This window comes from Microbacterium sp. NPDC060132, from assembly GCF_042729675.1.
Lineage (GTDB): Bacteria > Actinomycetota > Actinomycetes > Actinomycetales > Microbacteriaceae > Microbacterium > Microbacterium sufflavum.
Window position 1 is genome coordinate 2,903,502 of sequence record NZ_JBHWXU010000001.1, and the last position, 56,555, is coordinate 2,960,056.

The window sequence follows — 56,555 nt, forward strand, 5'->3', positions numbered from 1 at the left end:
GGCCGACGACCACGAGATCGTCGGCAGCGACTGGACGGCGGCCATCTCGAGCTTCCTGCTGTTCGCGTCCGGAGCGATCGTGCCCGTCCTCCCGTGGATCTTCGGGCTCGAGGGGCCCACGGCGATCATCGTCGCCCTCGTCCTGGTCGGCATCGCGCTGCTGAGCACGGGAGCCATGGTCGGGGTGCTGTCGGGCGGGCCGCCCCTGCGCCGCGCCCTGCGTCAGCTCGCGATCGGCTTCGGAGCCGCGGCGATCACCTATGCGCTGGGCCTGCTGTTCGGCGTGGGTGCCGTCTGACGGGGAGGCGGTACGACGAAGGCCCCGGATCCGTGGGGATCCGGGGCCTTCGTGTCTGTGCGCGGAGGGGGACTTGAACCCCCACGCCCTATCGGGCACTAGCACCTCAAGCTAGCGCGTCTACCATTCCGCCACCCGCGCAGGTGTGGGATGTGTCGTTGCCGACCGAAGAATGACATTAGCACGTTCTGAAGGGGCGATCGAACTGGGCGCGACGCCCGGGCGTGGCACGCTGTTTCGATAGCCTGGGACGCATGACCGATCCCTCGCTGCCCGAGGTCGCGCGCGTCGCGAGCGACCTCATCCGCTTCGACACATCCAACTACGGAGGCGGAAACGCGAAGGGGGAGCGGGAGGCCGCGGAGTACGTCGGCGCCTATCTGGAGGCGCTCGGGCTGCCGGTCGAGTACTACGAGCCGGTGCCGCGACGCACGAACGTCATGGCGAGGGTGCGGGGACGCGATGCGAGCAAGCCCGCCCTCGTGGTCCACGGTCACCTCGACGTCGTACCGGCGGTCGCCGAGGACTGGAGCGTCGATCCGTTCGCCGGGATCGTGCGCGACGGCATGCTGTGGGGCCGAGGCGCGGTCGACATGAAGAACATGGACGCGATGATCCTCACGTCGGTCGCCGACATCCTCCGCGCGGGGGAGCAGCCGGAGCGCGATCTCGTACTCGCGTTCTTCGCCGACGAGGAGAACGGTGGTGTCGAGGGTTCGGCGCTCGTGGTCAAGGATCGCCCGGAGTGGTTCGCCGGGGCGACCGACGCGATCAGCGAGGTGGGCGGATACTCCATCTCGGTCGAGGATCGCCGGGCCTATCTCCTGCAGGTGGGCGAGAAGGCGCTGATCTGGATCCGGCTGGTCGCCACCGGTCGCGCGGGCCACGGCAGTCGTCTGCATGAGGAGAATGCGGTGACCAGGCTCGCCGAGGCCGTCGCCGCGATCGGCCGCACGCGCTGGCCCATCCGACTGACGCCCACCACGACGGCGCTCCTGGAGGGCCTCAGCGCGCTCAGCGGGCGCAGCGTCAACGACCCGGACGCGCTGGCGGCGGCCGCGGGCCCGGCGGAGGCGTTCCTGCGCTCCACGTTCCGCACCACCACCAATCCGACCGTGCTCACCGCGGGATACAAGCACAACGTGATCCCCGAGCGTGCGGAGGCGCTGATCGACGTGCGCGTGATCCCCGGCACCGAGGACGACGTGCTCGCCGAGCTCCAGCAGATCGTGGGCGACGACATCCGCATCGAGACGGTGGTGCGCGACATCGGCATGGAGACGGCGTTCTCCGGCGAGCTGGTCGACGCGATGGTCGCGGCTCTCGGACGCCACGATCCGGGCGTTCCCGTCATCCCGTACCTGCTCGGCGCCGGGACCGACAACAAAGCGCTGGCGGCTCTCGGCATCACCGGGTACGGCTTCGCACCGCTGCGACTGCCCGCCGACCTGGATTTCACGGGCATGTTCCATGGAGTCGACGAGCGGGTGCCCGTAGACTCTCTTGTCTTCGGTCAGCGGGTGCTGACCGATCTGCTGCGCACGTACTGAGTGACGCTCGCGCCCTCCGTGCCCTCCCGAGATCTGAAGGCCCTGCCATGCATCTGTTCGAAGCGCTCATCCTGGGGATCGTCCAGGGACTGACCGAGTTCCTCCCGATCTCATCGAGTGCGCATCTGCGCATCCTCGGGACCTTCCTGCCGTCGGGGGAGGATCCGGGTGCGGCGTTCACCGCCATCACGCAGATCGGCACCGAGGCCGCCGTCGTCGTGTTCTTCTGGCGCGACATCGTCCGCATCGTGTCCCAGTGGTTCCGCTCGCTCACCGGCGCGGTGCCGCGCAACGACCCGGATGCGCGCATGGGGTGGCTGATCATCATCGGCAGCGTTCCGATCGTCGTGCTCGGTCTGCTGTTCCAGGACCAGATCGAGACGGTGTTCCGTTCGCTGTGGCTCGTGGCGATCATGCTCATCCTGTTCGGCATCCTGCTCGGAATCGCCGACTACGTGGGCGCCAAGCGGCGCAAGCTCGGAGATCTGACGTATCCGCACGGCATCGCGTTCGGTTTCGCGCAGGCTCTCGCGCTGATCCCCGGCGTCTCGCGGTCGGGCGGCACGATCACGATGGGGCTGTTCCTGGGTTACGAGAGGGCGGCTGCTGCGCGCTATGCCTTCCTGCTCGCGATCCCCGCCGTCTTCGGCAGCGGCTTCTACCAGGTGTTCAAGAGCTGGGGCGAGCCGTCGTTCTTCTCCTTCGGCGACACGCTCGCGGCGACCGGTGTCGCCTTCGTGGTGGCGCTCGGAGTGATCGCGTTCTTCATGAGCTGGATCTCGAAGCGCAGCTTCCTGCCGTTCGTGATCTACCGCATCCTGCTCGGCACCGTGCTGCTCGTGCTGCTGGGTATGGGCGTCATCCCCGCCTGAGCGCGGCGCGTCCCCGTCAGCGCTTGCGGTCGCCCGGACCGTCGTCGCGGCGGCGCAGGTAGCGTTCGAACGCCTGGGCGATCGCGTCGCCGGAGGCATCGGGCGAGTCCCAGGTGTCGCGCGTGCGCTCCAGCTGACGGATGTACTCGGCCATCTCCTCGTCCTCGGATGCCGCAGCGTCGATCGACGCCTCCCATGCGGCTGCCTCGGTGCGCAGGTGCCGGCGGTCGACGTCGACACCGGTGAGCTCCTCGAGTCGGTCGAGGAGGGCGAGCGTCACCTTCGGCGAGGGGGCGGCAGAGGCGACGTAGTGGGGCACGCTGGCCCAGAGGCTGACCGAGGGGATCCCGGCGTTCTCCGCGAAGTGCTCGAACACCGTGAGGATGCCGACGGGACCTTCGTACACCGATCGCTCGAGGCCGTGCGCCTCACGCACCTGGTCGTTCTGGCTCGAGGCGAAGATCGAGATGGGTCGGGTGTGCGGCACGTCCGACAGCATCGCGCCGAGGGTCACGAAACCGGTGACGTCGTCGCGCAGCGCGACGTCGATGAACTCCGAGGCGAACGCCTGCCAGGTGCGGGCGGGCTCGGCGCCGGTGAGCAGCCAGAACTCCGGGCCGGGCCCGGGGTTCCGCGGACGCCAGAGCCCGGCCTCCGGCCAGGTGAGCTGACGTCGCCCCTCCGCATCCATGCGAGTGGCGGGACGCGTGTACTGGTAGTCGAAGTACAGCTCGGGGTCGACGGAATGCACGAGGTCGTAGTCGCCGGACGACTGCAGCGCCGCGATCGCGCCGCTGGCCGCTTCGCCCGCATCGTTCCAGCCGTCGAACGCGGCGATGACGATGCGGGGACCGAGGACATCCACCATGTGCTCCCATCGGGTTCGCGGTTCCGGTCACCCCAGGCTAGCCCGCGACGGCGGGATGTGGGCCGCGCCCGGCTAGCATGGGTTCAGTGAGCAGCAAGCCCCGCGCGGTCCTCTGGGACATGGATGGAACACTCGTCGACACCGAGCCCTACTGGATGGCGGCCGAGACCGCGCTGGTCGAGTCGTTCGGAGGGACCTGGACGCACGAAGACGCCCTGCGGCTCGTCGGCAGCGGGCTCCTCGACAGCGCGATCATCCTGCAGGACGCGGGCGTCGACATGGAGCCGGAGGCGATCGTCTCGCACCTCACCGACGCCGTGCAGCAGGCGTTGCGCACGCAGGGGGTGCCGTTCCGCCCCGGGGCTCGCGAACTGCTGCGCGACCTGCGCGCCGCCGACATCCGCACGGGCCTGGTCACGATGTCGCTGCGCCGGATGGCCCTGGATGTGGTGGACCTGATCGACTTCGAGGCCTTCGACGTCGTCGTCGCCGGCGACGACGTGGACAATCCCAAGCCCCACCCTGAGCCGTACCTGCAGGCCGCTGCCCTGCTGGATGTCGACATCGCGGAGGTCGTGGTGATCGAGGACTCCCCGACGGGGCTGCGAGCGGGTCTCGCGTCGGGGGCGCTCACGCTGGGAGTGCCGCACATCGTGCCGCTCGACGGCCTCGGCGCCCACCAACTCTGGCCCACACTGCACCTCCGCGGTGCCGCGGACATCGCCGAGCTGTTCGGCGCGCACACGACCACGGAGGCGACCCGATGACGGCGACCCAGCGACCGAGCGGTCCGTTCCGCGAGGGCGACCGCGTTCAGCTCACCGGCCCGAAGGGGCGCCTGCACACGGTCACGCTGCGCGAGGACGGCGAGCTGCATACGCACCACGGCGTGCTGCGGCACCGCGACCTGATCGGGCTTCCTGACGGCTCCGTCGTGGCGAACAGCTCCGGGCACGAGTATCTGGCCCTGCGCCCCCTGCTGCGCGACTTCGCGATGTCGATGCCGCGCGGTGCGGCGATCGTCTACCCGAAGGATGCAGCGCAGATCGTGATGCAGGCGGACGTCTTCCCCGGGGCGACGGTGGTCGAGGCGGGCGTCGGCTCCGGCGCGCTGTCCCTGTCGCTGTTGCGCGCGATCGGACCCGCCGGGACCCTGATCTCGTTCGAGCGGCGCGAGGAGTTCGCCGACGTGGCCCGCAGCAATGTGGAGACGTTCTTCGGCGAGACCCCCGACACCTGGCGAGTGGTGGTGGGCGATCTCGTCGAGGCCCTGCCCGCCGAGGTCGAGGCCGGTTCCGTCGACCGGGTCGTCCTCGACATGCTCGCCCCGTGGGAGTGCATCGATGCGGTGGCCGACGCGCTCACACCGGGCGGCGTGGTGCTCTGCTACATCGCGACCGCGACCCAGCTCTCGAGGGTTGCGGAGTACATCCGCGGAACCGGTCTGTTCACCGATCCCGATGCGTCGGAGACGATGGTGCGCGGTTGGCACGTCGAGGGGCTCGCGGTGCGACCGGATCACCGGATGGTGGCGCACACCGGCTTCCTCCTCACGGCCCGCCGGCTCGCGCCCGGCGCGGTCGCGCCGTCGGTCAAGCGGCGCGCGTCGAAGAGCAGCTACAGCGACGCCGACGTCGAGCTGTGGACGCCGGGGGCCGTCGGCGACCGCGAGATCACGGACAAGAACCTCCGCAAGCGGGCTCGCGAGGCGGGAAAGGCAGCCGAAGGCGCGCGCCAGGCCGCCGCGTCGCGCGAATCCGGGCAGTCGACGGAATAGACTGGAGCGCGTGCGTAAAACGTCCGCCGTTCTGGCCACCCTCAGTCTCGCCGCCCTCGCTCTGACCGGGTGCAGCGTGACCGCGTCTTCCGCCGACGCCTCGTGCGATCGCACGGGCCACGCGAACGGCATCGGCGACGCCGTGACTGTCGACGGAGAGGTCGGCTCCACGCCCGACGTCGACATCTTCAGTCCCCTCCGCCTGACCGAGACGTCGTTCACCGACGCGGTGACCGGAGACGGCCGTCGCATCGTCGACGACGCGCAGCCGATCATCGTGCAGCTCTCGATCTACAGCGGCGAGACGGGTGAGAAGGTGTTCGCCACGTCCTACGACAGCGACAGCACGCGCGCGTCCAGCATCGAGTCGTGGGCCTCGCAGGCGCCCGGCCTTGCCGACGTCCTCGAGTGCGCGACCGCCGGAAGCCGCGTCGTGGCCGGGCTCACGCCCGACGACTTCGGTGCCGCGAATCTCAAGGGCTTCGGCATGGCGGAGGACGACGTCGCCGTCTTCGTGGTCGACGTCGTTGATGCGTTCCACCCGCGCGCCGAGGGCTCGCTGCAGTTCAACGACGCGCAGGGCATGCCGACCGTGGTCCGTGCTCCCGACGGCACTCCCGGCGTGATCATCCCGGACAGCGCCGCACCGAAGAAGCAGGTCGTCCAGACGCTCATCCTCGGTGACGGAGAGAAGGTCACGAAGGACGACTCTCCGCTCGTTCACTTTACGGCCGTGGGCTGGGACGACAAGAAGGTCATCCAGAGCTCCTGGGGCCAGCAGGCCGTCGACCAGATGGCGCAGATCGCACCCCCCGTGGCTGAGGCCCTCGTGGGGCACACGGTCGGCTCGCAGGTGCTCGTCGTGCTCCCGAAGACCGAGAACTCCGTCGCGATGGCCGTCGTGGTGGACATCCTCGGCATCGCCCCCTCAGCCGCTCCGTGATGGCCGCCCGGATCCCTGCCGAAGAGCGCCTGACGAACCTCGTCGTGGCGCTGATGGCGACGGAGATCGGGCTGACGAAGCAGCAGATCCTCGACAACGTCTCGGGGTATCGGCAGCGGGCGGACGCGGGTACGCGCTCCGATGCCCTGGAGAAGATGTTCGAGCGCGACAAGGACGAGCTCCGGTCGCTCGGCGTGCCGATCGAGACGATCGGCGATGCTGCCGACCCGAACGATCTCCGGGAGGCGCGGTACCGCATCCCCCAAGCGGAGTACGACCTGCCGAGCGACATCGAGTTCACCGCGGCGGAGCTCGCGGTGCTGCGCCTGGCGGGAAGCGTGTGGAGTGCGGAGTCGGTCTCGGGCGACGCCCAGTCGGGCGTGCGCAAGATCCGCGCTCTCGGTATCGACGGCGATGAGCCGATCATCGGCTTCGCTCCGCGCATCACCGCACGGGACGCGGCCTTCTCTCCGCTGCAGGACGCGATCGAGCGCAGCCGTGTGGTGTCGTTCGACTATCTGAAGCCCGGGGAGGATGCGCCGCGTCGTCGCCGCGTCCGGCCGTTGGCACTGGTGGACTATGAGGCGCGCTGGCACGTCTACGGGGTCGATGTGGATGTGGAGGAGGACCGCACCTTCCTGCTGAGCCGCATCGTGGGCGACGTGGCGGTGAGCGCGACGTCGTTCGACCCCGCCCTGCGCGAGGGAGCGGGGGAGCGCGCGCTGAGCGGACTCGAGCAGGTCGCGGCGGCGAACTCCGCGCTTCTGGAGGTGACTCCGGGCACCGAGGCCGCGCTGAGGCTCGGACGACGCGCGACCGCCGCCGCGCAGGGCATCCGCGTGCCATTCGTGGACCTGCACATCCTCGCCGACGAGCTGGCCTCGTACGGTCCCGAGGTACGGGTGGTCGAGCCTGCCCCGCTGCGTGACGCCGTGGTCGCCCGGTTGTCCGCTGTCGTGGATGCGCACACCGACACGGGGGCACGCGCATGAGCCCGCAGCAGAAGCCGCTCCTTGCCGCTGATCGCGTACGTCTGTACCTGACACTCGTTCCCTACCTGCTCGAGCACGGGCAGGTATCTCTCGCGGAGGCCGCGGAGGAGTTCGGCGTCACGCCGCGCGAGATGCGCGCGATGGTCGAGAAGCTCACCGTGATCGGATTGCCGGGCGAGGCCGGATTCTGGCAGCAGCCTCAGGAGATGTTCGACATCAACTGGGACCTGCTCGAGCTGGAGGACGTCATCGAGATCACGAACGACGTCGCGCTGCGCCGGGTTCCGCGGTTCACCGCCCGGGAGGCCGCCGCGCTCCTGGCCGGGCTGCAGATGGTGGCGGCCGTTCCGGCGGTCTCCGACTCGGGTCTCGTCGCCGGTCTGATCTCGAAGCTCTCCCGCGGTGCGGCCGATGCCCCCGCCGATGTCGTCGTGGCGCCGAGCGCCGTCGACGAGGTCCGTTCCGTGGTGTCGCGCGGGCTGCAGCAGGGCGTCGCCGTCTCGTTCACCTACCAGGCGCCTGACTCGACTCCGACCACGCGCACCGTCGATCCCGTCCAGATCCTGATCACGAACGGGCAGTGGTACCTGCAGGGATGGTGCCACATGCGCGAGGCGATGCGTACCTTCCACCTGGATCGGGTGAGCGAGCCGACGCTGACCGACATCCCCAGTACCCACGGCGGCGACCAGGTTCCCGAGGCGTTCGCCGGTCTGGAGGACGAAGGCGAGGTCACGGTGCGCGTGCCGGAGCGGCTCGCCCCGTTGCTCAGCGGGTTCCTGCCGGCGGAAGCGATGGAGCCCGCGAACGGCGTCGTGACGGCCCGTCTGCATCTGGCGGACCCGCGGGGCATCAAGCGCCTCGCGGCCAGGTTCGGCGGAGCGATGGAAGTCCGGGAGCCGGGAGTCGCTCGGTCGGCGACGCGCGAGTGGGCGGAGGCGGGACTCGCGCTGTACCACCAGCCCGATACGCAGGATTGATCTGTAGACTGGGGACGAAAGCCCCCCCGACGACGGGAATGTCGATATGTTCGCTGGAATGCAAGGCTGGCACCTGCTGATCGTGCTCGCCGTCATCCTCCTTCTCTTCGGCGCTGCCAAGCTGCCGGCGCTCGCGAAGAGCATGGGGCAGTCCGCCCGCGTGTTCAAGGGTGAGATGAAGGCGATGAAGGAAGAAGATGCGACGCACGCCGAGTCCGCCGTCGCTGAGCCCACCTCGGTGAAGGACACGGGCGCCGAACCTGAGACTCCGCCTCGCGCCTGACCGGCCGTGGCAGCCATCGAACCGACCGTGAAGGCGAAGGCCGACCGGGATCGGCGGATGTCGCTCGGCGCGCATCTCGTCGAGCTGCGGAAGCGTCTCATGTACGCTGCCCTCGCGCTGGTGGTCGGCATGGTGATCGCGTTCATCGTCGCGGACCCGGTCATCCACTTCATCACGGAGCCCATCCGGATCATCACCGAGAAACGCGGCGACGATTTCAGCGCGCTGAACTTCGGCACGGTGACCGCGGCCTTCGACATGCGCATGCGCATCGCCTTCTCGATCGGGCTGTTCCTGTCCGCGCCCATCTGGCTGTGGCAGGTCTGGGCGTTCATCATGCCGGGGCTCACGCGCAAGGAGATCAAGTACACGGTCGGCTTCGTGCTCGCCGCGGTTCCGCTCTTCTTCGCCGGCTGCTACCTCGGCGTCATGATCATGCCGCACGTGATCGAACTCATGTGGAGCTTCACCCCCGAGGGCGGGACGAACTTCTACTACGCGCAGGAGTACTACGACTTCGTCTTCAAGCTGATGATCGTGATCGGGGTGTCGTTCGTGCTCCCGGTGTTCCTGGTCGCGCTGAACCTGGCCGGCGTCATGTCGGGTCGCGCCATCCTCAAGGGTTGGCGAGTCGCGGTCCTCATCGCGACGATCTTCGCCGCCCTCGCGACTCCCGCCGCCGACGTCGTGAGCATGCTGATGCTCGCCGGGATCCTCATCGTGCTGTTCTTCGCCGCCGCGGGACTCTCTCTGCTCTTCGATCGGCGCAAACGGAAGAGGGATGCGGCCGCCGGCATCGTCCCTGACGCCGTATGAGTTCTCCGTCCGACCGTTACGCGCAGGCGCAGGACGCGGCGAGCCATCCGCAGACCGTCGCCTTCGCCGCGCGCCAGCGATTCCAGCTCGATCCGTTCCAGGTGGCCGGGTGTCACGCCCTGGAGAACGGGCGCAGCGTGCTGGTCGCGGCGCCGACCGGGGCGGGCAAGACGATCGTCGGTGAGTTCGCGATCCACCTCGCGATGCAGAGCCCGACGGACAAGGCGTTCTACACGACGCCGATGAAGGCCCTGTCGAACCAGAAGTTCCGCGAGCTCGTCGACGTCTACGGCCCCGACGAGGTCGGGTTGCTCACCGGCGACACGAACATCAACGGCAACGCCCGCATCGTCGTGATGACGACCGAGGTGCTGCGGAACATGATCTACGCGGACTCCGCCGCGCTCCGCGACCTGCGCTACGTCGTGATGGATGAGGTGCACTACCTGGCCGATCGGTTCCGCGGAGCCGTGTGGGAGGAAGTGATCATCCACCTGCCCCCGCGCGTGCGTCTGGTCTCCCTCAGCGCGACGGTGTCGAATGCGGAGGAGTTCGGCGACTGGCTCGACACGGTGCGGGGCGACACGGAGGTGATCGTGTCCGAGGTGCGGCCGGTGCCCCTGGAGCAGCACGTGCTCGTGCGCGACGACCTGCTTCCGCTGTTCGACGACAGGGCGGGTCTCGCGACGGCCCAGGTCAACCAGGAGCTCATGCGGATCCGCTCCTTCACGGGCTCGACGTACGAGGCGAATCGGCAGGCGCAGTCGTATCGCAGCAACCGTCACGCTGGACGGCAGGCGCAGCGCCCGCCTCGCGGCGGACGACGCCCGGTGCGCTCGGCCAACGCGCGTCGCATCGAGCGGATGGATCGCCCGGATGTGGTCGAGCTCCTGGAGCGGTCGAGTCTCCTGCCCGCCATCTTCTTCATCTTCAGCCGTGTCGGCTGCGATGCCGCCGTGCAGCAGGTCCGGCGCGCGGGCATCCGCCTCACCTCGAACGAGGAGCGGGCCGAGATCCGCGCCATCGTCGAGGAGCGCACGCGCACCCTGCAGGACGAGGATCTCGGTGTGCTCGGCTACTGGGAGTGGCTCGACAACCTCGAGCGCGGCGTGGCCGCCCATCACGCCGGTCTGCTTCCGGCGTTCAAGGAGGTCGTCGAGGAACTTTTCCAGCGCAAGCTCGTGAAGGTCGTGTTCGCGACCGAGACGCTCGCTCTCGGCATCAACATGCCGGCCCGGACCGTCGTGCTGGAGAAGATGGAGAAGTTCAACGGCGAGGCGCGTGTCGCGATCACGTCCGGCGAGTACACGCAGCTCACCGGGCGGGCGGGTCGCCGGGGGATCGACGTGGAGGGCCACGCGGTCGTGCAGTGGACCGAGGGCATGGATCCGCAGGCCGTGGCCGCCCTCGCCTCCCGACGCACGTATCCGTTGAACTCCAGCTTCCGGCCGACCTACAACATGGCCGTCAACCTGATCGACATGTTCGGGAAGGGCAGGGCGCGGCAGATCCTGGAGTCGTCGTTCGCGCAGTTCCAGGCCGATCGCGCCGTCGTCGGCCTGGCGCGCCAGGTGCGTGAGGCGGAGGAGTCTCTTGCCGGTTATCGCTCCGCCATGGCCTGCGAGCACGGCGACTTCCCCGAGTACGCCGCGATCCGCCGTGAGCTCAGCGACCTGGAGAAGAAGAACCGGCAGGACGCGAACGCGCCGCGCGCCGCACGGGACAAGCGGATGAAGCGCATCCAGTCGTTGCGCACGCAGATGCAGCGACATCCCTGCCACCGCTGTCCGGATCGCGAGGCGCACGCGCGGTGGGCCGAACGCTACTGGAAGCTCAAGAGGCAGACCGATCGCACGCGCCGCCAGATCGAGAACCGCACCGGGACCGTCGCGCGGGTGTTCGATCGCGTGGTGGAGGTGCTGGAGACACTCGACTACCTCCGCCGAGACGACGACGAGACCCTGCTGACGGAGGCCGGCCGCACCATGCGGCGGATCTACGGGGAGCGTGACCTCCTGGTCGCCGAGTCGCTGCGTCAGGACCTCTGGAAGAGCCTGGACGCTCCGTCTCTCGCCGCCATGGCCTGCTGCCTCGTGTACGAGCCGCGGCGGGACGAGTCGAACACGGGGGAGCGAGGTCTGCCCCGGGGGCCGTTCCGCGCCGCGTACGACCGGACGACAGCCCTCTGGGCCGAGCTGGACGACCTCGAGCGGGATCACCAGCTGCCCGGCAGCGAGCCCCTGGCCGCCGGCCTTGCGGGGGCGATGCACACCTGGGCGCGTGGGGGTGCGCTTGACCGCGTCCTGATCGACGCCGACATGGCCGCCGGAGACTTCGTCCGCTGGGCGAAGCAGACGATCGACCTGCTGGACCAGCTCTCGATCGTCGCCGAAGACCCCGCTCTCGCGCGCACCGCTCGGCTCGCCCTCGACGGCGTGCGGCGGGGCATCGTCGCCTACTCGTCGATGTGAGGGTGAGCGCCGTGACCGATCCGTCCGTCCCCGTCCGCCCGCGTGCCCTCCTGCCGCTGTGGGGCGCCGTGCTCGCTGCTGTCGGGGCGGCGGTGCTCATGGATCTCGCGTTCCCCGAGGCCACGGTCTGGATCCTCGCGTTCCCGGCCACCGGGCTCCTGCTGCTCGCGTTGATCGGGCGACGGGCGGGCGGCGCCCTGCTCGTCGGCCTCGTGTACGGCGTCGTCTTCTTCGGTCTGCTGGTGTCCTGGACCTCCCGCTACCTCGGGCCTTTGCCCTGGGCGGCGCTCAGCGTTGTCGAGGGTGCGCTGACCGCGGTCGCGCTCGTCCCCATCGCCCTGGCCTACCGCTGGCTTCCGCGGGCATTCCCCGGCACGGCTGGCCGCCTGCTCATCCTGCCGACGGTGGTCGCCGCACTGTGGGTCGGGCGGGAGCTCTTCCTGGGCTGGTGGCCCTACGGCGGATTCCCGTGGGCGCGCCTGGGCATGAGTCAGGCCGAGAGTCCGCTCGCTCCGGTCACCTCGTGGCTGGGGGTCAGCGGGCTGAGCTTCCTGATGGTGCTGCTGACGGCCATGGTGATCGAGCTGATCCGGACCGGGTCCTGGCGGCGTCCACTGCGGCTGGTCGTTCCCGCAGCAGTCGTGGTGGTGCTGGTGTTCACCCCGCTGTTCCCGACGGCAGCCACGGGGACGATGCGCATCGGAGCCGTGCAGGGGAACGGACCGACGGGCTACTTCGACTCGCGCGAACCGTTCTCCGTGATCCAGGCCCAGACCGAGGCGACTGCGCCCCTCTACGGCGAGGATCTCGATCTGCTCGTGTGGCCGGAGGGATCCCTCGACGCCGATCCCGCCGAGAGCTCGGCTCTCGCCCGCCGGATGACCCTGGTCGCCAATCGGGTGGATGCCCCGTTGCTCGCCAACGCGCCGACCGCGCGAGGCGACCGCTTCTACAACACGTCGATGCTGTGGACCCAGAGCGGTGAGGCGTCGCAGTCGCACGACAAGCGCCACCCCGTGCCGTTCGGTGAGTACGTTCCCGACCGCGCGTTCTTCAATGCGCTGGTCCCTGATCTGATCGGGCTCATCCAGCGCGAGTACACGCCGGGCACGAACGCTCCCATCGTCGAGGTCGACGGTGTGAAGGTGGGTCTCGCGATCTGCTTCGACGTGATCTACGACGACGTGATCCTCGAGGGCATCGGCGACGGCGCACAGGTGCTGGTGTTCCAGACCAACAACGCGGACTTCCGCGGTACCGACGAGAACCTCCAGCAGCTCGCGTTCGCGCGCATGCGGGCGATCGAGACGGGCCGGAGTGTGGTGAACATCTCCACGGTCGGCACGAGTCAGGTGATCCGCCACGATGGCCGGACCATCACCAGCCTGGACGCGGATGAGGCCGGAGCGATGCTCGAGGATGTCGAGCTGCGCTCCGGCCTCACGGCGGGTGTCGTCCTGGGCCCCTGGGTGCAGCAGGTGCTGCTGTGGGGTGGGGTGGGCGCGCTCGTGGTCGGGTGGTGGCGCGCCCGTCGGCGTTAGGCGCCGATCTTCTCCCTGGTGGGATCTTCTCCCGCGCCGCGGCGGGCACGGATGAAGGCGAGCCGCTCTTCGAGGAGCTCCTCGAGCTCGGCGCGGGTGCGGCGCTCCATCAGCATGTCCCAGTGCGTGCGGGCGGACTTCTCGTCGCTCGCCTCGATGGTGACGGACTGACCGTCGACCTGCAGTCGGGCCTCAGCACCGCAGGCGCGGCACTCCCAGGTCTGCGGGGGTTCGGCGTCGGCCGCGAACATCAGGGTGGTGTCGTGTCCGCACGTGTCACAGGTGTAGGTGGTCTCACGGCGCTCCATGAAAACGACGCCCTCTTCGCTCTGTAGGCTCTGGGCGCCGAGTCGGATGCCGCGCAGGCTGCGATCTGCCATTGTGTGGTCCTCTCGTCGCTGTCAGGTATAACGCTCGAGCCTGTGGGCTTCATCCACGTGACCGCGATCTCGGCGGTATTCACAGTGGAATCCCAGCGCCGGCGGGTAAAGAGCTCGCCCTACTCTGGAGCGAGGACCGAGACCGCGAGGTCGGCGCGGTCCGACACGATCCCGTCCACCCCCATCCGGTGGAGGCGACGCATCTCATCCGGGTCGTTGACCGTCCAGACGTGCACCTCGATCCCGGCCCGATGCGCCGCCCGCAGGAGCGCGGGGGTGAGGACGGTCAGGGCGCCACGACGCTCCGGTATCTGGAGCGCGTCGATGTCACGCAGGGCACGCGCGGGGGAGAGGCGGAGGGCCGACAGTGCGCGGGCCGAGGCGATCGTGCGGCGTCCGCCCGACGTGGCGGGGCGCTGCGCGGCCCCGGCGCGTCTCACTTCCTCGACCGTCGCTCGACGGCTCGCGTCGGAGAAGCTCGTGATCAGGACGCGCTCGGTGTGCGGGGCGAGGACGGGGCCGAGGAGTCCGGCCGCAGCCGGCGTCTTGACGTCGATGTTGAAGCGCACGTCGGGGAAGGACGAGAGCGCATCACCGACGGTGAGCAGCCCGCCGTGATCGGCGAAGAGTGCACGCAGCTCACGGGTGCGGACCTCGGTCACCGCGCGCGAGTCGTCAGCGAGGCGGCGCAGGTCGGGGTCGTGCACCAGGACGACGTCCCCGTCGGCGGTCACCTGGCAGTCGGTCTCGATGTACTCGACGCCGGCCGCGTGCGCGGCGGCGAAGGCCCCCGCCGTGTTCTCCCACACCCCGGATTCCTCGCCTGCGGCGGTCACCAGACCGCGATGCGCGAAGATCCGCGGGGAGCGGGCGTTCGAGAAGAACGGGTGCGTCACACGCGGGGTGCGGGGTCCGTGGGCCCCTGGCTCGGCTTCGGGGTGAAGGCGCTGCCGATGCCCTTCAGTGCCTCCGTCAGTTCGCTGGGCACGATCCACAGCTTGTTGGACGGGCCCTCGCTGATCTTCGGCAGCATCTGGAGGTACTGATACGCGAGGAGCTTGTCGTCGGGAGCGCCCTGATGGATCGCGCTGAAGACGTTCTGGATCGCCTCCGCCTCGCCCTGGGCACGGAGCACGGCCGCCTGCTTGTCGCCCTCCGCCCGCAGGATCTCCGCCTGCCGCAGACCCTCCGCCTCGAGGATGGCGGACTGCTTGGTGCCCTCCGCCGTGAGGATGGCGGCACGACGGTCCCGCTCGGCGCGCATCTGCTTCTCCATGGAGTCCTGGATCGAGACGGGCGGGTCGATGGCCTTCAGCTCGACGCGACCGACGCGGATGCCCCACTTGCCGGTGGCCTCGTCCAGCACCACGCGGAGCTGCCCGTTGATGTTGTCGCGGCTGGTCAGTGCCTCTTCGAGGTTGAGACCGCCGACGACGTTGCGCAGGGTGGTCGTGGTGAGCTGCTCGACGGCGCCGAGGTAGTTGGCGATCTCGTATGTCGCCGCGCGCGCGTCCGTCACTTGGAAATAGACGACGGTATCGATCGACACGACCAGGTTGTCCTCCGTGATCACCGGCTGGGGCGGGAAGGAGACGACCTGCTCGCGCATGTCGATCAGCGGGCGGAGGCGATCGATGAAGGGCACCAGGATGTTCAGCCCGGGGGAGAGGGTCTTGTGGTAGCGCCCGAGCCGCTCGACGACACCCGCGGTCGCCTGGGGGATGATGCGGATGGCCCTGGCGATGGTGACGATCACGAAGATGATGACCGCGATCACCAGGATCCAGATGATCACCGTGGGGATGAACGATGCGTCGTCCACGTGTTCTCCTAGTCGTTGAGGGGACGGACGATCGCCGTGGCGCCGTTGATGGCGGTGACGGCGATCGGAGCGCCCTGGGGGATGGGCACGGGGGAGGACGAGCGGGCCGTCCAGGTGTCGCCGTTGGCGAGCTTGGCTTGCCCGGACACCTGCGTGATGTCGCTCAGTGCGAAGCCGCGCAGATCGACCAGAGCATCCACGTTCGACCGGGCCGGGTCGGCGCCGCGATGCAGCCGCCGCAGCAGCGGAGGCCGGAGGAACAGGATGAAGAGGGCGGCAGCGATGCCGGCGATGATGATCTGGATCCACACCGGCACGCCGAGGAAGTCCGTGACGAGTCCGACCAGGCCGCCGAAGCTGAGCATGAGGAACGTGAAGTCCAGCGAGAGCATCTCGATCACGAGGAAGACGGCGATGAGGACCAGCCATCCGATCCACGCCCACTGGTCGATGAACACGACGAAAGTCGAGAAGTTGTCCATTCGGCCTCCTTTGTGGTCAACGTATCACGCGCTGCCCCGGCGATCGGGGTGCCCTCGCGACCGCTTGGTAATGTGAGAGAGCCGTGCGCTCACGGCGTTTCACGCATCATGAGGAGTCACCGTGACCGACGTTCTTCCCGCAGGATCCCTCGACGGCAAGGTCGCCCTCGTGACCGGCTCGTCCCGGGGGATCGGCGCCGACACCGTCCGCTACCTCGCCGAGGCGGGCGCCGACGTCGTGATCAACTTCCGCAACAAGGCTCCGCGCGCGGAGAAGCTCGCTGCAGAACTGCGCGAGCTCGGTCGGCGGGTCCTCGTCGTCGGCGCGGATCTGACTGACACGGCGTCGGTGGACGCCATGTTCGACGCGGTGCGCGCGGAGTTCGGCCGCCTCGACGTGCTCGTGCTCAACGCCTCCGGCGGTATGGAGTCCGGGATGGCGGAGGACTACGCCCTCACGCTGAACCGCGACGCGCAGCTGAACGTGCTGAACGCGGCCACCCCGTTGCTCGACGACGGCGCCCGTGTCGTCTTCGTGACGAGCCACCAGGCCCACTTCATCCGCACCACCCCGACGATGCCGGAGTACGAGCCGGTCGCCCTCTCCAAGCGCGCCGGTGAGGATGCGCTGCGCGAGCTCATCCCCGGTCTCGCCGAGAAGGGCGTCGGTTTCACCGTGGTCTCCGGCGACATGATCGAGGGCACCATCACGGCCACGCTCCTGGAGCGTGCGAACCCCGGGGCCATTGCGGAGCGCCGCGAGTCGGCCGGGCGCCTGTACAACGTGTCCGAGTTCGCGGCCGAGGTCGCGAAGGCGGTCATCGATCCGGTCCCCGAGGACAACACGCGGCTCGTCGGCGACGTGAGCGCCTTCACCGCCTCCTGATCCTCGGATACGACTCCGCCCCGGCCCGCTTGTGGCGGCACCGGGGCGGAGTCGTCTCGTGAGGTCAGACGGCGGGGGAGCCCTGCACGTCGGCGATCACGTTCTTCTCGTCCTTGCCCAGCGTGATGGCCCGGACGATCTGGACGATGCCGAGCACGATCAGCGAGATGCCGAGGAGCAGCCAGAACGCGAAGCCCGCGATGGCCGGCGAGAACAGCACGATGATTCCGGCGACGATGCTGAGGATCGCGTAGAGCACGGTCCAGACGCGGGACCCGTCGCTGCCGAGGAGCGAGAGGGCCACGACACCGTCGACGATCCAGCTCACGCCGATGAAGATGACCACGACCAGGGCGAGCGTCGCCGCCGCCACGTTGAGGTTGAAGAACGCGATGACTCCGGCCGCGATGTACAGCAGGCCGAGGACGATGTGGCCGACCCGTGCCCAGCCGCCCTTCGCCTGCGAGAAGATGCCGAGCCCGATGTAGACGATGCCGGCGACGACGAGGTACGACGCGAAGATCGCCGTGACGATGACGGCCGACTTGACCGGCCAGACGAGCAGGACGATGCCTGCGAGCAGGGCGAGGACGCCGGACACGGCGAGGGCGATGCGGATGGAGGAGAAGAACGACTTCGTCTCGTTGATTGCTTCAGACATGGTTGGGGACCCTTTCTGAGAAGATCCTGTGAGGATGCCCCCAGGGTAGCGCTCGGCAGGCGTTCGCGGGGGAGGACCGCCGGAACGCGTCGCACTCCGACACCACGCGACACCCCACGTCATGGCAGGATCGTCTCGTGACGGCGGTGGATGATGCCCGGCTGCGTGAGCTCGTCCTGATGCGCAAGGTGCGGGACCGGATCGATCGCGAATACGCCAGACCGCTCGATGTCGAGGCGTTGGCCCGCGGTGTGCACATGTCGGCGGGGCACCTGAGTCGTCGGTTCCGTGAGACATACGGCGAGTCGCCGTACGCGTACCTCATGACGCGCCGGATCGAACGTGCGATGGCGCTGCTGCGTCGCGGAGATCTCAGCGTGACCGAGGTCTGCTTCGCGGTGGGCTGCTCATCGCTCGGAACGTTCAGCACGCGGTTCTCGGAGCTGGTCGGTGTCCCACCCAGCGTGTACCGTGAACGCGCTGCCACCGTCGAGGGGATCCCGTCGTTCCAGGCGAAGCAGGTCATCCGACCGATCAGGAATCGAGAAGCGCCGCGTCCCGACGCGGACCTAACGTGAGCATCATGAACATCAGCATCCACTACGCGTTCCTCCCGCACACCGACGCCGAGGCGGCGCTCGGGTTCTACCGCGACGCCCTCGGCTTCGAGGTGCGCAACGATGTCGGCTACGACGGGCTGCGTTGGCTGACCGTCGGCCCGACGGACCAACCGGAGACCTCCCTCGTGCTGCATCCGCCGGCGACGGACCCGGGCATCACCGACACCGAGCGGCAGACCATCCTCGAGCTGATCGCGAAAGGAAGCTACGGCGCGCTCACCCTCGCGAGCGATGACCTCGACGCCGTGTTCGAGCGTCTCGTGGAGGCGGGGGCCGATGTCGTGCAGGAGCCGATGGATCAGCCGTACGGCGTGCGCGACTGCGCGTTCCGCGACCCGGCGGGCAACCTCCTCCGTATCAACCAGGCCGGCTGACGCCACCGGCGACGCCGCCCCGAACAGAAGGACACCGATGACCGCTGCACCGCACCCCGCGGACACCCACGACCTGATCCGCGTGCAGGGTGCGCGCGAGAACAACCTGAAGGACGTCAGCGCCGACATCCCGAAGCGACGGCTCACGGTGTTCACCGGTGTGTCCGGCTCGGGCAAGAGCTCGCTGGTCTTCGACACGATCGCCGCGGAGTCCCGCCGCATGATCGACGAGACGTACAGCGCGTTCGTGCAGGGATTCATGCCGTCGGTGCCGCGCCCCGACGTCGACGTCCTGGAGGGTCTGACCACTGCGATCATCGTGGACCAGGAGCGGCTGGGCGCCAACCCGCGCTCGACCGTCGGGACCGTGACCGACGCGAACGCCATGTTGCGCATCCTGTTCAGCAAGCTCGGGCAGCCGTACATCGGCGGACCGACCGCGTTCTCGTTCAACATCCCGACGCAGAAGGCCAGCGGCGTCATGACCGGGCCGGGCGGCGAGAAGAAGATCGTGAAGGACGCAATCTACCTCGGCGGCATGTGCCCGCGCTGCGAGGGCAGGGGAGCGGTGTCGGACCTCGACCTGTCGCAGATCGTCGACGAGTCCCGGTCGCTCGACGAGGGCGCCATCATGGTGCCCGGGTACACGGCAGACGGCTGGATGGTGAAGGGCTTCTCGCAGTCGGGCTTCTACCCCGCGGACAAGCCCATCGCGGAGTTCACCGAGAAGCAGCGGCACCTCTTCCTCTACGGCGAGGTCACCAAGGTGAAGATCTCGGGCATCAACATGACCTACGAGGGCCTGATCCCCAAGATCACGAAGTCGATGCTCTCCAAAGACCTCGACGCGCTGCAGCCGCACGTCCGTGCGTTCGTGGAGCGCGTCGCCACGTTCGCGGTATGCCCGGAGTGCGACGGGACCCGCCTCACCGAGGGCGCGCGGTCGTCGAAGATCGAGGGGATCAGCATCGCGGACGCGTGCCGCATGCAGGTGACCGATCTCGCCGCCTGGGTGCGAGGCCTGACGCTTCCCGGTGCTGCGCCTCTGCTGGAGGCCCTCAGCGCGAACCTCGACGCTTTCGTCACGCTGGGCCTCGGCTACCTCAGCCTGGAACGCCCGTCCGGCACGCTGTCGGGGGGTGAGGCGCAGCGCATCAAGATGCTGAGGCACCTCGGGTCCGCGCTCACCGACGTCACGTACGTGTTCGACGAGCCGACAATCGGCCTGCATCCGCACGACATCCAGCGCATGAACAGGCTGCTGCTGCAACTCCGGGACAAGGGGAACACGGTCCTGGTCGTGGAGCACAAGCCCGAGACGATCGCGATCGCCGATCACGTGGTCGACCTCGGTCCAGGAGCGGGGAGCGCGGGCGGCGAGATCTGCTTCGAAGGCACGGTCGACGGATTGAAGGCCAGCGGCACCCGCACGGGAGAGCACCTGGACGACCGCGCGAAGCTCAAGCCCGCCGTGCGCACGGGCGCCGGGCGGATCGAAGTCCGCGACGCCTCGACCAACAATCTGCAGAACGTCGATGTCGACATCCCGACGGGCGTGCTGACGGTCGTCACGGGTGTGGCCGGATCCGGCAAGAGCTCCCTGATCCACGGCTCGGTGTCCGGTCGCGAGGGCGTCGTGGCGATCGATCAGTCCGCGATCAAGGGGTCGCGGCGCAGCAACCCCGCGACGTATACCGGTCTGCTGGAGCCCATCCGCAAGGCCTTCGCGAAAGCCAACGGCGTGAAGCCCGCTCTGTTCAGCGCGAACTCCGAGGGCGCGTGCCCCACGTGCAAGGGCGCCGGCGTCATCATCACGGAGCTCGGGTTCATGGACACGATCGAGACACCCTGCGAGGACTGCGGCGGTAAGCGCTTCCAGGCGGCGGTCCTCGAGTACACCCTCGGAGGCAAGGACATCACCGAGGTGCTCGATCTGCCCGTTGCGGAGGCGCGGGCCTTCTTCAGTGAGGGCGAGGCGAAGCTTCCCGCGGCGGCCGCGATTCTGAGCCGCCTCGAAGACGTCGGTCTGGGCTACCTGTCGCTGGGCCAGCCCCTGTCGACGCTGTCGGGCGGAGAACGTCAGCGGATCAAGCTGGCGATCCAGATGGGGGAGAAGGGCGACATCTACGTGCTCGACGAGCCCACGACGGGGCTGCACCTCGCGGACGTCGACACGCTCCTGGGGCTGCTCGACCGGCTCGTGGACGCGGGCAAGACCGTGATCGTCATCGAGCACCATCAGGCGGTCATGGCGCACGCCGACTGGATCGTCGATGTCGGACCCGGCGCCGGGCACGACGGCGGCCGAATCGTGTTCGAAGGGACGCCCGCAGATTTGGTATCCCAAAAATCGACGCTCACGGGGGAGCACCTGGCGGAGTACGTGAGCGGACCCTGATCACGCAGACGTGATCGCCACGGGACCGCGTCGTGCGTGCGACGACGCGGTCCCGTTCGGCGGAGCGTTCACGTCGACGCGGATCGGCGAGAGAGGCGTCCAGCGCCGCACCGTTCGGGAATCGATACAACTGGACCTCGTGGGGCGCGTCGTCACCGGATGTGGAGATCGCACGCTGCAGGAGAACGCCGCCGTGGTCTGGAAGGAACGCCAGTACCACGTCTTCATAGCGGCTCAGTTCCGCGGCCAGCCCGGGACGCGCCCCAGAGCAGGCAACACAACTCGATCGGGCGTTCGTGTGCAGCCTTCATGGGTTCGATCATGACAGCGTGTGGGCGACGTGGCTCGGCCGCGGTGCCCCTCGTGCATTAACCGATAATGCACATTATGTCAGGTCAGACGAGAAGCGGGTGGGGTCGTCGACCCTGCCGCCTCTCCCTGCCGCCCTTACCCGCCACCGCTGCACGAGCGCCCAAGCGGTGCGTCGCGCAGTACCGTCGGTCGACCGGTAGGGATTCGCGCGGTCTTGACGCGGCCGCTCAGCTCCAGAGGGCTTCGACGATCACGGGTACGGCATCGGAGACGTCGTAGGAACGAACCCACCGCGGTCGCACGATGACGAGCGCGAATCCAGGATCGGTCACGCGCGATCCCGGAGCGTGCCGCAAGAACACCGGCTCCAGCTCCTTCGCCCGCGCGGCCGAAGCCACCTCGGCGCTCCCCTCGAGCTGCAGGGTCACCGACCCCTCTGTGCCCACCACGAGCGCCACTGCACCATTGACCACGAGGTTCGCGACCTTGCGCGACTCGGAGCGGCTCGTGAACAGGATCGTCCCATCGTCGAGAGCCACCATTCCAACGAGCGCGGCCTCCGGCTCGCCGCCCGCTGACACGGTCGCCGCGACGCCGCGCCCGTGCTCACGGATGAACATGACCACCGAAACTCTGTCGTGGGGATCGATGGCCATGCTCACGAGACTAACGCCGTCGCCCCGGACTCACGCGGCCGACCAGACTCCCAGCTCGTTGCCCGACGGGTCCGCGAAGTGCAGCCGTCGTCCGCCCGGGAAGTCGTACGGCTCCTGCAGGATGCGCCCGCCGGCGGGTTCGATCGCGTCGCGCGTGGCATCGAGGTCGTCGGAGTAGAGCAGCACGAGGGGGCCTCCGACGGGGCGCGGCTCCTCGGCGAGGAGCAGTCCCCCGACCTCGCTGCCGTCTCCCCTGCCCGAAGCGATCCCGGCGTACGTGGGGCCGTAGTCGACGAACTCCCACCCGAACGCCGACGCATAGAACTGCTTCGCTGCGGCGAGGTCGGTGACGACGAGCTCGACATAGTCGATGGTGTGGTGCTGCGAGGTTCCTGTCATGCGGCGCACGCTACCGGCGGGCACCGACATCGCGCTCGTCCGGCGCGTCGGCGGGCAGGAGTAGCGTGGAACGGTGCCGCCCCTCTCCCCCGCATCCGCCTCTCCGGGGTGGCGCGCGTGGACCATCTGGTCGGTCGGTGTCGCCGCCTACGTGCTCGCGATCACCAACCGCACCTCGCTGGGGGCCGTGGGTGTCGAGGCGGCGGATCGCTTCCAGGCCGACGCATCCACCCTCGCGCTGTTCGCCGTCGTCCAGCTGGCGGTCTATGGCGGGATGCAGATCCCGATCGGCGTGCTCCTCGACCGCTACGGGTCGCGGCCCATCATCACGATCGGGATGCTGCTCATGGCGGCCGGGCAGCTCACCATGGCGCTGTCCCCCAGCGTCGGCATCGCCATCGTCGCGCGTGTGCTCCTGGGCGCGGGCGACGCCGCGGTATTCCCCGCCGTGCTGCGCCTCGTGGCGACCTGGTTCCCCGCGCAACGCGGACCGCTCATGGTGCAGTTCACCGGGATCATCGGTCAGGCGGGGCAGCTCATCGCCCTGGTACCCGTCGCTGCACTGTTGCACGCGACCAGCTGGAGCATCACGTTCGGCAGCATCGCCGGGCTCGGACTGCTATTCACGGTGCTGGTCTGGTTCGTCATCCGCAACCATCCGCCGGAGCGGGGCGCGGACGTGACGGTGAACACGGACACCGGCGTCGTCCGCGTCGTCACGTCCGCCATCGACACCGGCGTCGGAATCCGGGCGGCGTGGGCGCACCCGGGAACCCGCCTCGCGTTCTGGTCCCACTTCACCACCCCGTTCGCCGGCACGGCCTTCGTCCTCCTCTGGGGCATGCCGTTCCTCACCGTCGGCGAAGGGCTTCGGCCCGCGGCTGCCGCTGGGATCATCTCGATCTACGTGGTCGCCGGAATGGTCCTGGGGCCGGTGATCGGCGATCTGTCGCGGCGCCTTCCGAACCACCGTTCCCTCGCCCTCGTGCTCCCGGCTGTCGGGGTGCAGGCGGCGGCATGGATCGCGGTGATCGCCCTCCCCGGGCCGGCTCCGGCGTGGCTGCTCACCGTGCTCGCCGTCGCCCTGGCCACCGGGGGCCCGGCATCGATGATCGCGTTCGATCACGCCCGCACCCACAACCCGAGCCACCGGCTGAGCACCGCCACCGGCGTCACCAACGCGGGGGGCTTCATCGCCGCACTCCTCGCGATCTTCCTGATCGGGCTGCTCCTCGACGTGCAGGGCGCAGGCACGCCCGAGACCTACTCCCTCGACGCATTCCGGCTGGCGTTCCTCGCGCCCCTCCCCCTCTGGGCGCTGGGTGTGACCTTCATCCTGATCGAACGCAAGCGCACACGCATCCGCATGGGCCTGGATCCCGAGCGACGCCGGCGCTCGCCCCTAGGATGAGCGCATGGCCTCCGCTCCCCCCTCGGCTCCTTCCCGTCTCGACGAGTCGGACCGGCGGCGGATCGCTCGCCTCCCCCGTGGCGTCACGGCCGGTCTGATCCTCGCCGCGCTGTGGCTGCTCGCCGGAGGTGCCGCGAGGCTCTGGGGCTCCGACATCGTGGTCACCCGACTCCTCAGCTTCTTCGGCGTCGGTCCCGTCCAGGCCAACACCTGGGGCCTCCCGGCGGCATGGACGCCTGTCCTGCTCGTGCTCGTGGCGGCGGTGCTGGCATCGGTCACCTGGTTCGTGTCCGACCGCGTCGCTCCATCCGGCCGCGGCATCTGGGCTCTGTGGTTCGCCGCCGTCATCGCGGGGGCCGTGCTCGGGCTCGGGCTGGACGCGATCCGGGCGATCTCGTACCTGCAGGACTTCGGCCTGCGCGGACTCACCGTGGCCGTGGTGGAAAGCGCTCCCGTGACGACGTACTGGGCGGTGATGAGCGGCTGGATCCCGGCCGTCCTCCTCGGCCGTCGTGACGGGCAGGCGGCTCCGCCGGTTCGAGCGCGCACCGCGCTGATCAGTGCGCTCGTCAGCGTCGCGCTGTTCGTCGTCGGCGGCGGGCTCGCCGACGACGCGCGACAGCAGGACATCATCCGTGAGAACGCCGCACAACAGGCGACGACGGACGACACCGGCGCGCTCATCGATCCGACCGCCGTCGGCGATCCCGTCGCCGAGACCGCTCCGAGCGTCGGTGCACCGACCCTCCAGACCGACGCCTGCACCGGCGACCGCGCCACGCTGCTCCTCGGTGCAGCGGACGGAGCCACAGGACACCGGGCCCAGGCGATCCACCTGGTCAACGTGAGCGAGCAGCCGTGCGTGATCGAGGGCTATCCGGACATCGCCTTCGCCGACCAGAACGGACACGCGCTCGACGTCGAGGTGGTTCCGGGATCGTCGTTCCTCGCCACGGACGACGGGAGCGCCACGATCACCGTTCCCCCGCAGGGACAGGCGACCGCGGTGCTCGGCTGGGACGCCAACGCGACCGCGGGGGCGCTCGTGGCACGGCAGCTCTACGCAGCTCGCCTTCCGGGGCTGGAGCGCGGTTCGTGGCCGGTCGAGCTCGACATCGTCGCGGGATCCACCGTCGAGGTCACGGCGTGGAAGCTCGACACGTCCGCCGGGGCAGCCCCGTAGCCGGTACGCTCCCTGTCTTCAGCGCAGCAGGTGCTGGACGGTCTCGAGGACGAGCTCCACGCTGACGCGCTCCGGGACCTCGGCGTCGCCCGCTTCGAACTCCGCCAGCTCGACACCGCGGACACTCTCAGCCGGGAGCGAGGCGAACAGCGCGGCGATCTGGTGCGGGAGCAGCCCGTCGCCCACGCGGTACGCGGCGGGGATGTACCCGGGCTCGAGCACGTCCCAGTCCACGTGGATCCACACGGGTCGTCCGGCGACGAGCTCCCGGAGTCGCTCCGGGGTGCTCTCCCCCGGGCTGAGCACCGTGACGCCGTTGGCCGCCAGCAGCTCGGCCTCCGCGGGGTCGATGTCGCGCCCGCCCACCACGACCACCTGGCGCGGATCCACCCCGGCACCGTGACCGCTGTCCCAGAGCCCGCAGGCGGCCGCGAGCACCATGCCGCCGAGGTAGCCCGATCCGGTCGTGTCCGGTGTGTTGAAGTCGCCGTGCGCGTCGATCCACAGCACGACCGCATCGGGGTGATGCTCCGCGACGGCCGGGAGGGTGCCGAGGCTCGCGGCGCAGGTGTTCGTCACGAGCAGCGGGGTCGCGCCCGAGGAGATCGCTGTGTCGACGGCGTGACGCAGGCCCGTGAGCGTCGTCGCCGCGGCAGGCAGCGCCTCGCTCCAGTCGTCCTGGCGGGAAGCGTCGGGAGTGCCCACCACCTGCGCGTCAGTGCCGAGGAGCGCGGACAGGGCGTCGGCCACGAGCCGGGCGCCCACCAGGGCCCCGTCGGTGCGGTCGGCCACACGGCCCTGGGACAGGATGAGCGAGAACGGGGAGGACATCCCCCCAGTCTCCCATCCTCGCCCGGCACGGCCGCGACGACTCAGCGGCGGCGGGGCGTCCAGCCGCCCGGCAGCGGCCCGTCGACGGAGGCGCGCGCGCGGTCGCCGGCGGCCGACCACCCCTGGGCCTCTCCCTCGTGGTCGAAGCCGCCGCGAGCGACGCGGAAGCCCACGTCGTCATGGTGCATCCGGGGCGCTCCCCCGCGGCGGACGGACGCACGCACGCTCCACACCTCGTCGGCGAACCCGCCCCCGCGGAAGACGCGATAGTCGTCGTACCGCGCAGGGTCGAGCAGGTCCCAGCACCACTCCCACACGTTGCCGAGCGTGTCGAACAGCCCGTGGAGGTTGGGCAGCTTCCCGCCGACGTCCTGCGGCGCGGAGACGTGATCAGCCGCTGTCCACGCCGCATCGGCGAGTGGTGCATAGTGCGGGCCCGCGGAGCCGGCACGGCACGCGAACTCCCACTCCGCCTCGGTCGGCAACCGGTACCCGTCCGCCGTCGTGTCCCAGGTCACGTCCTCGCCGTCGAAGCGGTACACGGGGTCGAAGCCCTCCCACTCCGACGCCGCATTGCAGAAGTGCACGGCTCGCAGCCAGCTCACGTCGGCGGCCGGGCGGCGGGGATGTCGCACGGCGACGCCCAGCACGTCGGCCAGTTGCTCCTCCGTCACCGGGAAGACGCCGAGCAGGAACGGCTCCAGGGTTACCTGCCGCGTCGAACGCGTCCGTGCATCGTGCAGTGTGACCTCTCCGGCGGGAAGGCGCGTCAGCTCGATGTCGCTCACGCGGGCGTGCACTCGATCCAGGTCGGGTACTTCGCCGTGCGCCCGTCACCCGAGGAGGTGCGGGTGACCCGGCGACGCACCCAGGGACCCACGAACTCGCGATAGTACGCGAGACCCGACGGGCCGAGACCCGGGCGGTCGAGTGGCGCCCACCAGGCCTCCGGGGGTTCGAAACCCAGTGCGTGGAGCACCCGCGCAGCCACCCGGTGATGTCCGGCGGCGTTCATGTGCAGGCGGTCCTCCGACCAGTACGGCGGCTTCGAGAGCTCGCGGTCCGGCCAGTTCAGGGCGCGGATCACATCAGGGCGATCCTCGATGCGGCGCAGCACGGCCTCCGACAGCAGGTCGCCCCGGCGTTGCACGAGCGACCCCATGGGCAGTTGGCCGCTCGGGTTCGCTCCGGAGAGCAGGATCATGATGACGCCCTCCTCGTCGCAGCGCCGGAGCACGCGGCTGAACGCGTCGGCGATGTGCTCGGGATCGGCCCGCGGACGGAGCATGTCGTTGCCGCCCCCGTTGAACGACAGATGGGTGGGGCGCAGCGCCAGCGCGGGCTCGAGCTGCTGCTCCACGATCGGCCAGGCGAGCTTGCCGCGGATCGCGAGGTTGGCGTACTGGATCGGGTGACCGGCGGCGTCGGCCCACCCCTGTGCCGCGATGTCCGCCCATCCGCGCTCGCGCCCGTCGGGCAGCACATCCCCCACGCCCTCCGTGAAGGAGTCGCCTATCGCCACGAATCGCACATCGGTCACGGACCCAGCCTATTGCCGTGCCCGGACAGCGGCGTCAGCGGTCGTCGAGGGCTGCACCGCGTCGATCCACGAGCCCCCACGACGCCCCCGCCGCGAGGAGGAAACAGGCGGCGAAGACGACGAAGAGCACCGGCGCACCACCCGCGAGGAGCAGCACCGGGGCCGCGATCGGTGCCACGACCGAGGCGATGCGGCCGATGCCCGCGGCCCATCCGGCGCCCGTCCCCCGCAGCGAGGTCGGATAGATCTCCGGTGTCACCGCGTACAGTGCCCCCCAGGCGCCGAGGTTGAAGAACGACAGCGCCATACCGGTCGCGATGATCGCGGCCTCGGTGCTCGCGGTGCCGAAGAGCACGGCGGAGACGGCCGAGCCGAGGAGGAACACCGACAGCGTGACGCGGCGCCCCCACACCTCGATCAGCCACGCGGCCACCGCGTACCCCGGCAGTTGCGCGAGCGTGATGATGAGCGTGAAGCCGAACGACCGCACGAGGTCGAAACCCGCGTCGACTAGGATGCTCGGAATCCAGATGAACGCTCCGTAGTACGCGAAGTTCACGGACAGCCACACCAGCCACAGACAGAGCGTGCGCACGCGGAACTCCCGGTTCCACAGCGTCGCGAGCCTCGCCCCGGCCGTGGCGGCGATCGCCCGCGAGGCCGGCTCCTTGCGGATCGCGGGGGCCGCCGTCATCCCCGCCTCGGCCTCGAAGGCGGACACGATCCGGTCGGCCTCCGCGATCCTGCCGCGCGAGGCGAGCCAGCGCGGCGACTCCGGAAGGCCCCACCGCACGATGAGCGCGTAGACGGCGGGGATCGCACCCACCGCGAACGCCCAGCGCCACCCGGACTCCGACGCCGGGATCACGAGGAAGCCGATCAGCGCGGAGGCGGTCCAGCCCACGGCCCAGAACGCTTCGAGGATCACGATCAGGCGTCCCCTGATGCGTGCCGGGGCGAACTCGCTGACGTACGTCGAGGCCACGGGAAGCTCGGCGCCCAGTCCGAGGCCGACGAAGAAGCGCAGCACCAGCAGGGCCGCCACTCCCCCGACGAGGGCGCTCGCTCCGGTGGCGACGCCGTACACGAGGAGCGTCAGGGCGAACACCTGACGACGGCCGAACCGGTCGGCGAGCAGTCCCCCGAGCGTCGCCCCCACAGCCATGCCGACGAAGCCGATCGATGCGATGAGCCCCGCTTCGCCCTTCGACAGGTCCCACTGCTGCGTGAGAGCCGCGATGATGAACGAGATGAGACCGACGTCCATCGCGTCCAGCGCCCACCCCACCCCGGAGCCGGAGAGCACTCGCAGGTGCCGGCGCGTGAACGGGAGGACATCGAGGCGCTGGGCGAGCGAGGTGCGGCTCGGCAGGGCGGTGTTGGCCATGCCACTCATCGTAGAGGCGGGCGGGCGCGGTGCCCGCCCGCCCGCCGTCGTCAGTCGCGGTCGGCCAGCAAGCGCCGCACGCGCGGAATCACCTCGGTGCCGTACAGCTCGATGCTGCGCATCATCGCCTCGTGCGACAGGGTGCCGGTGGCGTACTTGAGGTCGAAGCGGCCGAGGCCGAGCGTCGTCACCGTGTCGGCGATCTTCGTCGCCACGCGATCAGGCGAACCGGCATAGAGCGCGCCCTCCGGCCCCACGTCGTTCTGGAAGCGCGCACGGCTGTACGGCGGCCATCCACGCTCGCGTCCGATGGTGTTGTTCATCGCCTCGAAGCCCGAGTACGCGGCGTCCCAGGCCTCGGCGTCCGTGTCGGCGATGTGTCCCGGCGAGTGCACCGCGACGGGGTGCGACGTCGTGCCGAACGAGGCGACGGAGCGGTGGTACAGGTCGACGAAGGGCCGGAACCGCGCGGCCGGTCCGCCGATGATCGCGAGCATCAATCCCAGACCATGGCGTGCCACGCGCACGACCGACTCCGGACTGCCGCCGACGCCGACCCACGTCCGCAGACCCTTCTCGGTCTTCGGGAAGACGTCGGCGTTCTCCAGCGATGCCCGCATGGTGCCCGACCAGGTCACCGGCTTCTCCTCCAGGAGGTGCACGAACAGGTCGAGCTTCTCCTCGAACAGCGTGTCGTAGTCGCGCAGGTCGTAGCCGAAGAGCGGGAACGACTCGATGAAGGAGCCGCGACCGAGCACGACCTCGGCGCGACCGTCGGACAGCGCGTCGAGCGTGGCGAACCTCTCGAACACCCGGACGGGATCATCGGAGGACAGCACGGTCACGGCGGTGCCGAGACGGATGCTCTTCGTCCGGCCCGCGATCGCCGCGAGCACCATCTCCGGAGACGACACCGCGAACTCGCGACGGTGGTGCTCCCCCACGCCGAAGAAGTCGACGCCGACCGCATCGGCCAGTTCCGCCTGAGCGACGACGTTGCGGATCGTCTGCGCCGCCGTGAGCAGCTCGCCGTCCTGATCCCGCGTGATGTCCCCGAAGGTGTCCAGCCCGAATTCGATGTCCATGTCATGCCTCTCTATTCAGCTGAATGAACAGCGGACGCCGAAGGGGCATTCCCGTGGTCTCAGCGCGGAAGCAGAGCGCTGCGCAGCGTGTCGAGACCGACGCCGCCCAGGTCGAGTGCGCGCTTATGGAAGTCCTTGAAGGAGAACGCGTCGCCCTCCGCCTGCTCGACCGCATCCCGCACCTGCTCCCAGATGCGCTGACCGACCTTGTAGGACGGCGCCTGCCCCGGCCAACCGAGGTAGCGGTTCACCTCGAACTGCACGAACTGGTCCGACATGTTCACGTTGCGGCGCAGGAAGTCGAGTGCATAATCCGCGTCCCAGACACCTTCGCCGTCGAGGCGGGGCTTGCCGAGGTGCACTCCGATGTCGAGCACCACCCGAGCGGCGCGCATGCGCTGTCCGTCGAGCATGCCGAGGCGGTCGGCGGGGTCGTCCAGATACCCGAGCTGCTCCATCAGACGCTCGGCGTACAGCGCCCAACCCTCCGCATGACCGGACGTTCCCGCCAGCAGCCGGCGCCAGGAGTTCAGCTCGGCGCGGTTGTACACGGCCTGGGCGATCTGCAGGTGGTGACCGGGAACACCCTCGTGGTACACCGTCGTGAGCTCACGCCAGGTGTCGAACTCGGTCACGCCCTCGGGAACCGACCACCACATGCGACCGGGGCGGGAGAAGTCGTCCGTGGGAGCGGTGTAGTAGATCCCGCCCTCCTGCGTCGGGGCGATCATGCACTCGAGCGTGCGGATCGCCTCCGGGATGTCGAAGTGCGAGGCGCCGAGCTCCGCGACCGCGCGGTCGCTCGTCTCCTGCATCCACGCCTGCAGTGCCTCCGTGCCCACGAGCTTGCGTGCGGGATCGCCCTCGAGGTGAGCGACGGCCTCCTCGACCGATGCTCCCGGGAGGATCTCGTTCGCGATCGCCGTCTGCTCGGCGACCATCCGCGCGAGTTCCTCGCGGCCCCACTCGTACGTCTCGTCGAGGTCGATCGTCGCCCCGAGGAACCGACGCGAGTTGAGGGCGTAGAGCTCGCGTCCGACCGCATCCTGCTCCCCCGCCTCGGGGGCGAGCTCCTCGGCGAGGAAGCGGCGCAGTTCGCCGTAGGCCACGCGCGCGGCGGCGGAGTTGTCGGCGAGCGTGCGCGCGAGCGACGCGGGCAGCTGCCCCTCGTCCGGGTCGGCGTGCGCGACGAAGGCCGCGAAGAACCCGTCATCGGCGATGTAGCGGTCGATCTGCGTCGCGACCTCCGCGACCTGGCGCCGTGCGGGCGTGACCCCCTCGGCGATCCCCGTGCGCAGCGTCTCGACGTACCCGCGCAGGGCACCAGGGACCGCCGCGAGACGGGTCGAGATGACCTCCCAGTCGTCGACCGTCGACGTCGGCATCAGGTCGAACACGGCGCGGACGTCCTGCGCCGCGGAGGCGATCACGTTGAGGTCGCGCAGATGCCACTTCGCGTCGTGCAGTTCGAGGTCCAGCCGCAGCTCGGCGCTCAGGTCGGTCTTCGTGACTTCGTCGATCGCGTCGACGGGCTCGAGCGCGGACAGCTTGTCGAGCGTCGCCCTGGTCGCCGCGGCGACCTCTTCGTGGCCTTCCGGGCTCAGGTCGCCGAATCGATCGTTGACCTCCGAGCGACCGATGTAGGTGCCCAGGGTCGGGGCGAGCACGGCGATGGTGTCGACCCAGTCATCGGCGACCTTGTCGATGGCGGAGGGGGTGCGGGGTGCGGAAGTCATGGTTTCCAGCCTAATCCCCGACCCCTCGCCGGTGAGGTCAGTGCGCGGCCTCGTTCCAGTCGCGACCGCGACCGACCTGCACATCGAGAGGGACCGAGAGCTGCGCGGCATCGCCCATGCGGGTGCGGACGATCTGCTCGACCCGATCCCACTCCCCCGACGCGACCTCCACCACGAGCTCGTCGTGGATCTGGAGGAGCACCCGGGACGAGAGCTCCGCGGCCTGCAGGTCGTCGTGGATGTGGAACAGCGCGATCTTCATGATGTCCGCCGCACTGCCCTGGATCGGGGCGTTGAGCGCGGCACGCTCGGCGTTCTCGCGCAGCACCCGGTTCGGGCTCGCGAGGTCGGGGAACGGGCGGCGCCGACCGAAGATCGTCTCGGTGTAGCCGTCTTCCTTCGCCTTCATGACCGACGCGCGCAGGTAGTCGCGCACCGCGCCGAAGCGGGCGAAGTACTCGATCATGAGCTGCTTGGCCTCGGCCTGCTCGATGCGCAGCTGCTTCGACAGACCGAACGCCGACAGCCCGTAGACCAGACCGTACGACATGGCCTTGACCTTGGTGCGCATCGCCGGGGTGACATCGCCCGGCTCGACGCCGAACACCCGCGCACCCACGAACCGGTGCAGGTCTTCGCCGCTGTTGAACGCCTCGATGAGCCCCTCGTCGCCCGACAGGTGCGCCATGATGCGCATCTCGATCTGCGAGTAGTCCGCGGTCAGCAGCGTCTCGTACCCCTCGCCCACCTCGAACGCACTGCGGATCCGACGTGACTCCTCGGTGCGCACCGGGATGTTCTGCAGATTGGGGTCGGTGCTCGACAGCCGGCCGGTCTGGCTCCCCGTCTGCACGTACGTGGTGTGCACCCGATGGTCCGGTCCGATCGCCCCGTCCAGCGACTCGATGATCTGCCGCAGCTTGGTCGCCTCGCGGTGCTGCAGCAGCAGGCTCAGGAACGGGTGCGGGTGGGACTCCTGCAGATCGGCCAGCACCGCGGCGTCGGTCGAATAGCCCGTCTTGGTCTTGCGCGTCTTCGGCAGCTGCAGGTCTTCGAACAGCACCTCCTGCAGCTGCTTGGGCGAGCCGAGGTTGAACTCGCGCCCGACCACCGAGAACGCCTCCTGCGCGAGCACATCCGCTCGTGCCGCCAGCTCGCCCGAGAACGTGGACAGCACCTCGTGTGAGACGGCGACCCCCGCGAGCTCCATGTCGGCGAGGGTGAGCAGGGTCGGCAGCTCGATGTCGGTGAGCACGGCGGCGACCGGCTCCGGGAGGTCGCCGCGCAGCGCCTCGGCCACGCGGAGGACGAACCAGGCCTCCTGCGACGGTGTCGCCCCTTCGGTCTCGGGCACCAGCTGCGAGGGGTCGGCCTCGGGCAGCTTCTCTCCGAGGTAACGCTGCACCAGGTCGGACAGCGTCTTGTCGGGGAAGCTCGGGCGCAGGAGCCAGCCCGCGAGACTCGTGTCGTACGCCAGTCCGCCGAGCCGGATGCCCTGGCGCCGCAGCGCCTTCACCTGCGGCTTCGCGTCGTGCAGCACCTTCGGGGCAGAGGACTCGAGCCACTCGCGAAGAGCCGCGGCCGCGTCGTCGGACCAGTCGAGCTCGCGCAGCTCCGTCTCGGTGGCGGCCCCCAGGCGCACGGGAGCCCCCGCCGCGATCGTCACGCGCAGTGCCACATCGCTCTCCTGCGCGGCAGCCCACGAGGCGAGCTCGGCGCCGCTCACCTGCGCGGGAACGGGCATCTCGACCACGGCCGCCGGGTCGTCGGCCACCTCGCCCGCGCCCACCGCCTCGAATACCCGCGGCAGCAGCGTGCGGAATTCCAGGCGGGCGAAGATGTCGCGCACGGCCTGGGCGTCGATGGGCGTGACCGCGAGGTCTCCCGGGGCCACCGGCAGCTCGACGTCGGTCAGGAGACGGTTCAGCTTGCGGTTGCGACGCACGTCGTCGATGTGGTCGCGCAGGTTGCCGCCCACGACGCCCTTGATCTCGTCGGCGCGATCGAGCAGCTCGTCGAGAGAGCCGAACTGGGTGAGCCACTTGACCGCGGTCTTCTCCCCCACCTTCGGGACGCCGGGCAGGTTGTCACTGGTCTCGCCCACGAGCGCCGCGATGTCGGGGTACTGTTCCGGGCGGACGCCGTAGCGCTCCTGCACGGTCGTGGGGTCGTAGCGCTTGAGCTGGGACACGCCCTGCACGGACGGGTACAGCAGGGTGATGTCGTCGGTGACCAGCTGGATGGTGTCCCGGTCGCCCGACACCACGAGCACGTCGTAGCCCTGCGCGGCGCCCTGGGTCGACAGCGTGGCGAGGATGTCGTCGGCCTCGATGCCCTCCTGCGTCAGGACGGGGATGGACATGGCCGCGAGGCAGTCCTGCAGCAGCGGGATCTGGCCCTTGAACTCGGAGGGGGTCTCGGAGCGGGTGGCCTTGTACTCGGGGTACTCGTCGGTGCGGAACGAGTGCCGTGACGTGTCGAAGGCGATGGCGAGGTGCGTCGGCTGCTCGGCCTTGATGAGGTTCACCAGCATCGACAGGAAGCCGTAGATGGCGTTCGTGTGCTGGTTGTCCTTGGTCGTGAAGTTGTCGACCGGGAGGGCGAAGAAAGCGCGGTAGGCGAGCGAATGGCCGTCGACGACCATGAGGGTAGGCTTTGCGGAGTCCGTCACCCTGTCAGCCTAACGAGGAGCACGGACACCCGCAGAGGAGGATGCATGGGCGAGGTCGCGACCAGCGAAGGGCTCGAGTGGGCGGCCGCCCGCGGCATGGGCGCACTGGCCGAGAAGATGGGCATGGAGTTCGTGGAGTTCGGCGTCGACCGGTGCGTCGCGACCATGCCGGTCGCCGGCAACACCCAGCCCGTCGGCCTGATGCACGGCGGCGCGTATGTCGTGCTCGGCGAGTCCCTCGGCTCGATGGCGGCGAACCTCCACGCCGGAGAGGGGCGCCTCGCGGTCGGCGTCGACATCAACGCGACCCACACCCGCTCCGCGACCTCCGGGACCGTCACCGGGGTATGCACGCCGGTGCACCTCGGACGCAGCATCACGGTGCACGAGATCGTCGTCACGGATGATCAGGGCCGACGCTGCTCGACGATCCGCATCACCAACATGATCAAGGACGTTCCCGCGGGGCGCTGAGAGGCTCCTCCAGCAGAAGCTGGAACAGCAGGTGATCCTGCCACTCCCCCGCGATGCGCAGGTACTTCGGCGCGAGGCCGATGCGCTCGAAACCGCGTCCCGCCAGCACGCGCTGCGAAGCCAGGTTGTGGAGCAGCGTGGCAGCCTGCAGCCGATGCAGGTGGAGCTCCGTCCTCGCGTGCTCCGCGACGAGGGTCACCGCACGCCCGGCCAGCCCGCGCCGCAGCCGTGAGGCGTCGATCCAGTAGCCGAGGTCCGCGCTCCAGAACGCGCCGCGGACGATCGAGTTCAGGTTGACGCGGCCGCGGATCGAGCCATCATCCCCGACCACGACGAACCGCAGGCTCCGTCCCGCCTCGGCTTCCGCCAGGCACTGCGCGACGTGCCGCTCCTGCCACTCGTCGGTGAAGAAGGCGGCGTCGCGCTCGGGCTCCCACGGAGCCAGGTGTGCACGATTCGCGCGGTAGGCCGCGGCGATGCCGGGGCCGTCGCCCGCACGCACGGGCCGCAGCAGGTGCTCGGCGTCGAGGCGGAGCACCGGACCGGCTACTTCTTCGGGGCGAGCTGCTCGATGATGGCCTTCGCGACGTCCTGCATCGTGAGGCGGCGATCCATCGAGGCCTTCTGGATCCAGCGGAACGCCTCGGGCTCGCTCAGGCCCATCTTCTCGTTCAGCAGTCCCTTGGCGCGGTCGACCAGCTTGCGGGTCTCGAAGCGCTCGACCATGTCGGCGACCTCGGCCTCGAGCGTGATGATCTGCTCGTGACGCGCGAGCGCGATCTCGATGGCCGGCAGCAGGTCGTTCGGGGTGAACGGCTTGACGACGTACGCCAGGGCGCCCGCCTCGCTCGCCCGCTCCACGAGCTCCTTCTGGCTGAAGGCCGTCAGCAGCACGACCGGGGCGATGTTGCCCTTGTGCAGCTTCTCGGCCGCGCTGATGCCGTCGAGCTGGGGCATCTTGACGTCCATGATGACCAGGTCGGGGCGCAACTCGGTCGCGAGGGCGACGGCCGTCTCCCCGTCACCGGCTTCGCCGACGACATCGAAGCCGTTGTCGCGAAGGATCTCGACGATGTCGAGACGGATCAGCGACTCGTCTTCGGCGACGACGACGCGTCGGGGTGCGGATGCCGTGGGCTGCTCAGCCTGTTCTTGCTCGGTCACGGACTCCATCCTACTGGAGAGGGCGCGGCGCTCGGCCGAAGCGCTCATCGGCGCCGGGTGATCGGCTCGCCCTGCGCTACAGTCGAAGACGCGACACACGGGCCGGCGTGGCGGAATGGCAGACGCGGAGCACTCAAAATGCTTTGTCCGAAAGGGCGTGTGGGTTCGAGTCCCACCGCCGGCACACGGTGCGCTATACATGCTCTATGCACAGCGGGGACGCACCGGCAGCGCATGCCCGGAGGTCGCATCGCACCGCGCGGGCCACTCTCGTCGTCCTGGCGGTCGCGCTCGTCATCCTGCTCCTGATCGCCGCAGAGGTGTTCAGGCGCACGAGCGCGGAGGAGGCGGAGCGCGCGAGCGATCCGGCCTTCGTCACCGCCCCGACCCCGCTGCCCTCCGGAGCCCCGGGCTCGCTCATCCGCTCCGAGGAGATCGACAGTGCTCCCGTCGGCACGAGAGCGTGGCGCGTGCTGTACCACTCCCGCGACCTGGCCGGTTCGGACATCGCCGTGTCCGGCCTGGTCGTCGTGCCCGAGGGGCCGGCGCCGGAGAAGGGACGCACGGTCGTCTCCTGGGCGCACCCGACCACGGGAGCGGCGACGGCGTGCGCCCCGTCGCTCGCGCTCGATCCGTTCGAGCTCATCGCCGGGATGCACGAGCTGCTCGCCGAGGGATACGCCGTCGTGGCCACCGACTATCCGGGACTCGGGGTGGAGGGCGCGTCGTCCTATCTGCTGGGCGTCCCGGAGGCGAACAGCGTGCTGGACATCGTGCGTGCGGCCGGCCGCCTCGACGGGGCGGGGACGAGCGCTCGCGTCGTGCTGTGGGGGCACTCCCAGGGCGGTCAGGCGGCGCTCTTCGCCGCCGAGCGCGCCGAGACGTACGCGCCCGAGCTGTCGGTGCGCGGGGTGGCGGTGGCGGCGCCGGCGGCCGATCTCAACGCCCTGATGACCGACGACATCGTCGACGTCTCCGGGATCACCATCGCCTCGTTCGCCATCGCCGCCTACCGGGATGCCTACGCCGAACGGTTCGGCGAGGAGGCCATCCTGTCGATCCTGACCCCGGAGGGCGCGGCTGCGACTCCCGACATGGCCGCGCTCTGCCTGCTGACCCACACCGAGGAGATCCACGCGATCGCCGAGCCCTTGGTCGGCTCCTACGTCACCGCCGATCCCGCCACGACCGAGCCCTGGCGGACGATGCTCGCCGAGAACAGCGCGGGCGGCCAGCCCATCACGGTCCCCGTGCTCGTCGGCCAGGGCGAGGCGGACGAGCTCGTGCGTCCCGCCGCGACCGACGGGTACGTCGCCCGCCTCTGCGCGGCGGGGACGGATGTCGCCTACCACCGGTTCCCGGCGGTCGACCACGGCTATGCGGCGTACGCGACCCTGCCCGAGCTCCTCCTGTGGCTCCCGACGCTGGACGCACCGCGGGAGGCCCGCGGTACCTGCGGGTGAGCGCTCAGGATTCCGCCAGGGCCGCGAGTTCGGCGAGCACCCGGGGGTGGGCGAGGATGCGGAAATGGCCGCCGGTGTCGAGCACGACGTTCTTCGCCCCCGGCAACGCGCTGCCCTCGGGGATGTGCGGGTCGAACTCCGCATAGACCGACACGATCCGGGCGTTGACCTCGACCTCGCGCGCGAGCGCCAGGATGGACGGGTCGTCCGGGGAGAAGGCGCGCAGCACCCGTCCCGGCATGCGCCGGGCGTACCGGGAACCTCCGAACGGCGTCGCGACCGCCAGCATCGCCCGGATGCGGTGCCCCTCCGGTCCGGTCATGGCGAGCTTGCCCGCCAGACCTCCCTTGCTGTGCGCGACGAGGATCACCCCGGTGAGGTCGCGCGCACGCAGATGCTCCGCGATCTGCTCCGCCTCGTCCGCGACCGGGAACCGGTTGCGCCGCAGCGCATCCACCACGTGGACCGGATGGCCCCGCTGGTGCAGTGCGACGATGAGCGGCTCCAGGAACCGCCACGTCTCGTACACCCCGGCGAGCACCACGATCGGCACGCCATCGCCGTCGGTGAACGCCCTCGCGTCATCTCGTCCGAAGAAGGAGCGCACCTGCCAGAACCCCGCATACGCGTAGTCGGCGGCCCACCAGCCCAGCCTCCTCACGACGTCGATGGCGCGCTCCGCTTCTCGTCTATGCTTCCCGACGTCGCAGCGTACGGCCAGGCACCGGCCGTGTGCGTCAGGATCGCCGACGCGACGGCGCGGGGCGCGGACTGCTGGGCCACGTGGTGGTGACCGGGAATCTCGACGAGACGCGAGACGCGGGCGCTGTCCCGCAGCCGGCGGCACCACGCGCGACCCGCGATCGGATCCGCTCCCCCGCGGATCACCAGCAGCGGCACGGTCAGCTCCGCCACCCGCTCCTGAAGCCGATAGCCGATCATGTGGCGCGCCTGCCGCAGATACCAACGCACGCCGCAGCGGAGGTAGTCGGTGAAGACGATCGTGTTGATCGCGGGCGTCTCCCCCACGGTGTCGATCGCGAGGGCACGCGCCTGTGCCGGAATCGTGCGCCACCGCTCGTCCACGACCGGGCCGATCGCGACCACGGCGCGCACGTACTCCGGGCGGTGCAGAGCAGCCTCCACGGTCCATTGCGCGCCCATAGAGTGTCCGACGAGCACCACGCGGTCATCGCCGAGCGTTCCGATCACCTCGGCCAGTGCACTGCCCATCCGCTCCACCCCGACGTCGACGGAGGGCTTGGGCAGTCCGCCGAAGCCCGGAAGATCCACCGACACCACACGGGTGTGCTCCGCGAGCGCCTCGTGCAGGCGGGACAGGTAGCGGTGCGACATGCCGATGCCGTGCACCAGCACCATCGTGGGGACGACGGATCCCGCCGGTCGCGGAGTCTCCCGAAGGCGGAACATCAACCCCGACGTGAGCACGAGGCGCGTACGAACGACCATGCGCCCACGCTATCCGCCCCGCCCGCGCGGTCGCAGAGGGTTGACGCGGGCCCGGGACATACGGAAGGGGCGGGGCCGTAGCCCCGACCCTTCCGGACACCTCGTGCGTCAGACGCCGGCCTTGTAGATCGGCGCAGCACCACGCATCGCGTCGCCCACCTTGTGCACGCGGAGGTCGTTCGTCGAGCCCACGATCCCGGGAGGGGAACCGGAGATCACGACGACCTTGTCGCCCTCGACCGCCAGGCCGTTCTCGAGCAGGTACTCGTCGACCTGGTGGTACATCAGGTCGGTGTGCTGGACCATGTCGACCAGCGTGGAGCGCAGGCCCCACGTGAGCGCCATCCGACGACGGATCGCCGGCTCCGGGGTGAACGCCAGCATCGGGATGCGCGAGCGCAGACGCGACAGGCGGCGGGCGGAGTCGCCCGACTGGGTGAAGACGCAGAGGAACTTCGCGTCGACGAACTCCGCGACCTCGAGGGCAGCCAGCGTGATGGCACCACCCTGCGTGCGGGGCTTGGTCGTCAGCGGGAGGATCCGCTCCAGGCCGTGCTCCTCGGTGGACTCGATGATGCGGGCCATGGTCTCCACCACGACGACCGGGTAGTCGCCCACGCTGGTCTCGCCCGAGAGCATCACCGCGTCAGCGCCGTCGAGCACCGCGTTCGCGACGTCGGAGGTCTCCGCGCGCGTGGGCACCGGGCTGTTGATCATCGACTCGAGCATCTGCGTCGCCACGATCACCGGCTTCGCGTTGCGCCGGGCGAGCTCCACCGCGCGCTTCTGCACGATCGGCACGGCCTCCAGAGGCAGCTCGACACCCAGGTCGCCACGGGCGACCATGATGCCGTCGAACGCGTCGACGATCTCCTCCAGCGCATCGACCGCCTGCGGCTTCTCGATCTTGGCGATCACGGGGACGCGCACGCCCTCCTCCGCCATGATCTCGTGCACGCGCGACACGTCTTCCGCGTTGCGCACGAAGGACAGGGCGATGAGGTCGGCACCCGTGCGCAGACCCCAGCGCAGGTCGTCTTCGTCCTTCTCGCTCAGAGCGGGGACGTTCACGGCGACACCGGGCAGGTTGATGCCCTTGTTGTTCGACACGGCGCCGGCGACGACCACGCGCGTGGTGACGGTGACGCCGTCGGTCTCGACCACCTCGACGCGGACCTTGCCGTCGTCGATCAGCAGGAAGTCACCGGGCTTCACGTCCTGGGGCAGCCCCTTGAACGTGGTGCCGCAGATTTCCTTGTTGCCGATGATGTCTTCGGTGGTGATCTTGAAGATGTCGCCCTTGGCGAGCTCGTACGGCCCGTCCTCGAAACGGCCGAGACGGATCTTCGGTCCCTGCAGGTCGACGAGGATCGCCACGGCGCGGCCGGAGTCTTCCGCCGCGCGACGCACGTTCGCGTAGTTGTTCTCGTGCACGGAGTAGTCGCCGTGGCTGAGGTTCAGACGTGCCACGTCCACACCCGCATCGATCAGTGCACGCACCGTCTCATACGTCGAGGTGGCCGGACCCAAAGTGGCGACGATTTTCGCGCGTCTCAAAGAACTCTCCAGGGTAGAAGTGGGGGATGAACGTTCGGGCGACGGTGCCTGCCCCAGCCTACGCGGGCTGGAGACCGATCGCGACATCGCTCGGACGCACCGGCTCGGGCAGCACCGTGGTGCCCATGAGGTAGCGATCGACGTTCGCCGCCGCCGCACGACCCTCCGCGATGGCCCACACGATGAGCGACTGCCCGCGTCCGGCATCACCGGCCACGAACACGCCGGGCACCGACGACTCGTACGACGCGTCGCGGTGGAAGGAGCCGCGGTCGGTCACCTGCGGACGGGTGTCCTCCGTGTAGCCGTCCTGCTCCGGACCCGTGAAGCCCATCGCGATGAGCACGAGATCGGCGGGGATCTCCCGCTCGGTGCCGCTCTTGGGAACCCGGCGTCCGTCGATGTACTCGGTCTCGGCCACCCGCAGCGCGCGCACCTCGCCGACCTCGTTCGACAGGAACTCCACCGTGGAGGCGAGGAACACGCGCTCCCCGCCCTCCTCGTGCGCGGACGACACCTCGAACACGGTCGGCATCATCGGCCACGGCTGGTGGTCGGGGCGCGTGTCGCCGGGCTGCTTGCCGATCGCCAGGTTCGTCACGCTCAGCGCTCCCTGACGGTGCGCCGTGCCGATGCAGTCCGCACCGGTGTCGCCGCCGCCGATCACGATGACGTGCTTGCCCTCGGCCGTGATCTGCCCTGGCACCGCGTCGCCGGCGACCGCGTGGTTGGACTCCACGAGGTACTCCATCGCGAAGTGCACGCCGTCGAGGTCGCGCCCGGGGATGGGCAGGTCGCGGGGAACCGTGGCTCCGGTCGCGATCACGACCGCGTCGTACCGCGCGCGGAGGTCGGCCCAGGAGATGTCCTTGCCGATCTCGACACCCGCACGGAACCGGGTCCCCTCCTCCTGCATCTGGCGCAGACGCGTCTCGAGCTGCGTCTTCTCCATCTTGAAGTCGGGGATGCCGTAGCGCAGCAGCCCGCCGATGCGATCGTCGCGCTCGAACACCGCGACCGTGTGCCCCGCGCGCGTCAGCTGCTGGGCGGCGGCGAGGCCCGCGGGCCCCGAGCCGACGACGGCCACCGTCTTGCCGGTGAGGCGCTGCGGCGGCTCGGGCTCGACCCAGCCCTTCGCGAAGGCCTCGTCGATGATGGAGACCTCGATCTGCTTGATCGTGACCGCCGGCTGGTTGATGCCCAGCACGCACGAGCTCTCGCAGGGCGCCGGGCACAGGCGACCGGTGAACTCCGGGAAGTTGTTCGTGGCGTGCAGACGCTCGATCGCGGCCCGGCCCTCACCGCGCCACGTGAGGTCGTTCCACTCGGGGATGAGGTTGCCGAGCGGGCAGCCCGAGTGGCAGAACGGCACACCGCAGTCCATGCAGCGACCGGCCTGACGGCGCAGGACGGCCTTGTCGCCCGGCTCGTAGACCTCTTTCCAGTCCATGATGCGCACCGGCACCGGACGGCGAGCGGGAAGTTCCCGCTCGGTCACCTTCAGAAAGCCTTTGGGGTCAGCCACCGGTCACCTCCAGGATGCGGTTCCACACGATGTCGCCGTCGGGGTCGATCCCCTCGGCCAGAGCCTCCTCGCGCATGCTCCGCACGGCGGCGAAGTCACGGGGAAGCACCTTCACGAACTCCGCCGCGCGCGCGTCGAAGTCGTCCAGCAGCTCGGTCGCGCGCGGGGACGCCGTACGTTCGACGTGCTCGACGAGCAGTCCGCGCAGCACCTCCAGGTCGGCGCGGTCCAGCGGCTCCAGCCGCAGCTCTCCGCTGCCGAGCGACTGCGCGTTCACCTTCGCGGTGTCGAGGGCGTGCACATAGGCCACTCCCCCGGACATGCCGGCGCCGAAGTTGCGCCCGGTCGGCCCGAGGATCACCGCGAGCCCGCCGGTCATGTACTCCAGGGCGTGGTCGCCCACGCCTTCGACGACCGCGGTCGCCCCGGAGTTGCGCACCAGGAACCGCTCGCCGACGACACCGGAGATGAACATCGTGCCCGAGGTCGCGCCGTAGCCGATCACGTTGCCCGCGATCACGTTCTCGTGCGGTGCGATCGACGCCCCGCGCGGCGGACGGATCGTGATGTCGCCGCCCGAGAGGCCCTTGCCGACGTAGTCGTTCGCGTCGCCCTCGAGGCGGAGGATGATGCCCGGCGGGAGGAACGCGCCGAGCGACTGCCCCGCGGTCCCTGTGAGGGTGACGTCGATCGTCTCCTTCGGCAGCCCGGTGGCACCGTGCCGCGACGTCACCTGATGGCCGAGCATCGTGCCCACCGCGCGCTCCGTGTTGGCGATCGGCAGCTCCACCACGACGGGCTCGCCGTTGAGCAGCGCCCCCTTCGCGATGTCGATGAGCTGCACGTCGAAGTGCTTGTCGAGCTCGTGGTCCTGCGCGCGACCGCTGCGGCGCGGCTCGCCGGCCGGGAACGCCGGGCCCTCCAGCACGGGGCTCAGGTCGAGACCCTCGGCCTTCCAGTGCTCGACGGCCGCATTCGTCTCCAGGAGCTCGGTGCGTCCGACGATCTCGTCGATCGAGCGGTAGCCCAGCTCGGCGAGGAGCTCGCGCACCTCTTCCGCGATGAACTCCATGAAGTTGACGACGAACTCCGGCCTGCCCGTGAACCGATCGCGCAGCACCGGGTTCTGCGTGGCGACGCCGACCGGGCAGGTGTCCAGGTGGCAGACGCGCATCATGATGCAGCCGCTCACCACGAGCGGAGCCGTCGCGAAGCCGAACTCCTCCGCGCCGAGCAGCGCGCCGATCACGACGTCGCGCCCGGTCTTGAGCTGGCCGTCGACCTGCACCACCACGCGGTCGCGCATGCCGTTGAGCATCAGCGTCTGCTGCGTCTCAGCGAGCCCCAGCTCCCAGGGGGTACCCGCGTGCTTGAGGGAGTTCAGCGGGCTCGCACCCGTGCCGCCGTCGTGGCCGGACACCAGGATGACGTCGCTCAGCGCCTTCGCCACACCTGCCGACACCGCACCGATGCCGGACTGGCTCACCAGCTTCGTATGGATGCGCGCCTCGGGGTTCGCGCGCTTCAGGTCGAAGATGAGCTGCTTGAGGTCTTCGATCGAGTAGATGTCGTGGTGCGGCGGCGGCGAGATGAGCCCGACGCCGGCCGTGGCGTGACGCGTGCGCGCGACCCACGGGTACACCTTCGTCGGCGGCAGCTGACCGCCCTCGCCGGGCTTCGCGCCCTGGGCGAGCTTGATCTGGATGTCGTCCGCCTCGGTGAGGTACAGGCTCGTGACGCCGAAGCGGCCGGAGGCCACCTGCTTGATCGCACTGCGCCGCTCGGGGTCGACCAGGCGGTCGGGGTCCTCGCCGCCCTCACCGGTGTTCGACTTGCCGCCGATCCGGTTCATCGCGATCGCCAGGGTCTCGTGCGCCTCCTTGGAGATGGAGCCGTAGCTCATCGCCCCGGTCGAGAAGCGCTTCACGATCGCGGACACCGGCTCGACCTCGTCGAGCGGGACCGGCTTGCGGGTGCCGGTGCGCAGCGTGAAGAGTCCGCGGAGGGTCTTGAGCTCGGCCGCCTGCTCGTCCACGAGCTTCGTGTACTCGCGGAAGATGTCGTACCGCCGCGTCCGGGTGGAGTGCTGCAGCTTGAACACCGTCTCCGGGTTGAACAGGTGCGGGGAGCCGTCGCGACGCCACTGGTACTCGCCGCCCGTCCACAGGCGCTCGTGCGCGCGGGCTGCGGCATCTTCGGGGTACGCGTAGTCGTGCCGCGCCTGGTTCTCGGCGAAGATCTCCTCGATCCCGATGCCGCCCAGCTTCGACTCCGTGCGGGTGAAGTAGGCGTCGATGAACTCCTGGCTGAGACCGACGGCCTCGAACACCTGGGCGCCGGCGTACGACGACACGGTGGAGATGCCCATCTTCGACATGATCTTCAGCACGCCCTTGCCGAGCGCGTAGATCAGGTTCTTGACCGCCTTCTCGGGCGTGATGCCGGTGATGTAGCCGGTGCGGACGAGGTGCTCGACCGTCTCCATCGCCAGGTACGGGTTGATCGCCGACGCGCCGTAGCCGATCAGCGTCGCGACGTGGTGCACCTCGCGCACGTCTCCGGCCTCGACGATCAGGCCCACCTTCATGCGGTTCTCGCGCCGGATGAGGTGGTGGTGGATCGCCGACACCATGAGCAGCGACGGGATGGGCGTGAGGTCCTTGTTGGAGTCGCGGTCGGACAGGATGAGGAACTCCGCGCCGTCCGCGATGGCCTGGTCGACCTCGGCGCACATCTCCGTCAGGCGCTCGGCGAGCGAGTGCGGGCCGGAGTCGAAGTGGTACAGGCCGCGGATCGTCGCGCTCGACCGGCCGGGCAGCGCCTTGTCGATGTGGCGGATCTTCGCCAGTTCGTCGTTGTCGATCACGGGGAAGTCGAGCGACACCGTGCGGGTGTGCTCCGGACCCCAGCTGAGCAGGTTCGACTCGGGACCGAGGCCGAGCTTGAGGCTCGTGACGACCTCTTCCCTGATCGAGTCCAGCGGCGGGTTCGTGACCTGGGCGAACTGCTGCGTGAAGTAGTCGAACAGCAGTCGCGGTCGCTTGCTGAGCACCGCGATCGGGGTGTCCGAGCCCATGGCACCGAGCGGCTCGACGCCGGTCTGCCCCATGGGGGTCAGCAGGATGCGCACTTCTTCCTCGGTGTACCCGAAGGTGCGCTGGCGGCGGGTGATCGACGCCGGCGGGTGCACGATGTGCTCGCGCTCGGGCAGGTCGGCCAGGCGCACGGCCCCCGCGTCGAGCCACTCCTGCCACGGGTGCAGCGTCGCCAGCTCCTGCTTGATCTCGCGATCTTCGACGATGCGGCGCTGGGCCGTGTCGACGAGGAACATCTTGCCGGGCTGCAGACGCCCGCGGCGCTTGATGCGCTCGGGCTCGAAGTGCAGCACGCCCGTCTCCGAACCGATCACGACCAGTCCGTCGGTGGTCTCGGTCCAGCGCCCCGGGCGCAGTCCGTTGCGGTCGAGCGTCGCGCCGACCAGCGTGCCGTCGGTGAAGATGAGCGCGGCCGGGCCGTCCCACGGCTCCATCTGGTTGGAGTGGTACTCGTAGAACGCGCGCAGCTCCGGCGTGATGTCGGCCTGCTTCTCGTACGCCTCCGGCACCATCATCATGATCGCGTGCGGCAGGCTGCGACCGGTCAGGGTGAGCAGCTCGAGCACCTCGTCGAACGAGGCCGAGTCGCTCGCGCCGTCGGTGCAGATGGGCAGCAGCGGCGAGATGTCGCCGAGCAGCTCGGACTCGAGCTGCGACTGGCGGGCGCGCATCCAGTTGCGGTTGCCGCCGACCGTGTTGATCTCACCGTTGTGCGCCAGCATGCGCAGCGGCTGCGCGAGCGGCCACGACGGGAACGTGTTGGTGGAGTAGCGGGAGTGCACGACCGCGAGCTCGGACGCGAACCGCTCATCCTGCAAGTCGGGGTAGAACGGCTCCAGCTGCAGCGTGGTGACCATGCCCTTGTAGCCGAGGGTGCGACTGGACAGCGACACGAAGTAGGCGCCGAGCTCGTGGCCGGCCCGCTTGCGCAGGCGGTAGGCGACGCGGTCGAGGGCGATGCCGGTGAGCGGCGCGTCGGCGTGCGTGGCCCCGCCGGCGCTCACGAAGAGCTGCTCGAACGCGGGGCGGGCCTCGTCGGCGAGCTTGCCGAGGTTCTCGTTCGCGGTGGGGACCTCACGCCACCCGAGGACGCGGAGGCCCTCGGCGCGCGCGATCTTCTCGATGCCGGCCTTCTGCTGGCGGCGCTCGCTCGAGTCGCGAGGCAGGAACGCGAGTCCTGCGGCGTACTCCCCCACGGGCGGCAGTTCGAAGCCGGTGACCGCGCGGAGGAAGGCGTCTGGCATCTGCGTGAGGATGCCGGCCCCGTCTCCCGTGCCCGCGTCGGACCCGATGGCCCCGCGGTGCTCCAGGTTGCGCAGGGCCTCGAGGGCCAGCGCGATGATGTCGTGCCCGGCTTCGCCGCGCAGCGTTGCGACCATGGCCAGGCCGCAGGCGTCCTTCTCGAACGCCGGGTTGTACATGCCCTGCTTCGGGGGGTATGCGCCAGAGGCGCCGTAAGGGGGCTGGAAGTACACCAGTTACCGTCCTCAGATCTTCAGTGAAACCCGGGGACGTCGTCGGCCCGCTCGTTCAGTGCAATGGTTCTCCCGCCGCGGGACGCGGCGTTATCGGGCGCCGTCCTCGCTCGTGGGAGCAGTGCTTGTGGCGGTGGCTCCTGCGGTGACCTCGTCGGTCGGAGGCTCGCTCACGTCCACGAAATCAGAGGGATTGTCTTGCGATTGTACATCAGCGTCCAGGTCCTTCCGGCCGCGGCCGGGCTGATACGGAGAAGGCTCCAGACCCGGGTGACGGCGCGTCTGCACCACGAGGATGACGAGGCCGACCACGACGCCGATGATCGCCGCCCAGACGTTGCTGCGCAGACCCAGGATGATCTCGCTCGGGTCGATGCGGATCGACTCCCACACGATGCGACCAGCGCTGTACCAGATGAGGTAGATCGCGAACAGCCGGCCCCACTGGAAGAAGAGCTTGCGGCTCAGCCACAGCAGCACGATCACGCCGAGCCCGTTCCACAGCACCTCGTACAGGAACGTCGGGTGGAACAGCGTGCCCTCGGGGAGCCCGGGAGGGAAGGCCGAGTTGGTGGACTCGATCTCGAGGCCCCACGGCAGGTCGGTCGGCAGGCCGAAGAGCTCGTGGTTGAACCAGTTGCCGAACCGGCCCATGGCCTGCGCGAGCAGCAGCCCGGGAGCGAGTGCGTCGGCGAACGTCCAGAAGCGGATACCGGTCCAGCGGCAGCCGAGGTACGCGCCGATGGCGCCGCCGATCAGCGCGCCGAAGATGGCGATGCCGCCCTCCCAGATCGCCCACACCGAGCCGGGCTCGAAGGGGTTCCAGGTGTTCTTGCCCTCGCCGAAGTAGAAGTTCGGGTGGGTCAGCACGTGGAAGATGCGGGCGCCGATGATCGCCAGCGGCACCGCGAGGATCGAGATGTCGATCACGACCCACGGCTCCGCACCGCGCTTCGTGAGGCGGTGGTTGGTCAGCAGCACCGCGACGATGATGCCGGCGATGATGCAGAGCGCGTAGAAGTGGATCCGCACCGGGCCCAGGTCGATGTACGCGACGGGAGGACTCGGGATGCTGGCGAGCACGCCGGTGAAGCTGCTGGGGAGCGCGAGGGACATGAGTGCGATTCTAGTTCTCGGGGACGGAGCGCACCGACGACGTGCCGGTGGCGAGGGTTCGGGCGACGGCCGCGAGGGCGGGGACGCCGCCGTCGCGCAGGGCGCGCACGAGCGCGGTGCCGACGATGGCGCCGTCGGCGTACTCGGAGACACCGGCGATCTGCTCGGCGGTGGAGATGCCGATGCCGACGCAGGCGCGCAGGGCGCCGTGCTCGCGCAGGCGGGCGACGAGGGTGCGTGCGGCGCGATCGAGCTCGGCCCGCTCCCCCGTGATGCCCATCGTGGAGACGGTGTACACGAAACCGGTCGACGACTTCACGACGAGCCCGAGGCGCTCGTCCGACGAGGTCGGCGCGGCCAGGAACACCCGGTCGAGCCCGGTCCGCTCGCTCGCCGCGATCCACTCCGCCGCCGCGTCCGGCGTGATGTCGGGCGTGATCAGCCCGGCGCCGCCCGCCGCCAGCAGGTCGTCGGCGTAGCGATCGACGCCGTACTGCAGCACCGGGTTCCAGTAGGTCATCACGAGCACCGGGACGTCGGTCGCGGCGGTGATGGCGCGGATCGCGGTGAAGAGGTCCTTCATCCGGAAGCCGGCGGCGAGGGCGGCGGTCGTCGCCTCCTGGATGATCGCGCCGTCCATCACGGGGTCGCTGTAGGGCGGCCCGAGCTCGATGATGTCCACGCCGTTCTCGGCGAGGGCGATCGCCGCCTGGATGCTCGTCTCCAGGTCGGGGAAGCCGACGGGCAGATAGCCGACGAAGGCGCTGCGGCCGGCGTCGTGCGCGCGCTGGATGGCCTGTTCGACGCGGCTCACAGCTGCGGCTCTCCCTTCGAGGCGGCTTCTTCGGCGGAGCTCTCCTCGGTCGCGTCGTGCGCGAGCGCCGCCTCGTCGTAGAGCTCGAAGTACCGGGCGGCCGTGTCCATGTCCTTGTCGCCCCGGCCGGAGAGGCAGATCGCCAGGACGGCGTCCGGTCCGAGCTCGCGGCCGATGCGCAGGGCTCCCGCGAGTGCGTGCGCGGACTCGATCGCCGGGATGATGCCCTCGGTGCGGCTCAGCAGCCGCAGGGCCTGCATCGCCTCGTCGTCGGTCGCCGGAATGTACTCCGCGCGGCCGATGTCGGCCAGCCACGAGTGCTCCGGGCCGACGCCGGGATAGTCGAGCCCGGCGGAGATCGAGTGCGACTCGACCGTCTGGCCGTCCTCGTCCTGCAGGACATAGGTCTTCGCGCCGTGCAGCACACCGGGACGACCGCGCTCGATCGACGCCGCGTGCCGCGGGGTGTCGACGCCGTCGCCGGCCGCCTCGACGCCGTACAGGCGCACGCCCTCGTCGTCGAGGAACGCGTCGAACATGCCGATCGCGTTCGAGCCGCCGCCCACGCACGCGAACACCGCGTCGGGCAGCCGGCCCACCTCGTCGAGCAGCTGGGCGCGCGCCTCCTCGCCGATGATCTTCTGGAAATCGCGGACCATCGCCGGGAACGGGTGCGGCCCCGCGGCGGTGCCGAAGATGTAGTTCGTGGTCTCGACCGAGGCGACCCAGTCGCGGTACGCGTCGTTGATCGCGTCCTTCAGCGTGCGCGAGCCCGAGGTCACCGGCACGACCTCGGCGCCCAGCAGGCGCATGCGGGCGACGTTCAGCGCCTGGCGCTCGGTGTCGACCTCGCCCATGTAGATCGTGCAGTCCAGGCCGAACAGGGCCGCCGCGGTGGCCGTCGCGACACCGTGCTGTCCTGCACCCGTCTCGGCGATCACCCGGGTCTTGCCGAGGCGCTTGGTGAGCAGCGCCTGGCCCAGCACGTTGTTGATCTTGTGCGAGCCGGTGTGGTTGAGGTCCTCGCGCTTGAGGAACACCCGCGCGCCCCCGGCGTGCTCGGCGAACCGCGGCACCTCGGTCAGCGCCGAGGGGCGTCCGGCGTAGGAGGACAGCAGGTGGGCCAGCTCGGCACGGAACTCCGGATCGGCGATCGCCTCCTCGTACGCGACCGTCAGCTCGTCGATCGCGGCGATCAGCGACTCCGGCATGAACCGGCCGCCGAAGTCACCGAAGTACGGGCCGTGCTGGTCACGCAGACTCACTTCGCCTCCAGGAAGCTCTCGAGCGTGGCGATTGGATCTCCGGTCACCAGGGCCTCACCGATCAGCACGACGTCGGCACCGGCCGAACGGTAGTGCGCGACATCGGCGGGGGTGAGCACCGCGGACTCCGCGATCTTGATCGCCGTGTCCGGGATGCGGTCGACGAGCCGACCGAAGAGGTCACGGTCGAGCTCGAGGGTCTTCAGGTCGCGCGCGTTCACGCCGATCAGCGCGGCGCCGAGATCGATCGCCACGTCGAGCTCCTCCGCCGAGTGCGTCTCGACGAGCGGGGTCATGCCGAGCTCCAGGATGAACGCGTACAGGTCGCGCAGCACCTCCGGCTCGAGCCCGGCGACGATCAGCAGGACGAGATCAGCACCCGCCGCCCGCGCCTCCAGCACCTGATACCGCGTGGCGATGAAGTCCTTGCGCAGCACCGGCAGCGACACCCGCGCGGTCACGGCCTCGAGATCCGCCAGACTGCCGCCGAAACGGCGCTCCTCGGTCAGGACGCTGATCGCCGAGGCGCCGCCCTGCTCGTACAGCGACGCCTGGTGGGCGGGGTCCGGGATCTCGGCGAGTGCGCCACGGGACGGGCTCGCCCGCTTGACCTCGGCGATGATCTTGACCCGCTCGGCGGGAGCGAGGAACGCCAGGGCGTCCTTCGCCGCCGGGCGCGCGAGAGCCTCGCGCTCGACGACCTCGATCGGCCGGGAGAGGGAGCGACGCTCGGCGTCTGCGACAGCGCCGGCCGTCAGGTCGGCGAGGACCACTAGTGCGCCTTCGGGGAGTACTTGGGGCCCTTCACGCCGTAGCCCGCCTTCGCGAGCGCCCAACCCACGATGGCCCCGATCGGGATCAGCGCGGCGGAGATCCAGACCAGGGTCGGCTGCTCGAAGCAGAACGCGACGGTCGCGGCGGTGAAGCCGACGAGCATGATCACGACGGCGGTCCAGGCCGCAGGCGAGTGTCCGTGGCCAGGGTCGGCGATCGGGTTGGTCATGTTTCCTCCGGGGACGACGTGCGGATGTGTTCAGTCTATCGGGGTCAGCGCGTGGGATCCGTCCCGCGGGACAGGTCGTCCCACGAGTCGACCGCGTCGACCGGGCCCTCGTGCGTCGCGGGGTGCGCGGTCTCGGTGCGGTAACGGCGGCCGCCCGACTTCCACTGACGCCAGGTGACCAGTACCAGCACGGCCGCGAGCAGCAGGATCACCCAGCCGACGAGCGCGACCCACGGCCACGCGGACGCCACGATGTGCGCCGCCACCTCGTGCACGGCGGTGTCGCCCGCGAGCCCCGTGGTCTCGGTCACGGTCGCGGCGACGGCGTCGAAGGGCTCAGCGACCAGCAGCTGCACGGTCGACCAGCCGAGGAACACCGCCGCGACCGCGGCGAGCACCCCGAAGACCAGTCGCACCGCGCGACCGGCGATCGACAGGGCCGCGCCGAGCGCCAGCACCGCGAGGCTCAGCGGCGCGAGCAGCACCATCGCCGCGGCCCCCGGCACGAGGATCGCCTCTCCCGCATCGGCGCGCTCGACCGTGAACCAGGTCTGCGTGGAGGAGATGATGCCGAGGGCGCCGGCGAGCAGGAAGCCGGAGACCGCGAGCGAGCGCCCCCGCCGGGCGAGGCTCACGACGCCGCCGATCCGTCGACGGCACCCAGGTCGGTCGTGTCGAAGCACGTGCGGGTCCCCGTGTGGCACGCCGGGCCGGTCTGGTCGACCAGCAGCAGGATCGCGTCGCCGTCGCAGTCGAGTCGGGCCTCGCGCACCACCTGGATGTTCCCGGAGGTGTCGCCCTTGCGCCAGTACTCCTGCCGGGACCGCGACCAGTACGTCGCACGACCCGACGTGAGCGTGCGCCGCAGCGCCTCCGCATCGACCCATGCGAGCATCAGCACCTCGCGCGTGTCCCACTGCTGCACGATCGCGGGCGCCAGGCCCTCGGCCGTGAAAGCCACCTGGGCGATGCGCGCCTCGACATCCGGCTCGCTCTGCCCCTGCTGCGCCTCCGTCATCGGACCAGCACCCCCTCCGCGCGCAGCGCGTCCTTCACGTCGCCGACCGTGAGCGCTCCCGTGTGGAAGACGCTCGCCGCGAGCACGGCGTCGGCACCCGCCTTGATGGCCGGGGCGAAATCGGTCGCTCGTCCGGCGCCGCCGGAGGCGATCACGGGCACCGGCGCCGCCTCGCGCATGAGCCGGACGAGTTCCAGGTCGAACCCGTCGCGTGTTCCGTCCGCGTCGATCGAGTTCACCAGCAGCTCACCCGCCCCGCGCTCCGCGGCCTCCCTGGCCCAGTCGAGAGCGTCCAGCGTGGTCTGCGTGCGACCGCCGTGCGTCGTGACGACGAAACCGGAATGCGTCGTGTCGGCGCGCTTCACGTCGAGCGAGAGCACGAGCACCTGAGCGCCGAAGCGGTCCGCGATCTCGCCGATCAGCTCGGGCCGGGCGATCGCGGCGGAGTTCACCCCCACCTTGTCGGCGCCGACGGACAGCAGCCGGGCCACGTCCTCCACGCTGCGCACTCCCCCGCCGACCGTCAGCGGCACGAACACCTGCTCGGCGGTGCGCTGCACGACGTCGTAGGTCGTGGCCCGCGCGTCGACGGTCGCGGTCACATCGAGGAAGGTGATCTCGTCCGCGCCCTGCGCCGCATAGTGCCGGGCGAGCTCGACCGGATCCCCCATGTCGCGCAGGTTCTCGAAGTTCACGCCCTTCACGACGCGGCCGTCGGCCACATCGAGGCACGGGATGACCCTGCTCGCGAGAGTCATCAGAGCCTCGCCGCGTGGATCGCCGTGACGAGGATCGCCCTGGCCCCCAGCGCGTACAGGTCGTCCATCACCTGGTTGACCCGGCGACGCGGGATCATCACGCGCACGGCCACCCAGGCCGGGTCGCGCAGCGGGGAGATGGTGGCCGACTCCCGGCCGGGAGCGATCGCGACCGCCTGGTCGACCAGCTCGGTCGGCAGGTCGTAGTCGAGGAGCACGTACCGGCGGGCCACCATGACGCCTCGGAGACGGCGCAGCAGCGTGTCGACGCCGTCCGCGTCACCCGGGCGGCTGATCAGCACGGCCTCGGACTCCAGGATGACGGGGCCGAAGATCTCCAGCCCCGCCTGTCGCAGCGTGGTCCCCGTGGAGACCACGTCGGCGACGGCATCGGCGACGCCGAGGCGCACGGCCGACTCCACCGCACCGTCGAGCTGCACCAGCTCGGCGTTCACGCCGTGCTCCCGGAGGAACGAGCCCACCAGTCCGGGGTAGGCCGAGGCCACGCGCACGCCGTCGAGGTCGTCGATCGACGTGAAGCGTCCGGGAGGGCCGGCGAAGCGGAACGTCGACGCGCCGAAGCCGAGCTGCTCGATCTCGCGCGCCGGCTGCTGCACGTCGAGCAGCAGGTCGCGTCCGGTGATGCCGACGTCGAGGGCGCCGGAGGCGACGTACGTGGCGATGTCACGCGGACGCAGGAAGAAGAACTCGACGTCGTTCTCGGTGTCGACGACGTGCAGGGTCTTGGGGTCGCGGCGGCCGGCGTAGCCCGCCTCCGCGAGCATCTCGGCGGCGGTCTCGGACAGCGAGCCCTTGTTGGGAACGGCGATGCGCAGCATGAACGGCTTTCAGTTCGAAGGAGTGGGGGCGGAGCGCATCACAGATGTCGATAGACGTCCTGCAGGGTGAGGCCCTTCGCGAGCATCATCACCTGCAGGTGGTACAGCAGCTGCGAGATCTCCTCCGCCGCCGCCTCGTCGGACTCGTACTCGGCCGCCATCCACACCTCGGCGGCCTCCTCCACGATCTTCTTGCCGATCGTGTGCACGCCGCCGTCGAGCTCCGCGACCGTGCCCGACCCTTCCGGTCGGGTCTCGGCCTTGACGCTGAGCTCGGCGAACAGCTCGTCGAAAGTCTTCACGATTCCAGGCTAGCGGCTCGCGCGAGGTGCCTGAGCCGCGAGACCGCCGCCTCCACGTCGTCCTGCCCGTACACGGCCGAGCCCGCGACGAAGGTGTCCGCCCCCGCGGCCGCCGCCTGCGCGATCGTGTCGTCGGAGATCCCCCCGTCGACCTGGAGCCACACCTGCGACCCTCGACGTCGTGCCTCCTCCGACAGCGCGCGCAGCTTCGGCATCGTCTCCGGCATGAACCCCTGACCGCCGAACCCGGGCTCCACCGTCATCACCAGGATCTGGTCGAACTCGTCGAGGACCGGGAACAGTCCTTCGACCGGGGTGTCCGGCTTGACCGCGACACCGGCTCTGGCACCGATGTCGCGCAACCGCCGCGCGAGCGACACCGGGTCGACCGCGGCCTCCAGGTGGAAGGTGACGCTCGCCGCGCCCAGCTCCGCGTACCCGGGTGCCCAGCGCTCGGGGTCTGTGATCATGAGGTGCACGTCGAGCGGGACGGGACTGGTCTCCTGGATGCGCTGCACCATCTGCGGCCCGAACGTGAGGTTGGGCACGAAATGGTTGTCCATCACGTCGACGTGGGCGAAGTCGGCCGTCGCGATGCGGGCGAGCTCCGTCTGCATGTTGACGAAGTCGGCGGCGAGGATGCTCGGGTTGATGCGCGGTGCGCGAGGAAGCTCCACGGTCTCTGTCCTACCCTTCGGTGTCGTCGGTGCGCTGCAGGAGCGCGAGGAACATGGCGTCGGTGCCGTGGCGGTGCGGCCACAGCTGGGCGCTGCCCGTGGCGGCACGACCGTCGTCGGCGAGGTCGATCGGCGAGCGGGAGACGTCGCGCACCACGCGCCGCGCATCCAGCTCCACCACGTCGGCGCGGTCCCGCAGCACCTCCCGCACGACCCCGGTGGTCTCGGCCAGGTGCGGCGAGCACGTGACATAGGCCACGACGCCGCCCGGAGCGAGCGCGTCGAGAGCGGCGGACAGCAGGTCCACCTGCAGCGGCACGAGCTCGGCCACATCGGCGGGCGTCTTGCGCCAGCGCGCCTCCGGACGACGTCGCAGTGCTCCCAGCCCGGTGCACGGCGCGTCCACGAGGATGCGGTCGAACCCGCCGGGGTTCTCGCGCGCCAGCTCTCTGCCGTCGCGCTCGTGCACGGTCACGTCTCCGGGGACGGCCCGCAGGGCCTTCCGCACCAGTCGAGCGCGCGTCGGCACGACCTCGTTGGCCTCCAACGTCACCTCGTGCTCGCGGGCGATCGCGGCCAGCAGCGCCGTCTTGCCGCCCGGCCCGGCGCACAGGTCGAGCCACCGCTCCCCCGCCCGGATCGGTGCCGCGGCGGCCAGCGCGAGGGCGACGAGCTGCGACCCTTCGTCCTGGACGCGCACCGTGCCGGCGGACTCCGCGACCGGACGACGAGGGTCGCCCCCGGGTGACGCGAACGCGGTCGGCGCGAACGGGCGGCGGGGCTCACCCGGCTGCGCGAGCCCGGGGAGGGCCACCAGCGTCACCTCGGGCGACGCGTTGTCGGCCTCGAGCAGGGCGTCGAGCTCGTCGACCCTGCCCTCGGCCGCCAGTGCGCGCCGCAGTGCCCGGATGACCCACACCGGATGCGCCGCGCGGAGGGCGAGACGCTCATCGTCGGAGCGCGCCTCGGCCTCGATGCGCTCCATCCACTGCCCGGGCGACTCGCGCGCCACGCGACGCAGCACCGCGTTCGCGAAACTGGCCGCGCCACGGCCCGCCCGCGTCGCCACGAGGTTCACCGACTCGTTCACGGCCGCGTGCGAGGCGACCCTGGTCGCCAGGAGCTGATGGACCGCGAGCCGCAGTGCGTCCAGCACGGCCGGATCGATCGAGGAGGTGCTGCGATCCGCGGCCGCCGCGATCACCGCGTCGTACGTGCCTCGGCGGCGCAGCGTCCCGTAGGTGAGCTCGGTGGCGAGGGCCGCGTCCTGCGCGTCCAGCCCGGCCTCCGCGATCGCCGGGGGAAGCACGAGGTTGGCGTACGCGTCGGAGTCGGACACCGCCCGCAGCACCTCGTAGGCGACGAGCCGCGCCGGCTGCACCGTCCGTCGGGGCCCGCGCTCGTCGGTGCGCGCTGCGGGTCGGGGACGGCGGACCCCCGGCTGCTGGTGTCCCTCCTGCCTGCTCACGATCCCGCCCGTCGCTCGCCGCCCTGCAGGCCCCGCCACCAGTCGGCGGCGTTCATCGCCCCCTTGCCTGCCGGCTGCACGCGGGTCACCGCGAGGGGCGCGGTCGCGGTGCCGATCAGCAGCGCCGTCCTGGTGCCCGAGAGCACGCCGGGAGGCACCTGCTCCTCCCCGGCCGCGGGCTCGGCGGCGAGGATCTTCAGGCGCTGTCCGTCCACCGTCGTGTGGGCGCCGGGCTCGGGCGTCACCCCGCGGAACCGTGCGAACACCGACGACACGGGCTGCGTGAAGTCGAGGAGTCCGTCCGCCAGGCTCAGCTTCGCCGCGAACGTCGGCTCGCCCTCCTGCGGCACCGCCCGCGCCTCTCCCGCCGCGATCGCCGCGACCACCTCCGCGGTCAGGTCGGCGCCGTCGCGCGCGAGCGCCTCCAGCGCCTCGCCGGCCGTCGCCGACGACGGCACCGCCACGGTGCGCCGTGCGAACACGTCGCCCGCGTCGAGCTCCGGCACGAGCTGGAAGACGCTGGCGCCCAGCACCTCGTCGCCCGCGATCAGCGCGCGCTGCACCGGCGCCGCGCCACGCCAGGCGGGCAGCAGGGAGAAGTGCAGGTTGATCCACCCGGCGTCCGGCGTCGACAGCAACGGCTCGCGCACGAGCCCGCCGTAGGCGACGATCACGCCCAGCTCGGGCTCGAGCGCGGCGATCTCCGCGGTCACCGCGTCATCCAGACGGGCCGCCCGGATGACCGGGAGGCCCCGTTCTGCGGCAGCCTGGGCGACGGGCGACGGCGTCAGCACGCGCTTGCGGCCGAGCGGCGCATCCGGTCTCGTCACCACCGCGGCGATGTCGT

The 56,555-nt window shown here is 70.0% G+C and carries 55 protein-coding genes and 2 tRNA genes (2 of these 57 cut by a window edge); 21 read left to right on the forward strand and 36 right to left on the reverse strand.

Annotated features, from left to right (window positions below):
* Positions 1-298 carry the 3' portion of a VIT1/CCC1 family protein gene (locus tag ACFWCH_RS14035; RefSeq protein WP_136032342.1) on the forward strand. Its footprint begins 800 nt before the window's first position, so the window shows 298 of its 1,098 coding nt (coding positions 801-1,098); the start codon falls outside the window, past its left edge; its stop codon occupies positions 296-298.
* A 58-nt stretch (positions 299-356) separates the two neighbouring features.
* Here ACFWCH_RS14035 and ACFWCH_RS14040 read toward each other — a convergent pair.
* Positions 357-439 (reverse strand) — tRNA-Leu (locus tag ACFWCH_RS14040).
* 113 nt (positions 440-552) lie between these two features.
* Between ACFWCH_RS14040 and ACFWCH_RS14045 the strand changes: the two genes are divergently transcribed.
* Together ACFWCH_RS14045 and ACFWCH_RS14050 are read left to right on the forward strand one after the other, a co-directional pair.
* Positions 553-1,848, forward strand: coding sequence for a M20/M25/M40 family metallo-hydrolase (locus tag ACFWCH_RS14045; RefSeq protein ID WP_378803681.1), 1,296 nt, complete (start codon positions 553-555; stop codon positions 1,846-1,848).
* A gap of 47 nt (positions 1,849-1,895) precedes the next feature.
* Positions 1,896-2,720, forward strand: a complete 825-nt coding sequence (locus ACFWCH_RS14050) for an undecaprenyl-diphosphate phosphatase (protein WP_136032346.1) — start codon at positions 1,896-1,898, stop codon at positions 2,718-2,720.
* A gap of 16 nt (positions 2,721-2,736) precedes the next feature.
* Here ACFWCH_RS14050 and ACFWCH_RS14055 read toward each other — a convergent pair whose 3' ends face one another.
* A complete protein-coding gene (locus ACFWCH_RS14055; protein WP_136032441.1) occupies positions 2,737-3,585 on the reverse strand; it encodes a PAC2 family protein in 849 nt (282 codons plus the stop codon).
* 89 nt (positions 3,586-3,674) lie between these two features.
* On the opposite strand from ACFWCH_RS14055, the gene ACFWCH_RS14060 reads away from it, so the two are divergent.
* The 9 genes from ACFWCH_RS14060 to lnt all read left to right on the forward strand — a co-directional run bounded on the left by ACFWCH_RS14060 (position 3,675) and on the right by lnt (position 13,391).
* Positions 3,675-4,355 (forward strand): HAD family phosphatase, encoded by a 681-nt coding sequence (locus tag ACFWCH_RS14060; protein WP_206251255.1) that lies wholly within the window; start codon positions 3,675-3,677, stop codon positions 4,353-4,355.
* Positions 4,352-5,365 (forward strand): tRNA (adenine-N1)-methyltransferase, encoded by a 1,014-nt coding sequence (locus ACFWCH_RS14065; protein ID WP_136032350.1) that lies wholly within the window; start codon positions 4,352-4,354, stop codon positions 5,363-5,365. The genes ACFWCH_RS14060 and ACFWCH_RS14065 overlap by 4 nt, the downstream gene beginning before the upstream one ends.
* A 10-nt stretch (positions 5,366-5,375) precedes the next feature.
* Positions 5,376-6,308, forward strand: coding sequence for a hypothetical protein (locus tag ACFWCH_RS14070; protein ID WP_247638775.1), 933 nt, complete (start codon positions 5,376-5,378; stop codon positions 6,306-6,308).
* Complete coding sequence (locus ACFWCH_RS14075; RefSeq protein WP_136037354.1) at positions 6,308-7,300, forward strand: YafY family protein; 993 nt, start codon at positions 6,308-6,310, stop codon at positions 7,298-7,300. The genes ACFWCH_RS14070 and ACFWCH_RS14075 overlap by 1 nt, the downstream gene beginning before the upstream one ends.
* A complete protein-coding gene (locus tag ACFWCH_RS14080) occupies positions 7,297-8,280 on the forward strand; it encodes a YafY family protein (RefSeq protein WP_136032356.1) in 984 nt (327 codons plus the stop codon). Before ACFWCH_RS14075 ends, ACFWCH_RS14080 begins: the two co-directional genes overlap by 4 nt.
* 46 nt (positions 8,281-8,326) lie before the next feature.
* Positions 8,327-8,563 (forward strand): Sec-independent protein translocase subunit TatA, encoded by a 237-nt coding sequence (tatA, locus tag ACFWCH_RS14085; protein ID WP_378803682.1) that lies wholly within the window; start codon positions 8,327-8,329, stop codon positions 8,561-8,563.
* A 57-nt stretch (positions 8,564-8,620) separates the two neighbouring features.
* Positions 8,621-9,379, forward strand: coding sequence for a twin-arginine translocase subunit TatC (gene tatC / locus ACFWCH_RS14090; protein WP_136032443.1), 759 nt, complete (start codon positions 8,621-8,623; stop codon positions 9,377-9,379).
* Entirely contained in the window at positions 9,376-11,850 is a 2,475-nt protein-coding gene (locus ACFWCH_RS14095; protein ID WP_247638776.1) for an RNA helicase, read from the forward strand. The genes tatC and ACFWCH_RS14095 overlap by 4 nt, the downstream gene beginning before the upstream one ends.
* A gap of 98 nt (positions 11,851-11,948) precedes the next feature.
* On the forward strand, positions 11,949-13,391 hold the full coding sequence (lnt, locus tag ACFWCH_RS14100) for an apolipoprotein N-acyltransferase (protein ID WP_378803863.1): 1,443 nt from the start codon (positions 11,949-11,951) through the stop codon (positions 13,389-13,391).
* Here lnt and ACFWCH_RS14105 read toward each other — a convergent pair.
* The 4 genes from ACFWCH_RS14105 to ACFWCH_RS14120 form a co-directional block, all read right to left on the reverse strand.
* On the reverse strand, positions 13,388-13,771 hold the full coding sequence (locus ACFWCH_RS14105; protein ID WP_136032364.1) for an RNA polymerase-binding protein RbpA: 384 nt from the start codon (positions 13,769-13,771) through the stop codon (positions 13,388-13,390). The two genes, lnt and ACFWCH_RS14105, sit on opposite strands and share 4 nt — an antisense overlap.
* Before the next feature lie 119 nt (positions 13,772-13,890).
* A complete protein-coding gene (locus ACFWCH_RS14110; RefSeq protein WP_378803683.1) occupies positions 13,891-14,667 on the reverse strand; it encodes a glycerophosphodiester phosphodiesterase family protein in 777 nt (258 codons plus the stop codon).
* The gene (locus ACFWCH_RS14115; protein ID WP_247638778.1) at positions 14,664-15,593 is read right to left on the reverse strand and encodes an SPFH domain-containing protein; all 930 of its coding nucleotides are present in this window, start codon (positions 15,591-15,593) and stop codon (positions 14,664-14,666) included. Before ACFWCH_RS14115 ends, ACFWCH_RS14110 begins: the two co-directional genes overlap by 4 nt.
* Positions 15,594-15,601: 8 nt before the next feature.
* Positions 15,602-16,075 carry an NfeD family protein gene (locus ACFWCH_RS14120; protein WP_136032370.1) on the reverse strand — a complete coding sequence of 158 codons (474 nt, stop codon included), beginning with the start codon at positions 16,073-16,075 and terminating at the stop codon, positions 15,602-15,604.
* 121 nt (positions 16,076-16,196) lie between these two features.
* Between ACFWCH_RS14120 and ACFWCH_RS14125 the strand changes: the two genes are divergently transcribed.
* Positions 16,197-16,961, forward strand: a complete 765-nt coding sequence (locus tag ACFWCH_RS14125) for an SDR family oxidoreductase (protein WP_136032372.1) — start codon at positions 16,197-16,199, stop codon at positions 16,959-16,961.
* 64 nt (positions 16,962-17,025) lie between these two features.
* Here the strand turns inward: ACFWCH_RS14125 and ACFWCH_RS14130 are convergent, their stop codons facing one another.
* On the reverse strand, positions 17,026-17,622 hold the full coding sequence (locus tag ACFWCH_RS14130) for an HdeD family acid-resistance protein (protein ID WP_136032374.1): 597 nt from the start codon (positions 17,620-17,622) through the stop codon (positions 17,026-17,028).
* A gap of 179 nt (positions 17,623-17,801) precedes the next feature.
* Here ACFWCH_RS14130 and ACFWCH_RS14135 point away from each other — a divergent pair, with 179 nt between their 5' ends.
* Genes ACFWCH_RS14135 through ACFWCH_RS14145 form a run of 3 tightly spaced genes read left to right on the forward strand, consistent with a single transcriptional unit; the run spans position 17,802 to position 21,014 of the window.
* A complete protein-coding gene (locus ACFWCH_RS14135) occupies positions 17,802-18,200 on the forward strand; it encodes a helix-turn-helix transcriptional regulator (protein ID WP_206253386.1) in 399 nt (132 codons plus the stop codon).
* A gap of 5 nt (positions 18,201-18,205) precedes the next feature.
* Positions 18,206-18,616 carry a VOC family protein gene (locus ACFWCH_RS14140; protein ID WP_136032376.1) on the forward strand — a complete coding sequence of 137 codons (411 nt, stop codon included), beginning with the start codon at positions 18,206-18,208 and terminating at the stop codon, positions 18,614-18,616.
* 37 nt (positions 18,617-18,653) lie between these two features.
* Positions 18,654-21,014: an ATP-binding cassette domain-containing protein gene (locus ACFWCH_RS14145; protein WP_378803684.1), complete on the forward strand. Its 2,361-nt coding sequence runs from the start codon at positions 18,654-18,656 to the stop codon at positions 21,012-21,014.
* 539 nt (positions 21,015-21,553) lie between these two features.
* Here the strand turns inward: ACFWCH_RS14145 and ACFWCH_RS14150 are convergent.
* Together ACFWCH_RS14150 and ACFWCH_RS14155 are read right to left on the reverse strand one after the other, a co-directional pair.
* Positions 21,554-21,982 carry a pyridoxamine 5'-phosphate oxidase family protein gene (locus ACFWCH_RS14150; protein ID WP_247638781.1) on the reverse strand — a complete coding sequence of 143 codons (429 nt, stop codon included), beginning with the start codon at positions 21,980-21,982 and terminating at the stop codon, positions 21,554-21,556.
* A gap of 30 nt (positions 21,983-22,012) precedes the next feature.
* Positions 22,013-22,381: a VOC family protein gene (locus ACFWCH_RS14155; RefSeq protein ID WP_136037347.1), complete on the reverse strand. Its 369-nt coding sequence runs from the start codon at positions 22,379-22,381 to the stop codon at positions 22,013-22,015.
* A gap of 73 nt (positions 22,382-22,454) precedes the next feature.
* On the opposite strand from ACFWCH_RS14155, the gene ACFWCH_RS14160 reads away from it, so the two are divergent.
* Positions 22,455-23,792, forward strand: coding sequence for an MFS transporter (locus ACFWCH_RS14160; protein ID WP_247638782.1), 1,338 nt, complete (start codon positions 22,455-22,457; stop codon positions 23,790-23,792).
* Between the two features lie 4 nt (positions 23,793-23,796).
* The gene (locus tag ACFWCH_RS14165) at positions 23,797-24,975 is read left to right on the forward strand and encodes a DUF4232 domain-containing protein (protein WP_378803685.1); all 1,179 of its coding nucleotides are present in this window, start codon (positions 23,797-23,799) and stop codon (positions 24,973-24,975) included.
* Between the two features lie 18 nt (positions 24,976-24,993).
* On the opposite strand, the gene ACFWCH_RS14170 is transcribed toward ACFWCH_RS14165, so the two are convergent.
* The 7 genes from ACFWCH_RS14170 to polA are packed head-to-tail and all read right to left on the reverse strand — an operon-like array spanning position 24,994 to position 34,225.
* Positions 24,994-25,806 carry an arginase family protein gene (locus tag ACFWCH_RS14170; protein WP_136045223.1) on the reverse strand — a complete coding sequence of 271 codons (813 nt, stop codon included), beginning with the start codon at positions 25,804-25,806 and terminating at the stop codon, positions 24,994-24,996.
* Positions 25,807-25,847: 41 nt separating this feature from the next.
* Positions 25,848-26,594 carry an SUMF1/EgtB/PvdO family nonheme iron enzyme gene (locus ACFWCH_RS14175; protein WP_247638784.1) on the reverse strand — a complete coding sequence of 249 codons (747 nt, stop codon included), beginning with the start codon at positions 26,592-26,594 and terminating at the stop codon, positions 25,848-25,850.
* On the reverse strand, positions 26,591-27,337 hold the full coding sequence (locus ACFWCH_RS14180; protein WP_378803864.1) for an SGNH/GDSL hydrolase family protein: 747 nt from the start codon (positions 27,335-27,337) through the stop codon (positions 26,591-26,593). Before ACFWCH_RS14180 ends, ACFWCH_RS14175 begins: the two co-directional genes overlap by 4 nt.
* Positions 27,338-27,380: 43 nt before the next feature.
* Entirely contained in the window at positions 27,381-28,733 is a 1,353-nt protein-coding gene (locus ACFWCH_RS14185; RefSeq protein ID WP_136037342.1) for an MFS transporter, read from the reverse strand.
* 50 nt (positions 28,734-28,783) lie between these two features.
* Positions 28,784-29,818 (reverse strand): LLM class flavin-dependent oxidoreductase, encoded by a 1,035-nt coding sequence (locus tag ACFWCH_RS14190; protein ID WP_241115011.1) that lies wholly within the window; start codon positions 29,816-29,818, stop codon positions 28,784-28,786.
* Positions 29,819-29,877: 59 nt separating this feature from the next.
* Positions 29,878-31,554, reverse strand: coding sequence for a DUF885 domain-containing protein (locus ACFWCH_RS14195; RefSeq protein ID WP_136032400.1), 1,677 nt, complete (start codon positions 31,552-31,554; stop codon positions 29,878-29,880).
* Between the two features lie 37 nt (positions 31,555-31,591).
* Positions 31,592-34,225, reverse strand: a complete 2,634-nt coding sequence (polA, locus tag ACFWCH_RS14200; RefSeq protein ID WP_205814443.1) for a DNA polymerase I — start codon at positions 34,223-34,225, stop codon at positions 31,592-31,594.
* A 45-nt stretch (positions 34,226-34,270) separates the two neighbouring features.
* On the opposite strand from polA, the gene ACFWCH_RS14205 reads away from it, so the two are divergent.
* Positions 34,271-34,699: a hotdog fold thioesterase gene (locus ACFWCH_RS14205; protein ID WP_378803686.1), complete on the forward strand. Its 429-nt coding sequence runs from the start codon at positions 34,271-34,273 to the stop codon at positions 34,697-34,699.
* On the opposite strand, the gene ACFWCH_RS14210 is transcribed toward ACFWCH_RS14205, so the two are convergent.
* A complete protein-coding gene (locus ACFWCH_RS14210) occupies positions 34,674-35,237 on the reverse strand; it encodes a GNAT family N-acetyltransferase (protein ID WP_378803687.1) in 564 nt (187 codons plus the stop codon). The two genes, ACFWCH_RS14205 and ACFWCH_RS14210, sit on opposite strands and share 26 nt — an antisense overlap.
* 8 nt (positions 35,238-35,245) lie before the next feature.
* Positions 35,246-35,872 carry a response regulator gene (locus ACFWCH_RS14215; protein ID WP_206253382.1) on the reverse strand — a complete coding sequence of 209 codons (627 nt, stop codon included), beginning with the start codon at positions 35,870-35,872 and terminating at the stop codon, positions 35,246-35,248.
* Positions 35,873-35,964: 92 nt separating this feature from the next.
* On the opposite strand from ACFWCH_RS14215, the gene ACFWCH_RS14220 reads away from it, so the two are divergent.
* Positions 35,965-36,047, forward strand: a tRNA-Leu gene (locus ACFWCH_RS14220).
* Between the two features lie 22 nt (positions 36,048-36,069).
* A complete protein-coding gene (locus ACFWCH_RS14225; RefSeq protein WP_378803688.1) occupies positions 36,070-37,326 on the forward strand; it encodes an alpha/beta fold hydrolase in 1,257 nt (418 codons plus the stop codon).
* A gap of 4 nt (positions 37,327-37,330) precedes the next feature.
* Here the strand turns inward: ACFWCH_RS14225 and ACFWCH_RS14230 are convergent, their stop codons facing one another.
* From ACFWCH_RS14230 to fmt, 18 genes are all read right to left on the reverse strand, one after another.
* Positions 37,331-37,987, reverse strand: coding sequence for an alpha/beta hydrolase (locus ACFWCH_RS14230; RefSeq protein WP_240744594.1), 657 nt, complete (start codon positions 37,985-37,987; stop codon positions 37,331-37,333).
* The gene (locus ACFWCH_RS14235; RefSeq protein ID WP_378803689.1) at positions 37,984-38,796 is read right to left on the reverse strand and encodes an alpha/beta fold hydrolase; all 813 of its coding nucleotides are present in this window, start codon (positions 38,794-38,796) and stop codon (positions 37,984-37,986) included. Before ACFWCH_RS14235 ends, ACFWCH_RS14230 begins: the two co-directional genes overlap by 4 nt.
* A gap of 108 nt (positions 38,797-38,904) precedes the next feature.
* Positions 38,905-40,353 (reverse strand): pyruvate kinase, encoded by a 1,449-nt coding sequence (pyk, locus tag ACFWCH_RS14240; RefSeq protein WP_136032411.1) that lies wholly within the window; start codon positions 40,351-40,353, stop codon positions 38,905-38,907.
* A gap of 58 nt (positions 40,354-40,411) precedes the next feature.
* Positions 40,412-41,878, reverse strand: coding sequence for a glutamate synthase subunit beta (locus tag ACFWCH_RS14245; RefSeq protein WP_136032414.1), 1,467 nt, complete (start codon positions 41,876-41,878; stop codon positions 40,412-40,414).
* On the reverse strand, positions 41,871-46,394 hold the full coding sequence (gene gltB, locus ACFWCH_RS14250) for a glutamate synthase large subunit (protein WP_378803690.1): 4,524 nt from the start codon (positions 46,392-46,394) through the stop codon (positions 41,871-41,873). Before gltB ends, ACFWCH_RS14245 begins: the two co-directional genes overlap by 8 nt.
* A gap of 144 nt (positions 46,395-46,538) precedes the next feature.
* Positions 46,539-47,564, reverse strand: a complete 1,026-nt coding sequence (lgt, locus tag ACFWCH_RS14255) for a prolipoprotein diacylglyceryl transferase (RefSeq protein ID WP_378803691.1) — start codon at positions 47,562-47,564, stop codon at positions 46,539-46,541.
* 10 nt (positions 47,565-47,574) lie between these two features.
* Positions 47,575-48,378: a tryptophan synthase subunit alpha gene (gene trpA, locus ACFWCH_RS14260; RefSeq protein ID WP_378803692.1), complete on the reverse strand. Its 804-nt coding sequence runs from the start codon at positions 48,376-48,378 to the stop codon at positions 47,575-47,577.
* A complete protein-coding gene (gene trpB / locus ACFWCH_RS14265) occupies positions 48,375-49,643 on the reverse strand; it encodes a tryptophan synthase subunit beta (protein ID WP_136032420.1) in 1,269 nt (422 codons plus the stop codon). The genes trpA and trpB overlap by 4 nt, the downstream gene beginning before the upstream one ends.
* Positions 49,640-50,416 carry an indole-3-glycerol phosphate synthase TrpC gene (gene trpC, locus ACFWCH_RS14270; RefSeq protein ID WP_378803693.1) on the reverse strand — a complete coding sequence of 259 codons (777 nt, stop codon included), beginning with the start codon at positions 50,414-50,416 and terminating at the stop codon, positions 49,640-49,642. The genes trpB and trpC overlap by 4 nt, the downstream gene beginning before the upstream one ends.
* Positions 50,416-50,646, reverse strand: a complete 231-nt coding sequence (locus tag ACFWCH_RS14275; RefSeq protein WP_136032424.1) for an HGxxPAAW family protein — start codon at positions 50,644-50,646, stop codon at positions 50,416-50,418. The genes trpC and ACFWCH_RS14275 overlap by 1 nt, the downstream gene beginning before the upstream one ends.
* A 44-nt stretch (positions 50,647-50,690) precedes the next feature.
* A complete protein-coding gene (locus tag ACFWCH_RS14280; protein WP_136032427.1) occupies positions 50,691-51,281 on the reverse strand; it encodes a Trp biosynthesis-associated membrane protein in 591 nt (196 codons plus the stop codon).
* Complete coding sequence (gene hisI, locus ACFWCH_RS14285; protein WP_247638789.1) at positions 51,278-51,664, reverse strand: phosphoribosyl-AMP cyclohydrolase; 387 nt, start codon at positions 51,662-51,664, stop codon at positions 51,278-51,280. The genes ACFWCH_RS14280 and hisI overlap by 4 nt, the downstream gene beginning before the upstream one ends.
* On the reverse strand, positions 51,661-52,422 hold the full coding sequence (gene hisF / locus ACFWCH_RS14290; protein ID WP_136032431.1) for an imidazole glycerol phosphate synthase subunit HisF: 762 nt from the start codon (positions 52,420-52,422) through the stop codon (positions 51,661-51,663). Before hisF ends, hisI begins: the two co-directional genes overlap by 4 nt.
* The gene (hisG, locus tag ACFWCH_RS14295) at positions 52,422-53,261 is read right to left on the reverse strand and encodes an ATP phosphoribosyltransferase (protein WP_136032433.1); all 840 of its coding nucleotides are present in this window, start codon (positions 53,259-53,261) and stop codon (positions 52,422-52,424) included. The genes hisF and hisG overlap by 1 nt, the downstream gene beginning before the upstream one ends.
* A gap of 38 nt (positions 53,262-53,299) precedes the next feature.
* Entirely contained in the window at positions 53,300-53,563 is a 264-nt protein-coding gene (locus ACFWCH_RS14300; protein ID WP_136032435.1) for a phosphoribosyl-ATP diphosphatase, read from the reverse strand.
* Positions 53,560-54,240 carry a ribulose-phosphate 3-epimerase gene (gene rpe, locus ACFWCH_RS14305; RefSeq protein ID WP_136032437.1) on the reverse strand — a complete coding sequence of 227 codons (681 nt, stop codon included), beginning with the start codon at positions 54,238-54,240 and terminating at the stop codon, positions 53,560-53,562. Before rpe ends, ACFWCH_RS14300 begins: the two co-directional genes overlap by 4 nt.
* Before the next feature lie 10 nt (positions 54,241-54,250).
* A complete protein-coding gene (locus ACFWCH_RS14310) occupies positions 54,251-55,621 on the reverse strand; it encodes an RsmB/NOP family class I SAM-dependent RNA methyltransferase (protein ID WP_378803865.1) in 1,371 nt (456 codons plus the stop codon).
* Between the two features lie 83 nt (positions 55,622-55,704).
* A protein-coding gene (gene fmt, locus ACFWCH_RS14315) for a methionyl-tRNA formyltransferase (protein ID WP_378803694.1) crosses the window boundary here: on the reverse strand, positions 55,705-56,555 show its 3' portion. It continues 67 nt past the right edge of the window; 851 of the gene's 918 nt are visible here — the last part of the coding sequence; its start codon lies off the right edge, out of view; its stop codon occupies positions 55,705-55,707.

What these genes read in the sequence shown, in the direction of transcription:
- lgt (WP_378803691.1), bottom strand. Translation starts at nt 47,564, where the DNA reads ATGTCCCTCGCGCTCCCCAGCAGCTTCACCGGCGTGCTCGCCAGCATC.
- ACFWCH_RS14165 (WP_378803685.1), top strand. Translation starts at nt 23,797, where the DNA reads ATGGCCTCCGCTCCCCCCTCGGCTCCTTCCCGTCTCGACGAGTCGGAC.
- ACFWCH_RS14080 (WP_136032356.1), top strand. Translation starts at nt 7,297, where the DNA reads ATGAGCCCGCAGCAGAAGCCGCTCCTTGCCGCTGATCGCGTACGTCTG.
- tatA (WP_378803682.1), top strand. Translation starts at nt 8,327, where the DNA reads ATGTTCGCTGGAATGCAAGGCTGGCACCTGCTGATCGTGCTCGCCGTC.
- ACFWCH_RS14075 (WP_136037354.1), top strand. Translation starts at nt 6,308, where the DNA reads ATGGCCGCCCGGATCCCTGCCGAAGAGCGCCTGACGAACCTCGTCGTG.
- ACFWCH_RS14050 (WP_136032346.1), top strand. Translation starts at nt 1,896, where the DNA reads ATGCATCTGTTCGAAGCGCTCATCCTGGGGATCGTCCAGGGACTGACC.
- gltB (WP_378803690.1), bottom strand. Translation starts at nt 46,394, where the DNA reads ATGTACAACCCGGCGTTCGAGAAGGACGCCTGCGGCCTGGCCATGGTC.
- hisG (WP_136032433.1), bottom strand. Translation starts at nt 53,261, where the DNA reads ATGCTGCGCATCGCCGTTCCCAACAAGGGCTCGCTGTCCGAGACCGCC.
- ACFWCH_RS14150 (WP_247638781.1), bottom strand. Translation starts at nt 21,982, where the DNA reads ATGGCCATCGATCCCCACGACAGAGTTTCGGTGGTCATGTTCATCCGT.
- ACFWCH_RS14105 (WP_136032364.1), bottom strand. Translation starts at nt 13,771, where the DNA reads ATGGCAGATCGCAGCCTGCGCGGCATCCGACTCGGCGCCCAGAGCCTA.
- ACFWCH_RS14065 (WP_136032350.1), top strand. Translation starts at nt 4,352, where the DNA reads ATGACGGCGACCCAGCGACCGAGCGGTCCGTTCCGCGAGGGCGACCGC.
- hisF (WP_136032431.1), bottom strand. Translation starts at nt 52,422, where the DNA reads ATGACTCTCGCGAGCAGGGTCATCCCGTGCCTCGATGTGGCCGACGGC.
- ACFWCH_RS14235 (WP_378803689.1), bottom strand. Translation starts at nt 38,796, where the DNA reads ATGGTCGTTCGTACGCGCCTCGTGCTCACGTCGGGGTTGATGTTCCGC.
- ACFWCH_RS14170 (WP_136045223.1), bottom strand. Translation starts at nt 25,806, where the DNA reads ATGTCCTCCCCGTTCTCGCTCATCCTGTCCCAGGGCCGTGTGGCCGAC.
- ACFWCH_RS14190 (WP_241115011.1), bottom strand. Translation starts at nt 29,818, where the DNA reads ATGGACATCGAATTCGGGCTGGACACCTTCGGGGACATCACGCGGGAT.
- tatC (WP_136032443.1), top strand. Translation starts at nt 8,621, where the DNA reads ATGTCGCTCGGCGCGCATCTCGTCGAGCTGCGGAAGCGTCTCATGTAC.
- ACFWCH_RS14140 (WP_136032376.1), top strand. Translation starts at nt 18,206, where the DNA reads ATGAACATCAGCATCCACTACGCGTTCCTCCCGCACACCGACGCCGAG.
- ACFWCH_RS14215 (WP_206253382.1), bottom strand. Translation starts at nt 35,872, where the DNA reads ATGGAGTCCGTGACCGAGCAAGAACAGGCTGAGCAGCCCACGGCATCC.
- ACFWCH_RS14275 (WP_136032424.1), bottom strand. Translation starts at nt 50,646, where the DNA reads ATGACCAACCCGATCGCCGACCCTGGCCACGGACACTCGCCTGCGGCC.
- ACFWCH_RS14045 (WP_378803681.1), top strand. Translation starts at nt 553, where the DNA reads ATGACCGATCCCTCGCTGCCCGAGGTCGCGCGCGTCGCGAGCGACCTC.
- ACFWCH_RS14185 (WP_136037342.1), bottom strand. Translation starts at nt 28,733, where the DNA reads ATGGCCAACACCGCCCTGCCGAGCCGCACCTCGCTCGCCCAGCGCCTC.
- ACFWCH_RS14095 (WP_247638776.1), top strand. Translation starts at nt 9,376, where the DNA reads ATGAGTTCTCCGTCCGACCGTTACGCGCAGGCGCAGGACGCGGCGAGC.
- ACFWCH_RS14195 (WP_136032400.1), bottom strand. Translation starts at nt 31,554, where the DNA reads ATGACTTCCGCACCCCGCACCCCCTCCGCCATCGACAAGGTCGCCGAT.
- ACFWCH_RS14205 (WP_378803686.1), top strand. Translation starts at nt 34,271, where the DNA reads ATGGGCGAGGTCGCGACCAGCGAAGGGCTCGAGTGGGCGGCCGCCCGC.
- hisI (WP_247638789.1), bottom strand. Translation starts at nt 51,664, where the DNA reads ATGACGGAGGCGCAGCAGGGGCAGAGCGAGCCGGATGTCGAGGCGCGC.
- ACFWCH_RS14120 (WP_136032370.1), bottom strand. Translation starts at nt 16,075, where the DNA reads ATGGACAACTTCTCGACTTTCGTCGTGTTCATCGACCAGTGGGCGTGG.
- ACFWCH_RS14135 (WP_206253386.1), top strand. Translation starts at nt 17,802, where the DNA reads ATGCGCAAGGTGCGGGACCGGATCGATCGCGAATACGCCAGACCGCTC.
- lnt (WP_378803863.1), top strand. Translation starts at nt 11,949, where the DNA reads ATGGATCTCGCGTTCCCCGAGGCCACGGTCTGGATCCTCGCGTTCCCG.
- ACFWCH_RS14130 (WP_136032374.1), bottom strand. Translation starts at nt 17,622, where the DNA reads ATGTCTGAAGCAATCAACGAGACGAAGTCGTTCTTCTCCTCCATCCGC.
- ACFWCH_RS14155 (WP_136037347.1), bottom strand. Translation starts at nt 22,381, where the DNA reads ATGACAGGAACCTCGCAGCACCACACCATCGACTATGTCGAGCTCGTC.
- ACFWCH_RS14145 (WP_378803684.1), top strand. Translation starts at nt 18,654, where the DNA reads ATGACCGCTGCACCGCACCCCGCGGACACCCACGACCTGATCCGCGTG.
- ACFWCH_RS14225 (WP_378803688.1), top strand. Translation starts at nt 36,070, where the DNA reads ATGCACAGCGGGGACGCACCGGCAGCGCATGCCCGGAGGTCGCATCGC.